This is a genomic window from Alcanivorax hongdengensis A-11-3 (assembly GCF_000300995.1).
Classification (GTDB): Bacteria; Pseudomonadota; Gammaproteobacteria; order Pseudomonadales; family Alcanivoracaceae; genus Alcanivorax; species Alcanivorax hongdengensis.
In genome coordinates, this window is record NZ_AMRJ01000002.1 from 56,657 (window position 1) to 114,327 (window position 57,671).

A 57,671-nucleotide genomic window follows, 5' to 3' on the forward strand; every position below is an offset into this window, starting at 1 on the left:
ATATCAGTGCGGGCCCGCGGCCCTGGCCATGATGCTGCAGTGGGCCGACAGGCCGGTGACCGCGGAGCAGCTGGTGCCAGAGGTGTGGCTGCCCGAGCGCAAGGGCAGCCTGGGCATCGAGTTGGAAGCCGCCGCCCGCGCCCGTGGCCTGATGGCCTACCCGGTGGATACGCCGGATGCCCTGTTTCGCGAGCTGCAACAGGGCCGGCCGGTGCTGATTCTGCAGAATCTGGCCCTGCGCAGCCTGCCCCAGTGGCACTTTGCCGTGGTCACCGGTTATCGCCAGGGCGGCGAACGGGTGGTGCTGCATAGTGGCACTCACCGCAACACCGTCAGCCACTGGAACCGGTTTATCCGCACCTGGGCCCGGGCGGACCTGTGGGGGTTCACCCTGGTGGCCCCCGGCCAGCTGCCCGCCAGCGCCACGGCGGATGGGCTGTTCCAGGCCATTACTCCGCTCCCCAACAGTGCCGATTTCTGGCCTGCCGCCGTGCGGGCCTTCCCTGACAGTGGCCAGCTGTGGTTCGGTCAGGGCAATGCCCTGTGGGCCGCGGGCCATTACGCCCGCGCCACCACCGCCTTTGAAAAGGCCACCGAAAAGGCCCCGGATCTGGCCGCCGCCTGGAACAACCTGGCCTACGCCTACAATCAGGCGGGTCAGCTGCAAGCGGCCCGGGACAGCATCTGCCAGGCTCGGCGGTTGGCACCGGATGACGCGGCCATTGCCGACAGCATGGCCGAGATTCTCGGTCAGTCCGACCCGGCGTCGGCCTGCGCCTCGTCGCCCGCCGGCTGATCCGGTGCCAGTTCCGGATGCTGCTCGATCAGTTGATCACGCTGTTCACGCAGCCGGGCCAGTTTGTGCTCGCCTTCCGCCAGCTGTTGCGGGTCAATGCCCTCTCGTTTGCCACGGGCGATCAACCCCTCCAGCACCCGGATCTTCTCGCCGGCGGCCTCCACAAAGAAGGCATAAACCTGCTGTTTCTGACGCAACTCGTACTGCTGATAGAGCTCGGGGTCAGCCAGTTCCGCCTCGGTGGGCGGCTCGCGCAGGTGGCTCTGGCGCACGATCGGCGGCGTACGCGGATCACCATGGGCCATGCCCTCGCGCAGGGCCGCCACCGCCGCCGGGGAAGGTACTGGCGTAGCCGGCGCTGATGGCTCGGCCTCAGTAGCCGGGCGCTGGCGTTCACCAATCACCGAGCCGGAAGACGCGCTGTCAGGCGCCGCTGCAGTGGCGGTTTGCGCCGGCGGTGCGACCGGTTGCGCCGCATCTTCGGAGACCGGTCCGCTGACTGGCAACCCCAGGATCACCGTCAGCCCCGCCACCAGCACCACACAGGCCAGCAATAACAGCACTCGCATCAGAGCACCTCATGATGAATGCGCACCCGGGCCTGGTCGGTGGTATCGGCCAGCAGGGTGCGGAATTGATCCAGCAGTTTTTCATGGGCCACGGCTCGACCGGCCCGATAACGGACCGCTTCACTGTCCACCGGCTGGTAGGCGGTATCACGCTGGTCCACCAGCAGGATCTCCCAATATACCGGGCCCTGACCATCCGGGCTGCGGAACGGTCGTGAGACCTGATTGGCCGGCTGCACAAAGGCCAGTGCCAGGGTCCAGTGCCCCAGGCGACTGTCACGGTCAATCCAGCCCAGCTCGCCGCCCTGCCGGCGGTCGTCGGCCACCGAGTAGCGCTGCAGGGCCTCATCAAAGCTCAGGCCCTGCTGGATGTCGGCGTAAACCCGGTCTGCCTGTTGTTGGCTGTCCAGGCGAATATGGCGGGCATGGACCCGCTGCACGTGGATGAACTCGTCCTTGTGGGCCTGATAGTAGGCCGCGATCTCCGGGGCGGTGACCTGGCTCACCATGTTACGCAGCGCGGGATTGTCGTCATGCATGTCGTGGTGCAGGCCCATCTGTTCCAGCAGCGCTTCACGGGCCATGGCATCGGCCACACAGCGGTCCACCGCCTGGCGGCTGGGCGCATCCAGCCCCGATTCATGCTCGAACCAGTACAACACATAGGCGGTGGCCAGATACTGGCGTACGGCTTCGCGGATGAAGCCCAGGTTGAGGTTCTGCATCTGCACCTTGAGTTGCACATTCTGGCGGCGATAGAGATCCCACAGGGTCAGGGTCTGCTCCGGCTGATCCGGGGCAAAACGGTAGCGGGCCAGCACATAGTCACGGGCCCGGTCCTGCTGCTCGGGGGTCAGTTCCGCGTATATCTGTTGCTGCAGGCTCAACATCGGCGCCAGGGCGTTTTCATCCAGGGCCAGCGGAGCGCTCAGGTAGCCGGTCACATCGGTCACCCCACTGCGCTCTACGGCAGCCTTGATCTGTCGCGAGAAGGCGGTACGCACCAGCTTGAAACGCTGCTGCTCGAAACGGGTCTGGCGGTCATAACCTACCCGCGGCGTCTGCTCCGACGGGCTGTCCGCTGCCGCCGTCTGCACCGACGCCAGCAGCCGGTTTTCCACCAGCCCCTTGAGCACGCTTTCCCGGGTGGCCTCGGGGTGGCGGACCTGGCTGGCCGCCACAAACACGTCCAGCGCCGCCAGCGGGATATCCTCACCATTGACCCGTGCGGCCACGTCACCGGGCAGCGGCCATTCATGCCAGACCACCACGGCCGCGGCCGCCAGCAGCAACACCATCAACAGGGGCAAGATTCTTTTCATGTGTCCTCCTGCGGGCCGGCGCCCTGTGCAGCACCGGCCCCTGTAAGCGGGTTATCAGGGATTGACCTGCAAGGCCGCGTGATCCAGCAGCAGAACCACCATGGCAATGGCATGGGGCACCACGACCCGTGCCACCTGTACCCGGTCGGCCTGGTCGGTGCTGGACAGCACGATGCCGCCATTGGCGTAGGCGATATCACCGCCCTGGGTCAACAGCGGGCGAATATCCGTGGCGGACGCCGCCAGCGGTGTGTAATCGGCCAGTGCCTGGGTGACCAGGGTGTCATCGTTAAGATTCTCGCTGTCGTAGTAATCGGCCACCCAGGACTCCCAGCCACTGTGATTCAGGGCGGAAGTGGTCCACACGTGGTGCGGCTGCAGCAGATCGGTGGTGTGCATCACATAGCCCAGTGTCTGGGCGGTGGGATTGGCCAGGAACTGCTGGTACCAGTACTCGCCCAGGTTATCGACGGGCTGGAAAGGCATTTCCTCGAAATCATCGTACATGGATTTACTGGACGTGCTGCCCTGGCGATAGTTGGCTTCGGTGATGCTGTAGGTGTTGTACTCGCTGTCATCGGCACAGCTCCAGAAACACCAACCGGTCATGCCACCGTTGCCATCGTCCATGTAGTCGCCCACCAGCCAGGTGGCGGCCAGGTTGTCGATGTCGCCCCATACGGTCAGCAGGTCATAGTTGTAACCGCCCAGGTCGTTACCGTGCACGTCCGGCCCGCGGGTGTGGTTCTGGAAGTGCCAGTAGGAGGTGTAGTTGACCAGCGAGGCGCCGGCGTTGAACACCGGTGCATAGACACAGTCGCCGGTCACGGCGCCACACAGGAAGGTATCCTGGAAGTCATCCACGTCATAGGCGCCCTGCCCCAGCACCTCGGAGAACTGGGCCATGGTATAGCCGGCGGCATTGACCCAGGCCTTGAGACGGTTGTATTCGGTGGTATCCGGGTGGTCCTGCATGTATTGCACCGCATCCATGGCGATACGCTTGTGGGTGACCTGCTGGAAGGCATAGGCCGGTGCAGAAATGATGGTGGCCGCAAGCAGGCCCAGTGCGAACAACGCTTTCATGATGATCCCCTCTTGTCGTTATGAAATGAATTGTTGTTATTGCGCAAACAATAACCAATCCGCCGATGCAGCCCTAGGACCTGGCCGGACAGAAAATGGACATTTTCTGACAGCGCCGTCGGGGCGTTTACAATGGCGGCTTCCAGAGTGACGGCGGGGAATGACAGAACGTGGACATCGTATTTGTGCTGGTGGAGCCGGCCCGGGCCGAGAACGTGGGCGCCGCCGCCCGCGCCATCAAGACCATGGGGTTTGATAGCCTGCGGCTGGTCAACGCCGGTGACCTGGACGCCGCCCACTGGGTGGCCCACCAGAGCAGTGAGCTGGTCAGCGGCGCGCAGCATTTTACTGACCTGGCCCAGGCCCTGACTGATGTGGATCTGAGCATTGCCTGCACTGCCCGCCGGCGCCTGCAAAAGGACCGCTACGTGGATGCGGACCAGTGCGCGGCCCTGCTGGCCGACAAGCACGCCGAGGTGGAGCGGGCTGCCATCGTCTTCGGTCGCGAATCCAGTGGCCTGACCGGTGACGAAGTCGCCCTGTGCGACCTGGCCAGCCGCATCCCGCTGGCCCACCCGCAACCGTCGCTGAACCTGGCCCAGGCGGTCATGGTCTACGCCTGGGAACTACGCAAGACCCTGCCCGCCAGCACCGCCAGCGGCCAGGTCAGCGGCGAGACCTATGCGCGGGCGCGTCAGGCTCTGGATGAAGGCCTGGCGATACTCAATATCGATGCTCAGGATAATCTGGCGCAATGGGTCAGCGAGTTGCTGCCGCTGGCCAATCAGCGGGAACTGGGGCTGGTGCGTCAGTTACTGCGCCGTTTGCAACAGCTTGATAAGCTCCACTCGAATCAATGAAGGAACACAAGGTTATGGATCAACGCCGCGGTTGGGTTTTCATTCTGCTGTTGCTGGCTTTGCCCCTGTCCGGTTGGGCGCAGACCTTCGGGCTGCCGGGCATCAGCGATCTGGAAAAGCAGATCAGTGACAACCAGCAAAGCAAGGACGCCACCGGCAACCAGGATGAAAAACAGCAGGAGCTGGAGCAGGCACTCAAATTCCGCCAGGAAATCGACGATAACAACAAGCAGATCAAGTCGCTCAAGCAGGATGCCGAGAAAACCCCGGTGAATCTCGCCCGCCTCAATCGCGACCTGGAAGACACCGATCAGCAACTGGATGTGGACTGGCAACAACGTTATCAGGATCTGTCCCTGCAAAAACTGGTTGAAGAACTGATCGATCAGCTGGATGCACTGGAACAAAACCAGAGCAAACTGGCGGATGTGAACAGCCAGCTGACCCACGAGCAGACGTTGCCGGAACACGCCCAGACCGATATCAGCCATGCCCTCAATCGTATGGCGGATATTCGCAGCGAATTGAACGTGAGCGGCGCGGATGACGCCATCGGCCAGGAAAAGCAGCAACGCCTGAACACGGAACTGAACGCCCTGCAGACGCGCATCGATCTGCGCAACCAGGAGCTTGCGGTGTCCGGCAAGAAGCAGGACGTGGCGCGGCTGCAGAAACGCTACCTGGAAGATCAGGAAAAGCTGATCGAGAAACGCCTCAACGCGCTGGAGCCACTGATCAACCAGCGCCGGGCCAACCAGCTGGCGGCCCAGGAAAAACAGTCCGGTCAGACCCTGCCCGCCTCGCTCAGCGACAACCCCCGCATCCAGGAAGAGCTGGCGGTCAACCAGAAGCTGCGCGAATCTCTCAGCAAGATCAACAACGATGTCAGCGAGCTGTTGCGCGATGCCATTGATACCAAGACCCAGCTGGACAAGGCCCGCAGTCTGGCAAGCACGGTGAAGGACCAGATCGACATGCTCGACGGCAGCCTGCTGCTGTCACGGGTTCTTTATGAACAACAGAAAAGTCTGCCCCAGGTACCGGTCAGCAACGAGCTGGACAAGGAAATCTCCGACACCCGACTCAAGCAGTTCGACATCAACCAGCAACGCCAGGAACTGGCCGCCCGCGACGTGCCGGACACCGGCAAGGACGGCAAGCCACTGGATAAAGAGCTGATCAAAACCCTGTCACTGCTGCGCGGTGATCGCCTGGAGCTTTACAGCCAGCTGGACCAGGAACTGGGCCGCAAACTGACCATCCTGGTGCGCACCCAGCTCAACCAGAAACAGCTGCGTGACATTGCCGAAAACCTGCACAATACCATTTCCGAACAGACTTTCTGGATGCCCAGCACCCAGCCCATCACGTTCTCCTGGATCGCCCAGCTCCCCGGCCAGATCGTCGATCAGGTGCAGAACATTCCCTGGCAGGATCTGGTGGAAGGGGCCACACGACTGCTGCGAACAAAATGGTACTGGCTACTGGTGGCACTACTGCCGGCCGCGGTGCTGTTGCTGCTGCGTGGCAAGATTCGCCGGCGCATCAAGGTCCTGAACCAGGATGTGGGTTTCTTGCGCCGCGACAGCCAGGGCCACACGCCCGGCTCCATTGCCCTGCTGGCCCTGACCGCCGCTCCAGGCCCGGCGGTACTGGCCATGCTGGGCCTGGGTCTGTGGCTGCAACCCGGCCAGCTGGCCACCGTGTTCGGCGCGGCACTGACCAAGATCGCCCTGCTCTGGATCGTAGTGGAGCTCGCTTACCGCTTGCTCAGTCCGCGGGGGATTGCCCAGCGCCACTTCCGCTGGGACGAGGCCTCCAATCTGATCCTGCGCCGGCGGTTGATGATTACCGGCGTTGCCATCGTGCCCATGGCGTGCATCATCGCCTTCGGCGAACAGTGGCCCGCGCAGCTCAGCAATGATCGCATTGGTCTGCTGGTGATGCTCGCCTGTCTGCTGGTGATCAGCATCACCCTGCCCAGCGCCGCCCGCACCTATACCCGCAGCCATGGCAACAAGGCCATACGCTATCTGGTCAACACCCTGTTCGCGGCGGCCCCTCTGGTGCTGGTGGTACTGATCGGCATCGGTTACTACTACACCGCCGTGCGGCTGACCGGGCGTACCATCGACAGTTTCTATTTGCTGATGCTGTGGATCGTGCTTGATGCCAGTGCCGTGCGCGGTCTGGCAGTGGCGGCCCAGCGGCTAGCCTACCGCCGTGCCGTGGCCCAGCGGCAGGCCGAGAGCAAGGACAACAGCGCCTCGGAAGCGGTGGAAGTGGAAGAGCCACAAATGGACCTACGTCAGGTCAACCAGCAGTCATTGCGGCTGATCCGCCTGGCGCTGGCCGCCGGCATCGGCCTGCTGCTCTATTGGGTATGGGCGGATATCCTGCACGCCTTCTCCTATACCGAGAATATCGTGCTCTGGCAGACCACTGAGGGCAGTGGCGCCACCAGTGGCTATGTGCCCATCAGTCTGGGCGATGTGATCGGCTCGCTGATCGTGGGCATCATCACCTTCCTGCTGGCCAGCAACCTGCCCGGTCTGCTGGAAGTGCTTGTGCTGTCGCGTTTCGAGCTACGCCAGGGCACCAGTTATGCCACCCGCACCCTGCTCTCCTACGTGATCGTCGCCACTGGCCTGATGATTGCGCTGGGCACCCTGGGGTTAAGCTGGGACAAACTGCAATGGCTGGTGGCCGCTCTGGGCGTCGGCCTGGGTTTTGGCCTGCAGGAAATCTTCGCCAACTTCATTTCCGGCATCATCATCCTGTTCGAACGGCCCATCCGCATCGGCGATGTAATCACCATCGGCAATCTGGATGGCACGGTCAGCCGCATTCGCATCCGCGCCACCACCATCATTGATTTCGACCGCAAGGAAATCATTGTGCCCAACAAGGTGTTCGTGACCGAACGGCTGATCAACTGGTCGCTGTCGGATACCGTGACGCGGATCGTGCTCAAGATCGGCTTTGCCTACGGCTCGGATCTGCAGAAGTGTCGCGACATCATGCTCAAGGCGGCCCGCGATCATCGCCTGGTGCTACGCGACCCGGAACCGTTGGTGTTTTTCATGGGCTTTGGCGCCAGCACCCTGGACCACGAACTGCGCGTGCATGTGAACGATATCGGCGACCGGCTGGTGGCCACCGACGAACTGAACCGTCATATCGATACACTGTGCCGGGAACAGGGCGTGGAAATTGCCTTCAGCCAGCTGGATGTGCACATCCGCCACCATAGCGGTGACGAGCTGTGTATCGAGGACAAAAAGCCGAAACCGCCCAAAGACGGTGAAGATCAGAACCACTGACCGGTGGGGCCCGGGCGGTCAGCTTTCCAGCCAGACATCCCGGGCCCATTGCCAGATGGACCCGAAGCCCTCCTCATCAACACCGGTCTCGGCACTCCACAGCAGCACCTGACCATCCTGACTGACGGCATACAGGTCCTGGCCGCTCCAGCACAGGGGGATCAGGTAACGGGGCAGCCCCTGGTCCCAGGCCTCGGCGGCCAGCTCCGGCAGGTAGGTATGGGCATGGGGGTCGGTCACCGTGGCTGGCTCCAGGCTGCCGCAGATCACATCACTGACGGTGAGCAGAAATTCCTTGTAGTCACCGGGCAACGGGATCAGCAACTCTTCCTCGATTTCCACCAGCCGGTCGTCATCCGGCAGCTCCAGAGCCACCAGCGATGGCTGGTGACGTTCACGAAGCATTGCAATTACATCTTCCATAAAACCCTCACGAGGATGAACGCCGGAACGGGAACCAGAACTGTTTCACCACCCCTTCCGGGACCCGGGTACTGGCTCGGGTTCCATAGCGGGCCGCCAGCCGGTCCGGCATGAACAGGGTACCAAAGACTTTGTCATAGAATGGCAGGAAAGCCGCGTAATTCCGGTCCACCGCCTCGTCCTCGGACGAGTGATGCCAGTGATGGAATTCCGGCGTGGCAATCAGCCAGCGCACGCCGGGAAAGCGAAAACGCACATTGGCATGAATGAAAATGGCATGGAAGGACACGAATACCAGGTAGGCATACACCGCCGACGGCGCAAAACCCAAAAAGAAGATCGGCAGGTAACCGGCAAACCGGTTGGCGACGATTTCCACCAGGTGCAGCCGTGACGACGCCAGCCAGTCCATCTGTTCGCTGGAGTGATGCACCGCATGAAATTTCCACAGCCAGGGTACTTCATGGAAGGCACGGTGAATCCAGTAACTGGCGAAATCCACCACCAGCAATATCTCGATGAACTGCAACCATAGGGGTTGCGCGGCAATGGCCTGCTGAAAGCCCACATGAACCTTGTCGTGCAGGAATACCTGGATGGGAATCACGGTGAAGAAACTGATCAACTGCAGCCCCACATGGCTGAACAGGAAATATTTCATGTCCGTGATCCAGCCCTTGCGCAGAGTCTTCTGCGCCGGGTCCTTGGGGTAGGCGCGCTCCATGGGAATGAACACCAATGCCAGCACCAGCAAGGTAAGCACGAAATAGTCGAGCCCGGCATACAGGCTGCGCCCGTCCACCGGCGACACCTCCAGCCGCCCGGAACCGATCAGGGCTGCCATGCAGGCCAGCACCATGCCTGCCAGCCCATAGCGCCGGTCCGCATGGCGAAAGACACTGACAAAGCCGCAGACAAACCCCACGCCAATACCGGCAAACAGCACGCCACGCAGGATGCCGGCGTCATAGAAACCGCGAAATTCCGGTGTCGTGAACAGGCCCGGGTAGAGAAAACAGAAACTGGCCAGTACCGCCAGCAAGCCCAGCCCAATGGACACGGTGGCGGTGATCTTGCCCTGCCCCGGTGTCAGATCCACCTCTTCGAAACGCTCGCGCAGATAGTCCGTCATGGTTGTTACCTCCCCCCTTAATCCTTGCATACCCCCGGCTGAAAGCCAGTACAGCCGCGGTAACAAGCTGCTACACTTGCCGTTCAATTCGGGGCCGGCTCAGCGCCGACCCGAGACCCCGTATTTCCTGTTAACCGGCGTCCATCCGAGGCCCCCGCGCAGTATGCCATTAATTACCCTTCGAGAGATTCAACTCAGTTACGGTGACAAACCCCTGCTGGATCACGTCAACCTGGCCATCGACAGCGGCGAACGCCTGTGTCTGATCGGCCGTAACGGCGCCGGCAAGTCCACCTTGATGAAGGTACTGGCCGGCGAGATCCAGGCCGACGACGGCCAGATCGAAAAGCCCCAGGGGCTGACCGTGGCCCGGCTGGAGCAGGAGGTCCCCGATGATCAGGAACACAGCGTGCATCATATGGTGGCCCAGGGGCTGGGTGAGCATGGCGCGTTGCTCAGCGAACATGCGCAACTGAGTCACCAGCTTGCCGATGGCAATGAGCGCATTCTCGCCCGCTTTGAGCAACTCACCGGCGAGATCGAGGCCCGTGGCGCCTGGCAGCTCTCCCAGCGGGTGGAGACGGTGCTGTCAAAACTGAACCTGGATGGCGACCAGCCCTTTGCCGGGCTGTCCGGCGGCATGAAACGTCGGGTCCTGTTGGCCCGCTCACTGGTACAGGAGCCGGATATCCTGCTGCTGGACGAGCCCACCAACCACCTGGACATGGATTCCATCCAGTGGCTGGAAGAGTTCCTCAAAAGCTTCGGCGCCACCCTGGTATTCATCTCCCATGACCGGGCCTTCATCCGTGCGCTGGCCACCCGCATCATCGAACTCGACCGCGGCAAACTGACCAGCTGGCCGGGCAGCTACGAGAAATACCTCAGTGGCAAACAGGCGGCCCTGGACGCGGAGGAAAAAGCCAACGCCGAGTTCGACAAAAAGCTCAGCCAGGAAGAAAAGTGGATTCGCCAGGGCATCAAGGCCCGGCGTACCCGCAACGAAGGGCGCGTGCGTGCCTTGAAAGCGATGCGCGAGGAATTCGCCCAGCGTCGCAACCGCACCGGCACCGCCAGTCTGACCATTCAGAGCGGCGACAACTCCGGCAAGATCGTGGTGGAAGCCGAGCACATAAGCTATGCGATCGGCGACAAGCGCATTGTGCACGACTTTTCCACCACCCTGATGCGCGGCGACCGGATCGGTATCCTGGGCCCCAACGGCTGCGGCAAATCCACCCTGATTCGGCTGTTGCTGGGCCGGCTGGCACCGGACAGTGGCAACGTCAAACTGGGCACCCAGTTGCAAGTCGCCTATTTTGACCAGCTGCGCGATACCCTGGATGAGGAAAAGAGCGTGATCGACAACGTGGCCGAAGGCTCCGATGTGATCACCCTCAATGGCCAGAACAAGCACGTGATCGGCTACCTGCAGGATTTCCTGTTCGACCCGGGCCGGGTACGCCAACCGGTGAAGTCCCTGTCCGGTGGCGAGCGTAACCGCCTGCTGCTGGCCAAGCTGTTCACCAAACCCTTCAATCTGCTGGTGCTGGACGAACCCACCAACGACCTGGACGCGGAAACCCTGGAACTGCTGGAAGAACAGCTGATGAACTACCAGGGCACCCTGCTTTTGGTCAGCCATGACCGGGAATTCATTGATAACGTGGTCACCTCCACCCTGGTATTCGAGCAGGGTACACTCAACAGCTATGTGGGCGGTTACCAGGACTGGTTGCGCCAACGTCCGGAACCCGTGGCGGAAAAAACCGTCAAAGCGGCCAAGCCGGTGACAGCGGCCGCCAAGGCCGAACCACCGGCCAAACGCAAGAAACTGTCGTACAAGGACCAGCGCGAGCTGGAGCAGCTGCCCGAACGTATCGAGCAGCTGGAAGGCGAGCTGGAAGCAGTACAGCTGAAGCTGGCCGACCCGGCCCTCTACAAGGGCGATGCCAGCGACATTACCGCACTGCAGTCACAGCAACAGGAACTGCAGACCACGCTGGACGCAGCCTACCGCCGCTGGGACGAACTGGACAACTAGCCCCGGTCAGGCCGGGGCGACAAGGAGTGACCGTGCTGAAACGTCTTTCCCTGATTACCCTGGCCCTGCTGATTGCCCTGCCCGGCTGGGCCACCGAACTGGAAGATGAAGAACGCGCCCTGGAGCGCCAGCAGGAAGAGAACGCCCCGGCCAAACCCAAGCCGCCGCACATCAAGGCGCCCAATGAAGAGGTCACCGAGACCGGCAAGGCGCCGCCGGATTCCACCACCAGCGAACCGCGCAAGGCCCTGTTCCTGCTTGGCGAGACGGTGGAACCGGGTACCTTTGCCACCCTGCACTGGACCCCGGACCAATCCTTTGCCTCCATTGCCACGCCGGTGCCGATACTGGTCGCCCACGGTAGTAAACCCGGCCCCCAGCTATGTCTGACCGCGGCGGTTCACGGTGACGAGCTGAACGGCATCGAGATGGTTCGCCGGCTCATGTACGAACTGGAACCGGAAGGGCTGGCCGGCACCGTGGTGGGCGTTCCCATCGTTAACCTGGACGGTTTTCGCAATGGCAGCCGCTATCTGAGTGACCGCCGTGACCTGAACCGTTACTTCCCCGGCAACAAGAACGGCAGCGCCGCCTCACGGGTGGCCTATTCCCTGTTCCACAACATCATCCAGCACTGCGATTACCTGGTGGACCTGCATACCGGGTCCCAGAAACGGGTCAACCTGCCACAGCTGCGCGCGGACCTGGAAAACCCGGATGTGGTGGCCTTTGCCAAACACTTTGGCGGCATCACCGTGCTGCACAGCCCCGGGGTCAGTGGCATGCTGCGCGATGCCGCCGTCAACGATGGCATCATCGCCGTGACCATGGAAGCCGGCGGCCCCAACCGCCTGGAAGAAAAAGCCGTCAGCTACGGCGTGCAGGCCATCGAAACGCTGCTGGAAAACCTGGACATGCGCAAGGCCAGCCATTTCTGGGGCGCACCGCAACCGGTCTTCTACGAATCCAAGTGGGTACGCGCTGCCCAGGGGGGCATCCTGCTCTCCGAAGTCAAACTCAATGACAAGGTGAAAAAGGGGCAGATACTGGGCACCGTCACCGACCCGATCAGCAACACCGGCAGCGCCATCATTGCGCCCTACAATGGCCGGGTACTGGGCCTGGCGGTCAACCAGGTGGTCCATGCCGGCTTTGCCACCTTCCGCATCGGTGAAGAGAAGAGCACGGAAGAGGTGGAAGCCCAGGCCGAGGAAAAAGCCAAGCAGAGCTCCGAAAAAGGCGATGATCCACAGTCACAAACGGAGCCCGACAACGAGGACAAGGAGCGCCCCTCCGAGCCTGCGCCAGAGGATCAGCGCCCGGCCTCGGCCACTCCGGAAAGCGCTGACAAAACGCCCCGTAAACAGGCCAGCGCCAGCACGCCCACATTGACGGAAAAAGAAGAACAGACCAGCGAATAACTGGTTCATCGCGTCATTGCGGGAATTCAGCCTGGAGCAACGTCTGAGGTCGGACGTCAGACGCGACAGGCTGAAACCTCAAAGTCCTGAACCCCAGAACCTTCACCGGCTCGTCCCCTGGGGCGTTTTTTTGCAAACGAATAGGGCTTGTTCGCGTGCAAGCACGCTCCCACAGGCAATACCAGGGTTTGCGGAGGCTGCTTGCAGCGAAGGGGGCGCGCAGGCAAGAAACGCCCCGAAATATCAATTACCGCGCAAGCTATCCAGGCTTGAGATTGGCGTCGGACCTCTGACGTCCGACCTTATACGTTTTCCCGCTAATCCACGAAGAACCCAATAACTGCGGCAACAAGGTTCAATGCCGTTCACTCAAGCTCCCAACCTTCCAGATAAGGTACCCTCTCCCGCTTGCGGGAGAGGGACAGGGAGAGGGTGATTCAACTGTTGAGAGCAGGCCGTCTTTTGAAATGCTAAAAATGCGGCTTATTCAGCCGTTCACAAAAGCTGCTTGAGGGCGTCGTGAACCGGAGTCTCCCCCTTGATCACGTCAAACTCCCGGTTGACGGTATCTACCTGCAGGCTTACCGCCAGCACCCGGGCCACGTCCTCACGGGAAATATCACCGAAGTCGTCCAGTCGTTTGGCCAGTTTGACCTTGTCCAGGGGCGGCTCTTCAGTGAGACGGCCGGGGCGGACGATGGTGTAATCAAGGCCGCTGTCACGCAGATGGTTGTCGGCATTCTGCTTGGCAACAAAATAGTGGCGCATCTTTTCCGGGCCACTATCCGGGTCATCGGCGCGCATGGAGCTGACCATTACAAAGCGTTTGACGCCCTCTTCCCGGGCCTGGTCCACCAGCGAGATGGCGCCGTTCTGGTCCACGTCCACGGTCTTTTCCGGGCCGGTATGCGGGCCGGAGCCGGCGGTGAAGACCACCGCGTCCTGGCCGGCCAGTGCCTGCCGGCAGTCGCCTTCCAGGTCTGCAACGACCACGTCGTGGGCACCCAGCTCGCGCAGGGACTCACCCTGGGCCGCATCACGGACCATGGCGCGCACGGTCATGCCTTCGGCAACCAGGTGGGGAATGAGACGACGACCAATCTTGCCGTTGGCCCCGGCAATCAGAACGTTCATGCTGTCCTCCTGACAGTGACTGTCATCATGGCTGTACAGACAGCATGGGTGGCCGGCGCCTTATTTCAAGGTGAGGCATCCCATTGCTGGGGGACTTTTTGCAATTGATGGATGTCGTAGCCGCGATCGGCCGTGATGTTCACCAGCGCCTGGTACTGTTCATCGCTGAGCTGCGGCTGGCGGGCCATAATCCATACATAGTCACGTTTCTGACGACCGATAATGGTGGTCTGGTAATCCTCACCAACATACAACACACGGAAATCCGCCTTGAACGGCCAGATAAAGCGCATCCCCCAGATCGCCGGGTTCTCGCGACTGACAAAGCCGGTGGGTGTCATGCGTTTGAGCTCGGCATCGAAACTGCCATCACGGAAGGTGAAGGTGGTTGCCACCTTGTAGGGCCCCACCCGCTGATAACTCTCCACCGCATTGTGGGCGCCCTTCTCCGGCGGCGTGGGAATATTGGCGATCACGTACCAGTCGCCCATGAAGCGATCCAGATTGAGATCATCGGCCACGGCAATGGGCCGCGGGTCGGTTGTCTGACAGGCCTGTAACAGCATCACACTCACTATGATTAACCAGCGCATGGGAGGTCCTCCTGAAAAGAAGGTACCGGCCCGCTGAAAAAGAAAGTGTGAAGAATCAGGCCGCCTCCACCGTCACCGGAATGCCATTGAGCTGGGCCATGGCGGTGAGCGATTCCACCCGGTCATTGCCGATCACGTCATTGACACTCTGGCCGGCGGCACTGCGTGCCACTTCCAGCTGCACCCCCTCACGATCATGGCCCCAGCCGTGGGGCACGCTGATCACACCGGGCATGATGTCCTCGCTGATCAGTGCCGGCAGCGTGATGCTGCCGGTGGCCGAACGCACGGTAACCGCCGCGCCCGGCTCGATGCCCAGCCGCGCGGCATCCTCCGGATGCAGCATCACATCACAGCGGCCCTTGCCCTTCACCAGCCGCTGGCTGTTGTGCATCCAGGAATTGTTGCTGCGGATATGCCGGCGGCCAATCATCAGTAACTGGTCCCTGGCCACTGGCTCCGGCAGGGTCAGTGCCGCCAGCGGTTCGCGGTAGAGCGGCGGCACCAGCGGAATGCGGTTGCCCGCCGTGAACAGACGCTCAGGCAACATGGGTGTCAGCGCGCCCAGGTCAATGCCGTGGGGCGCCTCCAGCAGGGTTTTCAGCTTCATGCCCTTTTGCCGGCTGCGCAGCAATCGCCAGGCAACTTTCGGCAGGGTATGCAGGCCGTCGCGCTTGAGCCGGCCAAACACCTTGCCGGCATGGCTGTAAGGCCCCAGGCGCAACCCCAGATCAACCAGGCCCCGGTCGCCCATGCGCGACAGAAAGCCGTCCAGCATCTGAGCCTGCAGGCGCTGACGACGGGTTTTGGCGTTGAGGCGGTTGAGCCTGCTCATCAGGCCCAGCATGATTTCCCAGTCATGCAGGCTGCCCTCGGGCTTGTCGAACAGCGGCTCGGAAAACTTGGCCACGTTGCGTACCGCCACCGCCTGAAAAATGGGGTCGAACTGGGCGTGTTCCAGCTGCCCGGTGGGCGGCAGGATGATATTGGCGTGGCGGGTGGTTTCGTTGATGTAGAGGTCGATGCTGACCATGAAGTCCAGACCACCCAGGGCCTTTTCCAGCCGGTTACCATCCGGACAGGACAACACCGGGTTGCCGGCATGGGTGACAAAGGCCTTCACCTGCCCGGCGCCGGGCGTGAGCATTTCATCGGCCAGGGTGGTGACCGGGAACTCGCCGGCAAACTCCGGATAGCCGTGCACCCGGCTGCGATAGCGGTTGAAGCCACCGGTATCGCCGCTGAGACCGGCGATGGCAACGATATCGAAGGCCGGTCGGGTGAACATGACACCGCCTTCCCGATCCAGGTTGCCGGTAAGAATGTTGAGTACGTAGACCAGCCAGGCACTGAGGCTGCCATGGGCGCTGGTGGTGACACCCACCCGCGAATACACCGCGGCGCGGGAAGCCTTGGCCAGATCCCCGGCCAGCTGGCGGATCGCCCCGGCGGACAGGCCCACGGTGTCGGCCACCCGCTCCGGAGTCCAGGGCGTCACCATCTCTTCCAGCAACGCCATATCATCGACCAGGTCCGCCAGGCGGCCCGGTGCTACCCGTTTTTCCTCGAACAGGACCTGGGTCAGGGCCAGTAGCAGATAGACATCGGTGCCGGGGCGAATGAAGTGATGTTCATCGGCCACTTTGGCGGTTTCCGTGCGGCGGGGGTCCACCACCACCAGCCGGCCCTTGCGCGCCTGCAACGCTTTCAGGCGGCCGCGGATATTGGGCACGGTCATGATCGAACCGTTGGAGGCCATGGGATTACCGCCCAGCACCAGAAAATAATCCGTGCGGTCGATATCCGGGATCGGAAACAGCGCCTGGTGACCGAATAGCTGCAGGGTGGCCAGCTGATGGGGTAACTGATCGGCGGAGGTGGCACTGTAACGCTGGCGGGTGCGCAGGGCCTTGATGAAGGGCGCCAGCATCAACAGGGCACCATGGTTATGGGCGGTGGGGTTGCCAAAATAAACGCCGACACTGTCCTTGCCATGCTGGCGCTGGATGGCATGCAGACGCTCGGCGGTTTCATCCAGGGCCTGCTCCCAGCTGATCGGCTGCCAGCCATCGGCGGTACGTTTGACCGGGTGACGCAGACGGTCCGGGTCGTTATGCAGATCCTGCAAAGCCACGGCCTTGGGGCAGATATGCCCTTCACTGAAGGGGTCGGCCTTGTCGCCGCGAATGGCAATGATCTGGTCGCCCTGGTGTTCGATTTCCAGGCCGCACATGGCCTCACAGAGATTACAGTTCCGGTAGTGCAGCTGTTTCATCCTTGACGTCCACTGGCTGGCAATAGCTTCTTATTTAACAGATTCGGGACCGGGACACTATGACGCACTAATCACCCAGCACCTTGAAACGGCGCACCAATCGAAAGCCCTGGTCGTCCACCAGGGTCAGGGTGTGCCAGCCGGGTGCCGCCTCGATGGCCCACTCGTGGAAATGGCGAGTCTTGCCCAGGTACGTATCGTCCAGATGCCAGAACAGGGTGGCATCACTGCGCTGGTGAACGGCGCGGAACACCGCCCGCCCCCGGCGGCCATCCAGCTGCACCGGGATATACAGTGCCGAACCGGCATGGGGATAGATCAGGTCCATGGGCGCTCGCTCGTTCATGGCCCGGGCGCCGGCCACGCAGTCCGCCCGCCAGGCAGGCAACGGCCGGTAATCCGGATGGCGCCGCTGGTAGAACCAGGCCTGGGCCGGCGGCAGCACGAACCAGTCCCGGTGCTGCATCTGGCTGACCGGCTGGCAGCGACTGTGCACCCGCTGGCCGTTGCCATCCAGATGGACCCGCACATGGTTGGGGGTAACGGTCTCGAAATGGCTGTGCCGCGGCGCCAACCGATCCACGGTGGTGCAACGCCCCCCGGCCAGGTAGCCATCATCGGCACAGACCTGCACGGTTTTCAGGTCACCCAGCGGCGCCTCGGGCCAGCCGCTGCTGCCCAGCAGGCTGAATACATCCAGCATCAGCGGGGCGGCGGTGGTGGCGCCACTCAGGTGCGGGGCCGGCTCACCATTGCCGTTGCCGGCCCAGACGCCCACCGTGTAGCGGCCATTGCTGCCAATCGCCCAGGCATCGCGCAGGCCGTAGCTGGTGCCGGTTTTCCAGGCAATCGGCTGGCTGGAGCTGAACAACCGCCATTGGCGGGAAATGCCCGGCCGGGCCACATCGCGCAGGGCATCCAGGGTCAGCCAGGCGGCGCCGGCACTGACCGGAAAGGCCTTTGTGCCCGGCCGTTGCCCCTGCAACAGACTGACGCCCCGGTCCGGCTGGCCGGCGGCCCGTGCAAACAGGCGGGCGTAAATACCGGTAAGGTCGGCCAGGGTGCCCTCGGCGCCACCGAGAATCAGGGTCAGGCCGTAATCGTCCGCGGGCCGGAACAGGGTGGTCATGCCCATGGTGCGCAGCTGGTGATGGAAGCGCCCGACCCCGTAGCGGCGCAGCATGCGCACGGCGGGAATATTGAGCGATTCACTGAGCGCCTGGTGGGCCGGCACCGCGCCGCGGTACTGGTGATCGTAGTTCTCCGGGCTGTAGCCACCATAGTTGGTGGGCAGGTCCGGCACCAGGGTATCCGGCAGAATCAGACCGTCATCGAGCATCAGGCCGTAGAGCAATGGTTTGAGCACGCTGCCGGTGGAGCGCGGGGCGCTGGCGATATCCACGGCCGCACCGTATTCCACCGGATCCCCATGGGTGTCATTGCCGACCCAGACGCGGGTGGCCAGATCGCGATGGCCGATCACCAGCACCGCCAGGTTATGCACGCCCTCGCGCCCCAGCCGCCGACCGTGGCGGTCGGCCAGCTGCCGAACCCGTTGTTGAAGGTCCGCATCGAGAGTGGTGTGCAGCACATCCCCGGCATGATCGCTGGCCAGCCGGTTGAGCAGTCGCGGGGCCAGCTGAGGCAATGGCCGGGGCGCCGCCGGCAGCGGTTCCAGCAAGGCCAGCTGCAGGTCGCGCTCGTCCAGTTCGCCCTGCTCGTGAAGCTGATGCAACAGACGGTCGCGCTTTTGCTTGAGCCAGCCACGATTGCGCCCCGGGTGAATCAGCGCCGGGGCGTTGGGCAGCACCGCCAGCAACGCGGCCTCGGCCCAGCTCAGGGCCGCCGGTTCCCGACCGAAATAACGCCAGGCCGCCGCCCGCAGCCCGACGATATTGCCACCAAAGGGCGCCCGCCCGGCATACTCGGCGAGCAGGGTCTGTTTGCTGAAATGCCACTCCAGCTGCAGGGCCAGCAGCGCCTCGTAGGTCTTTTCCGACAGGGTGCGCGGCGGGTCGTCGCGCAGCAGGCGCGCCAGCTGCATGGTGAGCGTGGAGCCACCACTGACCACACGGCCGGCCCGCAGGTTACTCCAGGCCGCCCGGGCAATGGCCAGCGGGTCCACCCCCGGATGCCAGTAGAAGCGCCGGTCCTCGAAGCTCAACAGGGCCTTGCGGTACTTGTCCGGTAACTGTCTCAGCGGTGCGAAGCGCCACTGCTGATCGCTGGCAATGCGTGCCGACAGCAGGCGCCCCTGTCGGTCCAGCACCATGGTGGCATAGGGGGTATGCGCCAGCCGCGCCGGCAGCGGCAACCACTGCAGTGCCGCCATGATCAACAGCAGCCCCAGCCCCGACGCGAGCAGTACGCGCCGGGACGGTTTACACCGCTTCATGCTTGCCTCGCTATGGGTTTCAGGGTTTCACCGTCACCCACTGACCGGCACTGCGAGCCTGCTTGCTGCCGTCATACATGGCCTCCACCGTCCAGGCCGGCAGGTAATAGTGGCCGGCAAAGGAGGCATTGAGATCCACCGACAGGCTGATGGACTTGCCCGCTGGCAGGTCAAAGTAGCTGAGCACACGGTCATCGCGCAGGTCCTGATAGGTCACCGGCGGCTGATCCTTGTCATCCTGCTGCTCGGCACTGCCACTGAGCCGGCTACTGGTAATCTGCCAGCCGGAGGGCAGAATCTGGGTCAGCGCGAGATTCTTCAGTTCCCGCCCGGAGGTATTGGTCACCACCACCCGGGCGTGGAAATCCGTGCCCTGGGTCAGGGTGGTCGGGTTAACCGCCTGTCCATTGTCATCGCTGAAACGAGCATTGAGCCGTAGCCCGTCACTGACCGGTTGCTCCTGACCCGGCGGCGGGGTGCCGGTATTGCTGAGGGTGACAAACAGCTTGCGCTCGCTATCGTTGCGTACCGCCACGCCCCGGTAATCGTCCCCCTGAAGGGCCTGCTGATAGACCGGTGAACGGGCCTGCAGGTCCTGCCAGCTCTGCTTGCCATCACGCCAGGCAAAGCGGTACCCCTCGTCGCCCTCCTTGCCGCCGGCATAGCGGGCCATGGCCATCAGGGCCCAGGCCGTGGACTGGGTGCTGTACCAGCGCTCGCTGGCCAGCGAGGCAGCCACATCGTCGGCCAGCTCCCAGGCGCCATTGTCATCCCCGGCGCCCTCCTTCACGGTCAGGCGAATGGCCTGATCACGCAGGCTGGAGCCGTAGGTGTAGCCCGGTGCCTGGTAGGGCACCACTGCCGATTCACCGGCGATCAGCTCGGCGGCCACCGGCGACAGGCCCATCTGCTGATAGGCCGCGGCCAGCAACCAGCGGCCATTGTGATAGCTGGCCCAGCGACCGTAATCCTTGTCTGCCAGGTTAAGCCGCTCACGCAGGCGGTTCATGGCCCCCACCTGCGGCTTGCCGGCCAGTGCCAGGGTGTAGAGCCGGTAGGCCTCGGCGCTCCACTCCCAGGGCCGCTGCCCCAGTGTCTGGGTGCGGCGGATCTGATAACGCTGCCAGTCCTCCAGCATCTGTGCCGGTACCGCATACCCCAGGCGGCGAGCCTCCAGCAGGAAATGCCCGGCATAGCTGGTACCCCAGTCACTGGCGCTGGCCAGGCCCGGCCAGTAACTGAAGCCGCCATCGGTGAGCTGGAAGTGACGCAGACGCGCAATACCGGCTTCCACGTTCTTTTGCAGCGTCTGCTGCTGCTCGTCACTGAGGTTGACCAGCTGGGGCAAATACAACTGTGGCAGCACCGCAGAGGTGGTCTGCTCAATGCAGCCATGGGGATAGTTGAGCAGGTAGTTGAGCCGCCGTTCCAGCCCCATGGCCGGCAGGGTACTGACCGTCAGGGTGCCGGCATTGGTGCCGGGCAAACCGTGCGGCATGAACTGGCCGGCCCAGGTTTCCCCCGCCTGCAACACATGACGCTGCTCCCGGGTAGTGGGTGGGTTGGCGGCACGGACCGGCAGGGTCACGGTTTCCGTGGCCTGCTGGTCGCCGGCACGGGCGGTGACGGTCACCTGGCCCTTGCCCACCTGCTTGTTGGCGTGCAGGCGCAGCATCGCTATCTGATCCCCGCTGCCGTCAAAGTGCAGCGTGGCACTGCCCTGCTCCACCGTGAACAGAGCATCGTCGGCCTTCACCGACAGGTTGACCGTTTTCAGGTTGTCATCGGTGACGAACACGGTCACCGGCAGGGCCACGCTCTCCCCTGGCCCCATGACCCGGGGCAGTGTACTCAGCAGGGTCAAGGGCTGGGTCACGGTGACATCCTGGCTGGCCTTGCCATAGGCACTATCGGTGCCGGCCACCACCATCACCCGCACCTGCCCCATGTAGGCCGGCAAGGTGATGCTGTGATGGGCGGTTTCGTTGTCATCCAGCTGGAAAGGACCAAGGAATTTCACCACCGGCGGGAAACGCCGGCGCTGCTTTTCGTGCCCGTCTTCCAGTGCATCGGAGCCGCCCAGCGCCAGTAGCTGATCGAGCTCCGCGCCGTAGGCTCCCACTACCATGTCGTATAGATCCCAGGTGAGCACGCCCAGGGCCTCACGCTTGTAGAAGGCATCATGGGGGTCCGGGGTACGGAAGTTGGTGAGCCCCAGCAGCCCCTCGTCCACCACCGCCAGGGTGTAGGTCATGGCATGCCCTTGCTTCTCGCTCACCGCCACACTGAAAGTCTGGCCGGGCTTGACCTGCTCGGGCGCCTTTATCTGCGGCGTCAGCCGGGTGGCCGGGTCGTCCACCAGCAACGGCACCACGCCATAGAGGCGGATGGGCCGGTCATTGTCACGCTGGTGGGGCTGCAGCAGCGCCACGTTCACATAGACATTGGGCGCCATCTCGGCGGTCACCGGGATATCCAGGGTCTGGGCCTGGCCGGTGGCCGGGAGCCAGTAGTGATCCAGCACCCGGCTGCCGGTTTCCAGGCTCACCAGCAGGCGACCACTGGCCACTGACGGCAGTTCGATATGGGCGGTATCACCAACCTGGTAGCGCGGCTTGTCCGCAGACAGGGACAGGCGGGTGGCGGCATCCTGGCTGCCGGCGGCCTGATCCCAGCTCCAGCCCAGATAGACAGTCTGCGCCGTGCAGTGTTGCCCGTCCTGCTCGCAGACCCGAATCAGATGCCGGCCCCAATCATAATCGGCGCCATCCAGCTGCCAGAGTGCATGACCATCCTGATCGGTGGTGACGTGAGCGCGGGTGACCTCTTTGGTGTTCGGGTCACTGATGAAATTGGTGAGCTTGTCGTCGGAGCGATCCCACCACCAGCGCCAGTCGATGCGGTAGACGGTGATATCCAGGGCCCGGTCCGGGTCCGGTTTACCGTCACTGTCCAGGCTGACCAGATCGATGCCGTGTTTTTCATCCCGGGACAGGGAGTCCCCCCAGCCACTTCCCCTGGGCACCTTCATGCCCACCCAGTGGTGATAGGGATAAACCGGCACACTGCGCACCTGGGTGCTGTAATCACCACTGTTTTCAAATACCCGGGTGGTCAGTACTGCACGGACCATGCCGGGCGCCTGCTCCACCGGCACCTGCAAGGGGAAGGAGGCATTGCCACTGGCATCAAGCTGGCCGTCAAAGGCCGTAAAGGGTTCGCTTTTGAGGGCCCGGGTGGGATCGTCAAAGTGGTAGGCCTGATAGCCGTCAAAGGTGGTGGCACGGCCGCTGACGCGCACTTTCACATCGGCCTTGAGACGCGATGCGGTGGCGCCATTGAGCCACTGGGAGAACAGCGTGACCGGCTCGCCCTGGTTGGCATGGAGCCACTCGGGCAGACCCAGCTCGATCTTCAGGCGATTGGGCTTGATCGCCTCCACCCGCACCGGGGTATCGAAATAGCGCTGGCCCAGCCGGGCCACCGCCCGCCAGTTACCGGTGGGGGCCTGCTCATCGGTGTGCAGGGTAAAGGCGTAGAAGTTGCCCACCGGCTTGTCCAGCGTATAGCTCTTGACCTTGTTACCACGCGGATCGAACCAGTCCAGGGTCAGCGGGTGATCATCGGGAATGCGGTGCTGCTTGTCCTGCAGGATGAATGTCAGGTGGATATCGTCACCGGGCCGCCAGACATCCCGCTCGCCATAGAAGAAGCCCTTGAGCCCGTCGCGAACCTGCTCACCACCGGTGTTGAACTGGTTGGTGGGCAGGGCCCGGTTGCGGGCCAGTTTCAGATAGCCCACATCCTTGTCCCGGCTGGCCTGCAGATAATAGGCGGTGCCATCCAGGGTCAGCGTGGCCATACCATCCTTGTCGGTGTGGCCCTCGCCGATGCGTTGCAGCTGATAATTATAGGCCGTCAGCGCCACGCCCTTGAGCGGCTGATTGCCATCCAGAGAGCTGGCCATCACGTAGAGCTGGTTGTTCTGGCCCTGCTTGGCGATCAGGCCCAGATTGGAGGCCAGGAAAGCCCGGGTGCTGCTGGCCAGGTCGTTGTACTGGTAGTAGCTGTCCGAGCAGGGATTGTCCTGCTGGTACCAGCTCAGGTAACCGGCATCGCGGTAATACTGTTGCAGATCCTCATCACCGGGACTCGACTGACCGGGCCCCTCGTAATTGTCCGGCAGGCTCGCCTGGCGCTTGAGCGAATCCGCCGGGCACTGGTAATCGATGGTGCTGCCGTCGATCTTCAGGCTCAGGTGGATCAGGCCATTGGGATGTTTGGTCATCAGCTCGGTCAGGTCCAGCTGGTAGCGCTGCCAGCCCTGCCCGCCCGGCGGCAGCGTCAGGGTTTTCTGCCACAGATAGCGACCGGTGCGAGTATCCATGTCCGCCTCGTCCAGCTCGCTGTTTTGCAGATAGCGCCCCACATTGTCATCGAACACCTGGAAGGCCTGTACCTTGACCGCGTGGACGCCACTGGCCTCGAACGGCACGCTGAGCACCTTGCCGTCGGGCAGGATGGTGCCCTTGCCGACGAAGCGCACGCCGGGCCGGTTAGTCATCAGCGTCACGGTCTTTTCGAAAGGTTCGCTCAGGCGGGCCCCGCTGGCGGCGCGCAGGCCCGCATGCAGGACCAGCGCCACCTCGTCCTCGTCATCACTGGCCGGAAACACGTTCAGGGTGCTGCCATCGACCTGCAGTTTCGGCGCCTTGCCATTGAGCGTGACCAGCCCGCGCAGGTTCTGGTTGCCCTTGAGCGGAGCGGAAAAGTTCACCTCCAGATGGCCCTGGGGATAGCTCACCGCACGCACATTGGTGACCGTGAACGCGGCCAGAGCCGGCACCGGGAAGCGCTGCTCGCCCTGCTGTGCCACCCCCAGCGCATCGCCCTGCCAGTGCAGCACGAACTGGCTGGCCTGGTCACCACGCTGGATGCCGGTCACGGTAAAGCGATGGCTGAGGCCGGTGCTGTCATGCTGCCAGGCCAGCGTCAGGGCCCTTCCCTGCTGCTCGGCACGCACCACCTGCTCCACGGCCTCGGTGGACGCCTGATCACGGGTTTCCAGTTTGCCGGTGAGCACCAGCTGGTCGCCCTGCTGGGCGGCGGGCAACACCGATTCCACCGTCAGGGACAGTTGCTGTTGCATCACTGTCAGGGACAGCGAGGCCGGCGGCAGGCTGTCGTCCACGCCATCCAGCCCTTTCGCATAGAGCAGCAGATTGAGTGCCTGGCCGCGCTCGAAGGGAGCCTGGTGACGGATTTCCAGCCGATCAGTGGCGGTGAAAACCGCCTCCATGGGGTATTCCGGTTGCAGGCGGGCAATGCCGGATAGTGGCTTGTTGAGCTGCCGTTCGCTCACCACCGGGTGGTTGAACCGCACCACCAGCGGCGCCCGGGCACTGGCCAGACCGTCCGGCACGGCGGCCAGGTGGGCCTGCCAGCGCGGGTCCAGGGGGGCCGATTCCGCCTGTTCGGCACGATTGGCCGCGGGTTGGGAGGTATCCTGTGGCGGTGCCTGGTCGTCGCCACAGGCTGCCAGCATCAAAAAGAGAATCGCGCTGAAAAAGAGGGGAAGTCCCCGGTTCTTATATGATTTCTGGCCCATGCCACCCATCCCTGAACGCTGATGAAAACGAACGCCAACCCTAGCACAGCGACATGTCTTTACCGGACACAGTCCCCATTGCAAGCGAAATTATCTGCACAAGCGTGCAACAATTGACCAATCAGGCCAACACGCTGGGCGATAAGGCGAATGGGTTGAGAACACTTGTCCACCATAATAGCAGGCGTCGGCAGAGTCCCATCTGTCGGCTCCGGAGTCTGACTCCGTGATAGCTCTCCCGAGCCAAACTATTCACGGCGCCTTTTGGCGCCGTTTTTTTTGCCTGTCAGTGCAGCATGAAGGTGGAATATTCCAGCGCCTCCATCTTGCGCGCCACCAGCCACAGCCCCACCACCACGCACACCGCCAGGGCCAACAGGAAACCGAAGCCGAAGAATTGCGGCCCCAGTTGCAGGCTGATGGCCGTAAACAGCACATTGAGCACCAGGAACAGGCCGGTCAGCAGCACCAGCATGCGGCGCTGATCCAGGTAGCAGAACACATTGATAATGGCCAGGAAGACCACCTGTAACGCGGTGGCCACCAGTTGTACCTTGAGCAGCGGCAGGTAGAGATCGGAAATCCCCAACGACGAGAAGATACCGGCGCCCACCACCATGATCAGCAGGGCGGACAGGGTCTGGATCTTGAGGATCTGAAAAATACCCTGGCGAATGACCTCCACCATCTGGTTGCGCATTTCCTCGATGTAGGCCAGCGAGCCGCCCTCACGCACTGCGTCATAGAAGTTGGTGTAGTACTCCACGAAGTCGGTTTCCATGCGCACCAGAAACACGGCCATGCCGGGAATCAGCGACAGGTAGGCCAGAAACACCGGGATGTCGTAGATCAGCGACGCCCGCAATGGCCCGATCACGCCACTGCCGGTGCCCGAGTCCATCCAGAACATGATCTTGTCGGCCCAGACCCCGGCATTGTAGAGCAGGCCCACCAGCATCAGACTGGGGTACAAATAGCCCCGGCGGAACATGTCGAAAGCCACCAGGCTCTGGGCCGGATAACCGCGCACGATCAGCACCAGCTGACCGGTCAGCAGAGTCACCTGGCCGATCAGAAAACCCAGCAGCAGCCCCTCAAGGTCGAGAAAGCGCAGCAGCAGGGCCGCGCCCACGGTAATGCCGTAACCCAGGGCATAGAGCAGCACGATGGCCCGGTACTGCTTCATGCCCGACAGAAAGATGGTGGCGATCCAGATATTGCTGAGCACCACAAAGCAGGCCACCAGCAAGACCCGGAACAGGATGCTCTGCTCCGGGAACAGGAACAGCGCCACCGGCAATCCGAGGCAGCCGGATACCAGCGTCACCAGCAAGGTGATGCCACCAAAGTTCGGCAGGATCATGTCTTCGCGATGCTCGAAGGAGCGGTCGGCACAGAAGCGGGTAAACGCCAGCTGCAGGACACCGGTGAGAATCAGGCTGGCGGCAATCAGGTAAGTGACCGTCACCTGGAACTGGGTCACCGCCATGTCCGGGATCACCCGGCCCAGACTGAAAAGCCCCACCAGCAGAATGCCGATGATCGACAGCACCCAGGGGCCGGAACTGATGATGCCGGCGTAGCCATAGGCCCGCAGCATACCCAGCAGGGTATCCTTGCGTAGCAGCTTGCGCAGCTCGAAACCGATGCCCGCCATCAGCGTGCCTCCTGCATCAATGTCCGGTACAGACGCCGATAGGCATCAAACATCATTTCCTGGGTGTAGTAGCTTTCCACACGGCGGATACCGGCCTGCTGGGCCCGCTGCCACCAGTCACCGTCGGACAGCAGGCGCACCACTTCGTGGCCCAGGGCTTCCGGGTCGGCAATGCCGACCACGGCCCCGGCGGCGCCCAGCGCCTCATCCTCTTCGCCCAGGCCCTCGATCAGTTGCCGGCAGGAACCCACGTCCGTGGACACCGCCGGCACGCCGGCGGCAAAGCCCTCCAGCAGCACCAGCGGCAACGCCTCACTGATGGAACTGAGCACGATCACGCCGACCTTGGGCAGCAGTTCATCAATTTTCTGAAAGCCCAGGAACTTCACGTTCTTTTCCAGCCCCAGGCTGGCAATCAGGCCATGGCATTCTTTCGCATATTCCGGGTCTTCGTCTTCCGGGCCGGCAATCCAGCCCTGGGCCTCGGGCATGGCGTTGGCCACGGTGCGCATGGCGCGCAGAAAGGTCTTGATGTCCTTGATCGGCACCACCCGGCCGATCAGGCAGGCCACCGGCGGGATGGCATCACCCCGGGCGGCCCTCACCTGCTGCATTCTTGGCAGGTTGATACCGTTGGGAATGTTCATGGTGCGATCCGGCGGCGCGCCATCATCCATCTGCCGCTCCCGGTTGCGCTCGTAGAGCGCCACGATCCTGTCGGACGCCTGGTAACACTCGCGGCCCAGTTCGGTGAAGAAGTTCACCCACTTCTCGCGGAAGTAGGCCATCTCCGCGTTGTTCTTTTCCACCAGACTGCGGTTGTCACGAATCCATTCACTCTGGAACAGATCGATCTTGCGCTCCTTGGTATAGATACCATGTTCGGAAAGCAGCAACGGCTTGCCGGTGCGGCGCTTGAGCATGGCACCCAAAAAGCCGGCATAGCCGGTGGAAATGGTGTGGTAGACCCGTGCCGGAATCAGGTTCTCGGCAATGTCATTAAGCGTCCAGATCGGCGCATGCATGATGCGCACCGTCCAGAAGTAATCCACGAAGGACGGATCACGGCTGTGGGCCCGGTAGTTGTCGGTGATGAAATCCCAACTGGCCCGGCTGTGCAGAAAACTCTGTTCGGACAGTCTGCCCTTGTCGCCCAGCTCGCCCACCATGTCGCTGAACAGCTGGTTACGTTCGGCACTGACTTCACCGCGCTTGATGGCACCGTGAAACCTGGAGACGGTTTCGTACATTTTGCGGTCGCCACGCATGGGCCGCTTCTCCACATTGTGGTCAAAATCATGGAGATAGTGGACTTCCAGGTGCACCACGTTATCCGGCAGTTCGTACTTCATGGCACCGTAGTCCTGCGGCCGGCTGCCGACAAAGCAGCAGGCGAAGGTGTATTCCGGGAAGCCGCGGATAATCTGGTTTACCCAGCTGGACACCCCGCCACTGACGTAGGGAAAAGTACCTTCCAGCAGCAGGCAGATATCGGCTTTATGCGCTCGCGGCAGGCTCATGATCTCTCCAGTACTGCACCGCACGATTCAGCGTGGTGAATTGGCTTTCTTCGTTGATTTCCTGCATCAGCCGCCGGACCAGCGGCAACTGCCGGCGCTCCAGGGCGATTTCCGCCAGCCACGGGTTGACCTGGGCCGACGACAGGCCCAGTCGGCGGGCAAAGGTCAGCGACTGATGCGCCTGGCCATAATCCTCCTGGGCCAGCTGGATGCGCCCGCGCAACAACCACATGCCGGCATCATCCGGGGATTCCATCAGGGCCATGTCACCATAAAAGGCCGCACGCTCCAGGGTCAGATCGCGAATGTCACCACGCACCAGATCCTGGTAATTAAGCTCCCAGTAGAGCTCGGCCAGACGCCGGCTGAGCCGATAACGACGGCTTTCCCTGGCGCGTTCGAGCATCTGCAGAAGGCGGTCGATCTGGCGGGTGATTTCCTTTTCCTTCTGGTCGAGGATGCCGTAGGCCAGCAGCCGCAGATCCTCGAATTCGTCCCCCAGCGTGGCCCGCAGCAGGCGCCCGGTAATACGCGGTGGCATGTCCTTGAGCACCAGCATGCCCTGTACACGCAGGGCATTGGGCACATTCTTGCCGGATAGCAGGCTCTTGAGATCCACCTGGCGAAAGCTCGAACCGGTGGTCACCGATACCGGCGCGAAATAGGGCTTGTCCACCAACCCGAAGGGCTGATCACGGAACACCGCCGGCAACAGAATACCCACCAGCAGCCCCCCCAGAATGGTCAGCAGGCCGATGGCCGGGATAAAAAAGGCAAAGCCGAAAATCAGCAGCCAGGACCATAGCGGCGGGCGGCGAAACCGCAACGGCATGAGACGCCAGGCCCCCAGCGCCAGCAGCACCGAGGCCAGCCCGTGGGACGACAGGTAAAGCGTGAAGGCGATCAGCGATTTGTGCTCGGAAAGCAGCACCAGCATGGCGGTGGCCTCCACCGCCAGCGCATAGATCAGCAGCTTCAGCTCAGACATCCACGGCCCCCAGAATCTCGGCCACCTGCTCCTCCGGCACCCGGTTGTCCAGATAACGATAGAAGAAATTGACGCCGGCCTGGCGCAGACTCATGTAGGCGTAATCGTCTTCCAGCCATTTCTCGATACGTAGCACGAAGCCTTCCAGGCTGGACTCCCCGGTCATCGGCATCATGATCATCAGGGTGCGGTCATTGAGCCACCAGCCCAGGTCCAGACTGCGCAGCCCACGCCCCAATGCATCCAGAATCTGCGAGGCCTGCTCGCTATCATCAGCGACAAACAGGGTCAGGGTGGTTTCCACATTGGCACTCTGGTGCAGGCCGATCAGGGCACTGAGTTCACTGCCGAAGCGGAACGGCATATCCGGCCAGCGCCGCTTGAGCTGTTCCACTTCCACGCCGTAATGCACCACATCCGCATAGAAGCTGAGCAGCACCGCCAGCAATTGCAGGTTTTCCTGGTTGATGGACAGGAACGGCAGGCGCTCGATCACCAGCATGCCGATCATGTCATCACTGCTGTTGGTCACCGGCGCGCAAACCAGATAGTTGCCGTTATAACTGTCCTCCTGCTCACGCAACTGCACGTGGGCCAGGCGCTGGTTCTCCATGGCAAAGGCCAGCAGGCTGTTGTCCCTTTGCAAGGGGCGGTTTTCCCCCAGGGTGGCCACCGGCGTGTCGGCCAGTTTGTCGCCCTCGAGCGCATAAAGGGCACAGCGCTGCAGCTGGCAGTATTCCGCCAGCAGATTGAGCAGATCATCCGCCGCCGGCAGTGCCTGCATGCGCGCCTCCTGCAGCGACAGCTTGCGCAGCCGCTCCAGCGCATCCCGCACGGTATAGGGTTTGACCAGCAGGTTTTCTTCCAGCCGGTCATGGGAGAGACGCAACAGCACATGGCGCTGGGTCAGGCTTTGCATGCGGTCCAGCGCATAACTGGCAGCACTCTCGGCCCGCTTGAGCCGCACCCGCCAGAGATCGGCGAATTCACCGCACACCAGGCTAAGGATAAAGCCCCCCAGCATGATGGTTTCCGGAAACGGCCGGCCGACATAGTAGCCGGACAGTTTCAGCACAAACCAGCTACCCACCATGCACAGGATGGCAAAGACCCCGGCCAGGCTGCCATAACGCAACGCCAGCAGCACCGGCACCAACAGTCCCCAGAGAAAATCGGCATCCAGCAGCAAAGGATCGTCCGGGCGGAACCCTATCCCCAGCAGCAGAGTGAGTGTCACCAGCACCAGGGTTTCAAAGATCGCCACGCCAAAACGCAACTCCGGCGCCACGGCACCGAAAAAACGCTGGCTGATCAGTCGGTGCAACATTAGTCGACAACCGGTGCCAGAATCTTGTCGATCACCCGCTGCCCGGTTTCACTGAGCGACTGCCGGGCCCAGCCGGCGCGGGCACCGGTGCCACTGTAAACGATCTTGCCCGAGGGCATCTCGCGCACCTCGATCATGACGCCCACCGCCGGCTCGCCGTCGACCCCGGTCTTGTAGCGCCACTCATGGACCACACCGCTGACCAGATAACGGCCAGACTGTTTGCTGGCCCACTGCTGCATCTTTTCTCGGCTCTGGGCAGAACTGCCCTCGAACAGCACGCCGTCATCGCCATTGTCGGTGTAGCTGACCACCTGTTTGACGCCATGCTGGTAGAGCACCGCCTCGGTGATGGCCGCCGCCCGCAGCCCGGCCTGGGGCGTGGCCGTGCGGTTCACCAGCGGCAACAGCACCCAGGTGGCGTTGGCATCAAGCTGCACGCCCTCGGTACGGCGGATATGGGTGCTGCATCCGGCGATCAGCACGGCGATCAATAAAGAGACGATGATTCTCATGAACCTTCTCCCTGTTCAGGGTGTTGAAAAAAGCTCGTCGCGTCGTCTTCAAGCTACCTTTACGTCAAAGACCCGTACAGGCAGGCACGAAAATCAAACACCGACAGAGTTTGATTTTGCCGGCATCCCGCAGAACCGCCAGCACGGGCTGTTTTCCAACAGCCCACTAATAATAAAAAACATATTGCAGCCCGAACCGGTAGCTGTCTTCATCACTGCCACCGGTATTGAGCTGACGCTCCATAAACAATTGCCAGGCATCGCGGCCCAACAGCGGGCCTTCCACGGCACCGCGCGCCACCAGGCCATTACCGACCAGACTGTTGTGGCTGTAGCCGGCTTCCAGCCAGCCCTGCAAGCGATGGGGGCGGATATGCACATCCGGATGACCGAGCAGCAATACCAGCTCCTGCTGGCGATAACTTTCCGGCAGCGCGTTCTGAGCAGCGTTAGCGCCCCGGGGCAGCACCTTGAACACCGCAGAGCGGGTAATCTCCGGGCTGAAATCCGCATTGGTGCCAGTCACCCGCAACCCCGGAGAAAAACGCGACAGCCAGGGACGCCAGGTACTCTGCACATTGATGATGCGCCCGTCGCCAAGCGACTGGTCATTGAGATCCTGATAGCTGTAGGCACTGCCTTCCACGCTGCTCTGCCAGGTCGGTGACGGCGACCAGCTCAGTGACAACTGCGGGCCACTGCGCGAGGCGCCCAGTATCAGCAGGGAATTTTCATCCGCCGGCATGTTCCAGTTGTAATCCAGCCCCGCGGACCAGCGCGCCAGGGGCGATGCGGTCAGGGAAAGCCGGGCCATGGTTTGTTGCTTATTCATGATGTCGCGCTGACCCACATACAACTGCTGGCTAGAACGCTCCCGGTCGTGGGCAAAAATCAGTCCGGCCCGGCGCTCCAGATCGTTGACCAGCAGCTGCTGGTAATCGTCGGCCTGGAAGCGATTTCGCACCAGATCCAGCGACAGATGACTGTGATCGCTCACTGCCCAGCGCTGTTCAAGGCGGGAATGCATGGTATCCAGCGGCCCCTGGCGGTACTTGTCCGTGACCAGCCGGGTGGCGGTTTCCGCCGGCAGCAACAGGCTTTCCTGCTGATTGTTGGCGCCGGCCAGCTCTGGCGCATCCGTCTGCTGTTGTGCCAGCAGCTGCGCCGCCCGCCGCGGCTCATCCAGCATCACCCAGGATTCGATTCTCTCGCCCTCGGTGAGATCCGCGCCCTTGTCTGTTACCAGCTGGCCAATGCGGTCGATATCATTGGCCATCATGGCATTGGCCAGGGCGGTGCCGGCGGCCCATGAACGCCCTGCCCGTTTCTGTTTCAGATACCAGGCCCGTGCCAGTTCCGGCGCATCTTGCCCCTGGGCCCACTGTCCAACCAGGGCGGCCTTGTCCGCCTCGGACAGGTCGCTGTCCGCCAGCGTCTCGCGGACCTGTTGCAGCGATGCATCACCACTATCAAAGCGCAGTGACAGGGCCAGCTTCATATCCTGGTAGAACGCGGCCTGGTCGGCGGAAACCGCAATAGGCAGTTGCTGCCAGAGCCGGTAAAGAATCGGCCAGGCCTGCTGATCGCGGCCGGCCGCCAACAGCGCCTGGCCATAGGCCCACTGGCGACGCCATTGATCCGGGCTTTCCTGGTACAGACGTCGTTCGTAGCGCAGGGCCGTTTCCGGTTGATCCAGCGCCATGTGAGCGGCGGCCAGCACCTCCCAGTAACGCCGATCCATGCGACTGGCGGGTTCCCAACGTTGCAGCGTGGCCTGCAACCGCCGGCGGTCGTTGCTGTCGATCAGCAGCCAGAGCCAGGCGATGCGGGTCTCGCGATCCGCCGGGGCCAGATGCAGGGCTTTTTCCAGCGCCCGCCGGGCCCGAACGGTGTCGCCGCGACGTTGCAACATGCCGGCATAGAGGCGCAGGAATTCCGGCTGTTTCTCCAGCCGGGCACGCTGCTCCGGGCTGAGCCCGGCGACAAAGTCCTCCATGGCCTGCCACTGTTTGCCATCCTGCATGCTGTAGAGCGCACTAACGGCAAAATCCGGGTTACCACTGCGCTGCCAGGCCCGCTCCATTAACGTGGCCAGGTTGTCCGGTTTGAAATAGCGGGTGATCACCAGGTACTGATAGAGGTCATTGAGCTGGTCATCATCATGATCCACCAGCTGCTGATAGCTACTCGCCGCCACCGGCCAGTCACCCAGCTCCGACGCCATCACCGCACGCAGGCGCACCAGATCGGCCCGGTAATCCAGTGTCTCCATATCCGCACGCAATTCGCGGTAGGCCTGCTCGCGCTGGCCCTGAATCCAGAGCAGCTGCGCCGACTGCAAGGCCATGTCCGGCTGGGCTCCGTAGCGATCCATGTAGGCACGCAGGTAATGGTGCGCCTGCAGGTCCTTGCGCTGGTGCAGGCTGAGGCGCTGCAAGGCAAGCAGCACCGCCCTGCCCGGATAACGCTGGTACCAGTCATGCAGGAAGTCGACACCCTGATCCGGCTTGCCGAGCAACTCATACTGCTCGGCGATGGTATCAATCAGTTTTTCATCACGGGGGCTGCCACGCAGCAGCCGTTGATAAACCGTCAGCGCCAGGGTGTCGTTATAGGTCAGCGGCGCCAGGGCCAGCACTTCTTTCCAGGCCTGCGGGTCATCAGTGAGTTCGGCCACCCGGCGCCAGCCTTCCAGCGCCGCCTCGGTATCCCCCTGCCACAGGCATACCTGGGCGTAACGGCGCCACCAGTCGGCATCGTCATGGCGCCAGTAAAGGGCGCTCTCGGCCACCTGGCGTGCGCGCTGCAAATTACCGGCGCCCACAAAGACCGCATAGCTGCGCTCGTAATAGGGCGCCACATAGGGGCGCGGCGGCTCGCTCTGGGCATGGGCCACCGACACGCCGAAAAGCAGAGCGACCAGGGAACGACGTATCATGACGGCGGCCCCCCGGCGGGAAACCGCGTCATGTGCATCAGCAGCAAGGCGTAGTGCTGGGCCCGTTGCAGATCTCCACCGGCCTGGGCCAGCTTTAACAGACGGAACAACACCTCGTCATCATGGTAGAAAATGCGTTCGCGGGTGGCGGCAAGCACCAATGCATGGTGGTGCAGCCCGCCGGCTTCCAGGGTGTCCATGGCATCCAGGAAATATTGTTTGCGCAGGGCATAAATGGCGCGGGCATCCATGGCCTTGATGTATTCATCGCCGGCTTGGCGGTAACGGCCATTGGCCAGCAACAGACGGGCACTGCGGGCATACCACTGTTCCGGGTGCTCATCGCTTTCGGCAATGCCGTCGAACATCGTCACCGCCAGATTCAGTTCACCGAGCAACAGGGCCATTTCGCCGTACTGCGCCCGCTGCGCCTTGTCGAGCTGGGCCGTATCCACCTGGCGCAGTGCGGTCACCGCAGCATAATTGAGCATGGTGCCGTCACGCTGCTCCGGCTGCAGCGCCATCAGGCGCTGAAAATCCCGGCGCAGTTCCAGCCAGACAATGGCATTGTCGTAGACGCCACCGGCATGGCGGCTGATGTAGCGGATCTGGTTTTGCGCGGCACTGAACCGGCCATAGTTGATCAGCTCGTTGGCCAGCAGCAAACGCAGCTGGTAATCGTCGGGCTTGGCTTTCAGCCAGGCCTGCATATAGCTGAGCGACACCGCATCCAGCCGGGCATTGCGCAGTGACGATGACAGATCCCGGGGAAAGACCAGCCAGCACACCACCACGATCATCAGCAGCAGTGTCAGCAGCTCCGCCCCGCGGATGACCCGCTGGCGCTCACTGCGAACATTGTAGCCGTAGCTCGTTGAGCCCACGTGCACTGCTCCTGTAATGGAAAATATCACCCTGACGACGGGCCGGGGTCAGGATCTTGCCGTCATGGCTGAGCCGGCAGCCGGTGGCATTGGCCAGGGCAAAACGCAATGGCGCCCTGGCATGCAGGGAGAAGACCAGGTTTTTACCCTGCCGCTGGAAGGCCGTCAGGCGACCATTGGCCTGCTGCAAATAGGCCTCATGGGTGGTGCCGGCCTGCCAGCGGGCCTGGCCGCCGGTCATGTGCAGATAGCGCCCGGGGCCATCGGTGCGGTAACCGGCCAGCCCCTGGCTGGTATCCAGATTCGGCAGCGGCATGCCGGCGGGCAAGCGCAGGGTGCGCAGCTGACCATTGCCGTGCACCTGCCACTGATCGCCTTCACGGCTGATCACCATGTCATTGAAGTCGAGCACCTTGCGTACATACTCCGAGGCAAACACCGGAAACAATGGCTGGCCGGTGGCCCAGTCGAGTACCCGCCGCAGCGATTCCAGCGAGGCATTCTTGCTGGCGATGTAGGTATGGAAGTAGACGTCCACCGGCTTGAAACGAATCGGCGTTTCGGTCATTTCAAAGGTCTGGATGACCCGCTCGAATCCGTAAAAGGGGCCGTGCCATTCGTGGGTATAAACGTTCTCGTTCTGGTTGGGCGCATAGACCTGATACTCATCACCCTTGGGCACACCGATGCCCTTGACCAGAGTCCAGGTCGGCGTGCTGCGGGTAATGGTGGTATCGCTGCCATTCATGTTCAGCAGGCCGGCCTCGCGAGCCGCCTTCAAGGCTTCCGGAGTGGGGATGGTGTCACCGCTCCAAAGCACCATGGTGGTCTTTTCGCCCCCCTGCAGCAGGCGCCGGTTGATGTAGTTGGCGGAGCCGGCCACTTCCCGGACCGGGTCCATGCTGTAGTCAGGTATCGGTAGACGAAGCAACCCTTCCGAGCCGCTGAGCTCGCGGGGATGGGCCTGGGATTCATACCAGTAGAAGGGGTGCGAGTAGGTGTGGGTGGCCGCCTCCACGTTGGGCAGGGCATACATGTCCCGGGCGATGGCTTCCAGCTCGTCGGAGCGTTTGGGGTAAAGGCCGTCCGGGGCGATTTCCCCTTCGATAATGGAGACCGTGAAAGGCACGTCATATTTCTTGAAGATTTCATTCACCATCACCCGGGCATCGGCGATGCCGCGATAGCCCTGCACTTCTGCCAGGCTGGGGAAGCCGTCACCATCCATGTGCGAAAAGAACAACCGTCGACCGTTTTCGGTGGTCACATCCGGGATCGGCATGGCCGGCAACTGCAACGCCTGGTGAATAAAATCCAGCGGCTGAATCATCCAGCGGTCGTAGTCACCGCCACTGATACCGGGCAGCGCCGAGCGAATCACAAAGGGGGTAAAGGCGTAGCCGCCCCAGGGCGTCATCGCCACCGGCGTATAGCGGTTGCCATCGGCGCTAACCTGCAGCCAGGGGGTGGCATCATCGGTGTCCAGGGGTACGGCCAGATTGATCAGCTTGGGTAGCGGCGATTCGAAGCCCACCTCCTTGCTGGCCCGGGTGACCACCGGCAGTGAACGGGGCATGGGCAGATCGTGAAACCCGAAGGCCTTGCCGTAGGGCCCCTGCGGGTCCACTGCGGGGTAACCCAGCATGGCAATGGGCACACCGGCCTCTTTCTGGCGCACCAGCCATTGCTCGAAAGCGTCGCTGGTTTGCTCCGCCTCCTCCATCCAGACCACGATACCGGCGTAACGGCCGGTCAGCGTGCCCTCGGGCATGGCGGCATCCACCGAGCGGATATCCGGAATCAGCCCCTGAAACTGCACCGGCATCAGACCATAGCGCACCAGATCCGTCAGCTCCCAGAGTTTTTCCGTGGAGCCGCCGTAGATCATCAGCACCTTGCGCGGCATCACCTCACGCACGCCCAGTCCCAGGCTGTCGAGCTCCGGGTTGGTCACCCAGGGAATCACCCCGTCAGCGGCAATCTTGGCAGCGATATCCCGGGCCTGCTGGCGCTGCGCCGGCGGCGCATAATCGATGGCAATGGTGTCGATACCATAGCCATCACGCACCTGCTGGAACTGACCGAGCAGCCACTGGCGATCTTCCGCAGGGACCGACTGATAACGTTCCTTGTCCGGCAGCCAGCGCTGGTACAGTGACTCGGCGGCCACCGCATCCACCTGATCGGCCACGTCGGGCAGTAACTCAAAGCCCCGATTGAGAATCAGCCGGGCCTTGGGATAGCGCTGGCCGATGGCCTTGATCAGCGCCACCAGCCCCTGGCGCTGCTTCTGGCGCCCGGCGTCATCGCTCACCGCCAGCTGATAGCTGTCCAGGGTATCCAGGAAAAAACCGCGGTAGCCCTTCTGCCAGAGCGGTGCAATCACATGGTCGAGGAAATAGCGGCGCAATGCCGGGTTGGACTGATCCAGAATCCGCGATTGCCAGGCCGGGTTACTGCCCAGCAGCCACTCGGGCTTGATACCGGGGAAATAGGGGCGGCTGTCGAGCACCTCGCCGGTACTGACATAGGCATAATAGCGATGACCATCCGCCGGCGGCCGATCCGCCTGGTCAGGTTCCACCACCGGATAGTCGTAGACCGACAGACTGTGCCAGGGGATATCCGGGCCGTAATAAAAGGCGGCAGCTTTTGCGCGAATGTCAGCAATAACGGCAGCAGGCAGTATCAGTAATGCCCATAAAAGAACCGTTGCCCCGAATTTCATAAATGATGGTGCCTTTGTTCGTGTATGCCTGTCTGAATGCTGAGCAGGGCTTACCTGATAGACAGGATATGAAATTGCACGACAAAGAACTGTGAAATCTTGTGAGCCAGGGGGCCCTTTGTGTTGGTATTGATTATTGATACAGGCTGGTCTGCTGCAGCAGACGACTGTTCTTGCCAAACTGGTTGCGCAGGAAGGCCATCTGATCGCCCCGTATGCGGTGACTGTTGATCAGGGCCAGGTACTCGGCCATGTTGGGAACATAGGGCAACGCCAGCAGCTCCATGTCGATTTCAGCCAGCAGCCGGCTGCCCTTGCGCTGGTTGCAGCGTTTGCAGGCGCACACCACATTGGACCAGTGATCGCGCCCGCCCCGGGAGGTGGGCACGATATGATCACGGGTCAGCACGTTTTCATTGAATGACTTGCCGCAATACAGGCACAGATGCTGGTCACGGCGAAACAGGGCGCGATTGGTCAGCGGCGGCGCCCTGCGGCGCTCCACGTGGGCCAGGCCGTCACAGGCGATAATGGAATGCAGGGACAGCGAAGAGCGACAACCACTGAGGCGATTGATGCCGCCCTGCAGACGGTAGATCACATCGCCCAGGGTCCAGGTCACCAGCCCACGGGCGTAAAGCACAGCGGCCATCTGCCAGTCCAGCCATTCGATCGGCGTGCCGGTCTTGTCCAGTCGCAGAATGCGTTCACTCATAGATATCCTCGGCTTGGCAAGCAAACTGTCGAAACATCAACAGCTCCATGAAACCCGGTATTAGTGAAATTTCTGCGACAGGAACACAAAGAGGACAGTAGTGCGGCAGCGTCGATGAACCGGTACATTCTTTGTGTTTGCCCTTGTGATTAACCAACCACGGCAGGCTAATCACAAAAGCAAGACGTGTTCAAATAATAAACAGCTCGCCACCCTTATCGCAACAGGCAAGGCCATGCTTCATATTCACTCTCTGCAACATGCCCTGATTCAAGCCCGGGACCTGCACCTGGATGCGGGTCAGGGCATTCATCTGCAGGGCCCATCCGGTGCCGGCAAATCCCTGCTGCTGCGCTGTCTCGCCGATCTGCTGCCCTGGCAGGGTGAGATGGAATTGCATGGCCGTTCGGTCTGGGCGCAAACGCCCGTGCAGTGGCGTCGCCAGGTGGTGTATTGCAGCACCGAAAACCACTGGTGGCTGCCGCGCTGCGCCGATCATTTTCTGCACGATCCCCGCACCGACATGGACAGCGTCGGCCTTGACCCGGCACTGCTGGAACGTGCCCCGGCACAACTGTCCAGTGGCCAACGACAACGCCTGGCGCTGTTACGTGCGCTGGACCGTCAGCCAACGGTACTCTGTGCCGACGAACCCTGCGCCAACCTGGACGACCACAGCCGCGCCCGGGTGGAAGCACGGCTCGAGGCGTTCGTGCAACGGGGAGGCATGCTGATCCTCACCCACCATCAGAAACCGTCACTGCCCCTGACGCCCTGGCGGATTGAAAACGGGCGGGTTCACCATGCATGACATTACCCTGCCCGTGCTGATGCTCGCCGGCCTGCTGATTGCGGCCGTCAGCGCCCTGCTCTATCGCCAGCACCGCCGTTCCGCCCGGCAACTGCTGTGGGCCACCCTGCGCATGGCTGTGCAGCTCACACTGGTGGGCCTGGTGTTGCAGGCCCTGTTTGCCCATACCGCTTTATGGAGTGTCTGCCTGGTGGGCCTGCTGATGATGTTGCTGGCCGGCCACGAGATCCGTGCCCGGCAACGTTATCGTGGCGGCTGGCGTGGGGAATGGCTCACCGGGCTGTTGTCCCTGTCGCTGGGTTCCATGCTGCTGACCCTGCTGACGCTCACCGTGCTGGTGCAACCGGAGCCCTGGTATCAGCCCCGCTATGCCATTCCCTTTCTCGGCATGCTGCTGGGCAACAGCATGACCGGCATCGCCATGACCCTGAACCGCATCCGCGAAGGCGCCTTCCAGCAGGCCGCGATAGTGGAGACCCGGCTGGCGCTGGGCGAAGATGCCCGCAGCGCCAGCGCCGGGCTGCGCGCCGACGGCCTGCGTCAGTCACTGATCGGCGTCATAAACATGCTGGCTGCCGCCGGCGTGGTCAGCCTGCCCGGCATGATGACCGGTCAGCTACTGGCCGGCGCCGACCCGCTGACCGCGGTGCGTTACCAGATACTGATTCTGCTGCTGATTGCCACCGCCACGGTGATCGGCTCGCTGGTGGCCGCGGAGCTGGCCTGCCGGCAGCTGTTCGATAACCGCCAGCGGCTGGCGCTGGGGACCTTTACGGATCACGGCTAGCCGACTGCGCCGCCATAAAAGGCAGCCGATAGCAGGCATGGGCGGTGGCGCCGGTGTTGTCCGTGTCGGTCATGATGGCCAGCGCCTGCACCTGGTCCACATCGATATGGTGATAACGCTGGAAATCCTCACGCACATTGCGGGCAAAGGCATGCCAGCCCGGGGCCTCACCGGGGCCCTGCACCACCACCATATGGGCCTGACTGGCAAAGGGGTTGGGCCAGTGGGCACCGACCGGTTGCTGACGGGACCAGACATAGTTGATGGCCCGGCTCTGCCAGGGGAAAAACCCCTTGTGGACCACATACACGCGGGCGACAAAATCATCGCCGCCCTTGCGCTGCTCGTTTGCCGCCGGCCAGTCCGGCAGCACGTCCGCCCGCCATTGCCAGTGCAGCCAGGGTGTCTCGCGCAGGGAAAAGTCCGCCTCACGCACCAGCCCGGAGGCGCTGGCCCGGGCATCCGCACACCAGTGATCGCCCTCGGGCTGATAACGGGTGTGCCCCTGGAAACTGACCTCACGCCAGCCATCCGCTAGCGGTGCGGCCCAAGTGGCCGGGCTAACGAGCAAGGACAGCGCCAGTAATCGCGGTATACACTGGACCAACCGGTCACAAAGAATGGTCGTATTCACGTCCTGAATTCCTAGAATATACACCCTGTTTCATTTACCAGAAGGCAGCGCCCATGCAGTTTGATTACATTATTGTCGGCGCCGGTTCCGCCGGCTGTGTATTGGCCAATCGACTCTCCGAAAACCCCAACACCCGCGTTTGCCTGATCGAAGCCGGGCCGGCGGATAACAGCCTCTTTGTCCGGCTGCCGTTGGGCATCATCCTGCTGATGCGCTCCAACGCCCGCAACTGGCGCTACTACACGGTACCGCAGAAAGCCCTCAATAACCGCCAGGTCTATATCCCCCGCGGCAAGACCCTGGGTGGCTCCTCGGCGGTGAACGCCATGTGCTATACCCGCGGCCACAAGTGGGATTACGACCACTGGGCAGAGCTGGGCAATGAAGGCTGGAGCTACCAGGACGTACTGCCCATTTTCAAACGCTCCGAGCACTACGAGCCCGGCGAGAACGAATTCCACGGCACCCACGGCAAGCTCAATGTCTCCGAGCTGCGATTCAGCCACCCGGTAAGTCGCGCCTTCGTGGAAGCCGGCGTGGAAGCCGGCCACCCGGCCACGGACGATTTCAACAATGATGTCCAGGAAGGTGTGGGCCTCTACAAGGTCACCCAGAAAGCCGGCGAGCGCTGCAGTGTGGCCCATGCCTACCTGCACCCGATCATGGACCGCCCCAACCTGACCGTGATGACCGAAACCCTGGTCAACCGCGTGCTGTTCGACGGCAAGCGTGCCATCGGCGTGGAAGTGGAACAAAAGGGTCAGATTCGCACCCTGGAAGCCGCCAACGAAGTGATCCTGTCCGGTGGCGCCATCAACTCGCCGCAATTGCTCAAGCTTTCCGGCGTGGGCCCGGCGGCGGAGCTGGCGCAACACAACATCCCGCTGGTACACGAGCTGCCCGGCGTCGGCGAAAACCTGCAGGATCACCCCGACGCCCTGGTGGTCCACAACAGCCTGCAGAAAGACACCCTGAGCCTGGGCCCGGGCGCCCTGCTCGGCAGCCTCAAACAGGTGTGGGACTTCTTCTATCGCCGTACCGGCCAGATGACCTCCAACGCGGCAGAAGCCGGCGGCTTCATCAAGTCCCGTCCGGAAGAAAGCATTCCCGACCTGCAGTTGCACCTGACCGCCACCAAGCTGGACAACCACGGCCTCAACCTGGGCTTCAGCATGGGCTACGGCTACTCCGGCCACGTTTGTGTGCTGCGTCCCAAGAGCCGCGGCAGCATCACCCTGCGCGATGCCAACCCGCGCTCGCCGGCGCTGATCGACCCGCAGCTGCTGGCCCATGAGGATGACATGGAAGGCATGGTCCGTGGCGTCAAGGAAGTGCGCCGTATCATGGCCCAGCAGGCGCTCAACGACTGGCGCGGCGAGGAAGTCTTCCCGGGCAAGCAGGTGCAGAGCGACGAGGAAATTCGCGAGTTCCTGCGCCAGAAATGCGACAACATCTACCACCCGGTGGGCAGCTGCAAAATGGGTAACGACGAGATGGCCGTGGTCGACAGCCAGCTGCGCGTGCACGGCATGGAAGGCCTGCGTGTGGTGGATGCCTCCATCATGCCAACCCTGATTGGCGGCAACACCAACGCACCAACGGTAATGATTGCCGAGAAAGCCGCTGACGCGATTTTAGGCGTTGGCTGATTGACCGGCGGGGCGCATCAAGCGCCCCGCTTTCCCCTCCCTGCCCCTTTCCTTTCACCTGCCTGTCATCTTTTTTTTACAAACTGCTCCCAACGGTGAATTACGTTTTTCGTTTTCAGGGGGGCACATGAACGACGTTGCATCATCACCACGGGCGGAACTGGTTGAACTGCTGTGGCAGCTCAAACAGAGTTTTGATCAGCAGGGCGACAGCAGCCTGCGTTTCATCCACTTCAATACCCTGCTCAATGACCCGGAATACCGGGCGGAAATCATTGCCCGCGCGGCCAAAAGCCCGAATCGCAAAATCCGGGAGCTGGGGGAAAAACTGCAACTGGCAAACCGCGACGGCGGGCTACTGAGAAAAGCGGCCCGCGAGCCCGGCCTGCCGGGTAGCAACCCGGCACTGATGAACCCGGACATCGCGGAAACCATCGGCACCCGCTCCAGCCAGCACCTAGGCGAGCAGCGCCGCCGCTATCGCTGGCTTTGGCTGGTGGCCGCGCTGGTCATCGCGGTGGGTGGCTACTTTTCCTACCACCCGGCCCGCCAGATGCTGGTCGGTGAGCAGGTAGTCTCCGGTTCCCTGTTCGGCAAACAGCACTGGGGCGCCAACACCACCTGGATTCTCAACGGTATTGTCTACCTGGAAGCCGGCGCCGAGCTGACCATCGACCCGGGCACCCGCATCGAAGGCCGGCCCGGCTCGGCGCTGGTGGTCACCCGGGATGCCACCCTGTTCTCCCGTGGCCAGGCCCAGGCGCCCATTGTGTTCACCAGTAACCAGCCCGCCGGCACCCGTACCGCCGGTGACTGGGGTGGCGTGGTGCTGCTGGGCAACGCGCCGGTCAACGTCAACAACGGCCAGATCGAAGGGGTACCCGCAGGCGACAACCGTGGCGCCTTTGGTGGTAACGACCCGGACTCGTCCTGCGGCGTGATGGAATTCACCCGTATCGAGTTCGCCGGTTTCGAGGTCTATGCGGACAACGAACTCAACGGGCTGACCCTGGGCGGCTGTGGCAGTGGCACCATCATTCGTAACGTGCAGGTGCACCGGGCCCTGGATGACGGCATCGAAATTTTCGGCGGCGATGTGGACCTGCGTAATATTGTCATCACCGGCGCCGGCGATGACTCGCTGGACTGGGACATGGGCTGGCGCGGCCGGGTACAGTTTCTGGTCGCCGAGCAGTATGCCAATGTGGGGGATAACGGTTTCGAGGGGGACAACCTGAAGGGCAGCCCTGATGCCCTGCCCCTGTCGGAACCGACCATGTACAACGTCACCCTGCTGAGCCCGCGCAGCCATGAAAAATACCACCGTGCCATGACATTGCGTCGCGGTACCGGCGGCCATTTCCATAACCTGCTGATCGAGGGTTTCTCCGGCGAAACCATCGACATCAAGGACACCGCCACGGTGGCCCGCATTGACGAGGGCAAACTGAGTTTCGGCAGCATGATGGTGCACAAGGTGGGCAGTCGCGGCCTGACCTTCTTCGATAACGAATCCATGGATCAGGATGACGACGGTGGTTTCGACGAGCGACTTTATTTCCAGAGCAGCGCCGTGAAGGCCCAGTTCGGCACCGACCCGCAATTCACCCGTGATGCCACCAGCATGGCCCATCCGGACTTTGCGCCTTCGGCCAACTCACCGGCGCGCAACGGCGCCGCCGCCATTCCCCAGGGCGAGTTCTGGGATGAGGCCGCCAACTACCTGGGCGCCATTCGCCCGGGCAGCGTCACCAGCTGGGTGGATGGCTGGACGGATTTCCCCCTTAACTGAGACAAAAAAAACGGTGGCTCGAAGGCCACCGTTTTTTTATACACACAACCGCAGGCTTACCGCACAACCACGAAGAAAACCCCACCGTGGCGATTGATACGCAGCAGTAGCGGGGCCTTCTTGTCGGTGACCGCCGCCCGCAGGTCTTTCATGGTTTCCACATCCTTGCGGTTGGCGTTGATCACCACGTCGCCCTTGCGCAGGCCGGCATGCCAGGCCGCGGAGCCATTCTCCACGTTATCCACCAGCACACCACTGTCGGCATAGTTGAGCTCGCCCTTGCGCAGGTCACGCAGCTTGGCCCCCTTGAGGTAATCGGAGAGCGCTTCGCCGCCGGAGGTTTCCTGGTTGGACTCGGTGATGACCGCCGACACGTCCTTCTGTTTGCCGTCACGGACCACACTGAGTGTGACCTTCTCACCCACCGGCGACATGCCCACCTTGTTACGCAGGTCGGAGGCACGGTTCACCGAGCGACCATCCACGGCCACCACCACATCGCCGGTTTTCAGGCCGGCCTTGTCCGCCGGGCTCTTGGGCTCCACCTGGGTCACCACCACACCGCGCTTGCGCTTGACGCCAAAGGCATCGGCCAGCTCCGGGGTCAGGTCCTGAATGGTGACGCCGAGCATGCCACGGCGTACTTCACCGTGGGCAATCAACTGCTTCATCACATTGCGGGCCATTTCCGTGGGGATGGCAAAGCCGATGCCCACATTGCCGCCGGCCGGCGCCAGGATGGCAGTGTTGATGCCCACCAGCTCGCCGCGCAGGTTGACCAGCGCGCCGCCGGAATTACCCGGGTTGATGGACGCATCGGTCTGGATGAAGTTCTCGTAGCCCTCGATACCCAGGCCGGTGCGGCCCAGGGCGGAGACGATACCACTGGTTACCGTCTGGCCCAGGCCGAACGGATTACCCAGGGCCACCACATAATCGCCCACCCGCAGCTTGGTGGAGTCGGCAATGGCGATCTGGGTCAGGTTGTCGGCCTTTTCCAGCTTCAGCACCGCCAGGTCCACCTCTTCATCCAGCCCCACCAGGGTGGCGGACAATTCCCGCCCGTCAGTCAGAGTGACCTTGATATCATCGGCATTCTTGGCCACGTGGGCATTGGTCAGCACATAGCCGTTCTTGGCATCGACGATCACCCCGGAACCGGCCGCCCGGGCACGGCGCTCGGGCATCTGCTGCTGGTCGGGCATGTTGAAGAAGCGCCGGAAGAAGGGATCTTCCATGAGCGGGTTACGGGCCTGGCGGACCCGGGTTTCGATGGCAATGTTGACCACCGCCGGCGTCACCTTCTCCAGCATGGGAGCCAGCGACGGCATGGGCTGTCCCGAGGCCGTGGTGTCGGGCAACGCGGCCTGGGCCGGTGACAGGCTCGACAGCATGACGACCAGAAGCCCGAACAGGAAAAACGGGCGCGTAATAGAGTTAGACAAGGGTAAATCCTCCTGTGTCCGGATAGCGAGTTACACATGGAAGGATGGCAAACAGGCAAGACACGGTGCGACCGAACTGCATTATCACCCCGACACCGGCCAATCGGCCCATGGCCACCTCATTGTTTGGGACCGACAAAGGTGCCCTACGGTTCCGCAAGAAACAGACGCACGCCATTGTATTCGCTGGATTCTCCCAGGTCCGGCCAGGTGGTGGCATGCCATTGGCCCAGTAACCGGTAGCCGGGCGGGTCCAGGTCAGCGATGCGCGAATCCGCCAGCAACACCTGCTCGGCGGCGCGGAAACGTGCCAGCAATGACAGGTTATCCCGGTCATAGAGAATATCCGCGGCGGTGACCCGGTCCGCCACCGCCAGCGCCGCGTCCAGGTCCTGGCTCAGTTCGATCTGGACCTGGTTTTCGGCGGCATTGAGCGCCGTGGCCATCAGGGCATCCTCGTCCAGGTCGCAGGCAATCACCCGGGCCGCGCCGGCCCTGGCGGCGGCAATGGCCACCACCCCGGAGCCCGGCCCCACATCCACCACGCAGCGCCCTTCCACCCACTGGGGATTGGCCAGCAGATGGCGTGCCAGCACCTGCCCGGACGCCCAGCAGAACGACCAGTAGGGCGGCTCCTCCATGATGGCATTGATCACCACCGGGTCCAGAGCCCGGTCCTCGAACAGCTCGCTGATCAGCCACAGGCGGATCTGCGGGACCAGCGGCAGAGCCTGACTGGACAGGGACACATCCGGTAATAGACGGTGGAGACGTTCATGCAAGGCCGGCAGGCCTACTTTTTCTGTAGTGTTTGGCATACCCTATGGACAGCCTCAGGTCAGTCACAAATCGTCGCAGAGAATAACAAAATGATCGGCAAACAGGGATTATCCCTGCTGCTGGCGCTGCTTTTGAGCTTCGCCGCCAGTAGCCAGGCCAGGGAAATCTGGACCCAGGGGGTTCCCGAACCCTACTTCAAGCACTTTCTGGACTTCTACAAGGCCGACCCCAGTGCCATGGGCCGCTGGGCCACCGGGTTGAAGAACATCTCGTCCGACCAGCTTGATCGGACCCTCAAGGCACTGGACACCACCCAGTTCACCTACCTCTACCCCATGGAGATGAAGGGCTACGACCTGCCCGCCGAGAACGGCATCCCCACCGACCAGCTGTCATTAATGGCGGTGCGCGCCGGCAAGCTGGTGCCGATTCCCTTCCAGTTCGACGAGTTCGACAAGACCGGCCTGATCTGGATCGACGGTTTCAACGACCATGACCCGGAAGGCAAACCGGGTATCTTTGATGATTTCGACGAGCTGGTCTTCATGTTCCGTGACGGCGGCCAGGAACGTTATGACCCGAGTCGCCACACCCTCAAGCAGGGCCTCATCGTCGAGGAAATCCGGCTGGATTCGCCGCGTAACCAGCCCCGCTACATCTATCTGGTGCGCAACAACCCGGCGCGCTCCCGGGCGGATTATGTGCAGGCCAACCTGGAGGAAGGCTGGGTGCAGAGCACCCTGATGCACATGGACTACAACCCCAAGGATTTCACCGAAATCGACAAGATGTATCCGCGCCTGGGCCCGCACAAGGACCAGAGCGTGTTCGACAACCTCTACGTGAATATCAGCACCGGTATCCTCAACCAGAACCTGCGCGTGGATCTGGACACGCGCAAGAACATCAAGGCCACCCCGGTTGCCGTGCATGATGGGCCGGTGCGCGCCTCAATGCTGGTCAAGGCGCGCATCTGGTACGCTTTCATGCCGACCTTCTTCAGTCAGAAATTCCAGGTGGATTTCTACGAGCAATCGGTGACCATCCCGTCGCGCTTTGCCATCGGCAGCATGCGGGTACTGAAATTCTTCCTCATGTTCCTGCGCGACCCGCGCATTCACTTTGCCCTGGATCTGCACAACATGGACGGGGCCCGGGTGACCTTCCAGACGGTCTACGGCCAGAAACGCTATGGCGTAGTGGACGGCAAGATGAGCCCGTTCGAACAGACCATGACACGCACCCGCCTGCCCGGCGACTGGGTCTACATGGATTCCAATCAGGGCTGGGAAATGTTCTTCAGCAACCACATGCCCGTGGTGCCCGGCGGCCTGTTCGATTCGTTCCTGAGCGGGCTGCGCATGAACATGTTCTATCAGGATGACCCCAAGGCCACCACCGACTACGAGCGTTTTGCCGGCGCGTCACCGCGGCTGGGCTTTGAAAGCGAAGGGCTGCCGCGCACTGCCATTTCACTGATGGGCGCCATCCCCAGGCTGGATTATGCCGACATGGACAGCCTCGGCGAGGCCATTGTCGCCCTGGCCGCCGCCGACAAAGACGGCAAGTTCAGAAAATACGACGCCATCGTCAACGAGCATCTCACCGAAATGATGAAGGCCGGGCAGATCACCACCGTGGACCAGCTGGCCGATGCCTTCATCGCCGACCTGGACCGCATGAACTTCACCGGCATTCCCCGCGCCACCTTCAATCAACTGATCCATCAGGCGATTGTCGATACCACCCCGGCGGTCAACCAGGTACACCACGGCAAGGTACTGGCACGCATGGTGGAGCTGGCCAAACAGCAAGGTATTGATATTACCCGGCTACGCTACGCCACCATGGATAACACCCTGTGGTTCCCGGCCTGGGTGGGCCCGGGCGGGCCCGAGGATTTTCAGTGGCAGGTGACTCACCCGCCGGTGGCCCGGGTCATGGCGCGTCCGGCTCCGCCTGCTGCTCGCGCAGCCACTCGCTAAAGCCCGGCGGAATCTGCCCTTCCTCATCCAGTGCCGGGAAGGGCACCCCCCTCTGCTCGCAGAAACGGGCAATCTTCGGGTGGCCCCAACGGAACAACAGCTCATTATAGCGGGCCGGTGCCAGCCGGGGCTGGTCGTAGAAACCGGCAGCGCGGCGCTGCTCACAGGCCTCGGCCAGAATGATGGCGGCGGCGACACTGACATTGAACGACTCCACCATACCCATCATGGGAATGATCACGTTCTGATCCACAGCGGCCGCCGACGCCTCGCCGACGCCAAACTTTTCCGTGCCCAGCAACAGCGCCGTAGGCCGGGTGTAATCCACCTCCCGGTAAGGGATGGCATCGTCAGACAGGTGAGCGGCCAGCACCTGCACCCCTTCGGCCTGCAGATCACGAATAGCGCTGACACCGTCATCGTATTGATGCGCCTGCACCCAGCGCTGGGAGCCCATGGCCGTGCCGGCCGCCGCCCTGGCCCGGTTACCGGGCAGCACGGAATAAACATCCAGAATGCCCACCGCATCGCAGGTTCGTACAATGGCGGCAATATTGTGGGGCTTGTGCACCCCGTCCATGATCACCGTCAGGTCGGGCTGACGACGGTCCAGGGTTTCACGGATGCGGCGGTAACGTTCCGGGGTCATGGGTACTTTCCTCGTAGCTGGCCGCGGATTATATCGGCCCGGCCGGCCCTGACAAAATTCACGCCCGCCGACGCCGACGCCGATTACCGTCACCCTGCCACTGCCACCGGCAGACCGAATCCGCTAGGCTTGGCGATCGATAGATGCAGACAAGCAGAGAGATCACCATGAACGAGCCCACCCCCCGCCGCCTGCCACTGGACGGAATCCGTGTTATCGAGCTCGGCCAGCTACTGGCCGGCCCGTTTACCGGCACCCTGCTGGCCTATTTCGGCGCCGATGTGGTGAAGGTGGAACCACCGGGCGGCGATCCCATCCGTGGCTGGCGCAAGCTGGATGACACCGGCACCTCCTTCTGGTGGCGCAGCCTGGGACGCAACAAGAAGTCGGTGACCCTGGATCTGAAAACCGACCAGGGCAAGGCACTGGTGCGCCGCATGATGGCCGACGCCGATGTGGTGATCGAAAACTTCCGCCCGGGCACCATGGAAAACTGGGGGCTGGGCCCGGACAGCTTCCGCAACGACAACCCCGGCCTGATTTACACCCGGATCTCCGGCTATGGCCAGACCGGCCCCTATGCCAGCAAGCCCGGCTACGCCTCGGTCTGCGAGGGCATCGGCGGTCTGCGCTACGTTAACGGCTTCCCCGGCGAGCGCCCGGTGCGCCCCAACCTGTCACTGGGCGATACCATCGCCGGCCTGCACGCAGCACTGGGCATCCTGCTGGCCCTGTTCGAACGCCAGCACAGTGAACAGGGCCAGGTGGTGGACGTGTCCCTGTTCGAGTCGGTCTTCAACCTGCTGGAAGGGGTAATCCCGGAATTCGACGGCGCCGGCGTGATCCGCGAACCGGCCGGCTCCACTGTGACCGGCATCGTGCCCACCAACACCTACCGCTGTGCCGATGGCAAATACGTGGTGATCGGCGGCAACGGCGATTCCATCTTCAAACGCCTGATGACCACCGCCGGCCGCCCGGACATGGCCGACAACCCGGCCATGGCCAGCAATGCCGGGCGGGTGGAACACGAGCAGGAAATCGACGCGGCCCTGGACCAGTGGTGCCGCAGCCTGCCCAGCGACCAGGTACTGGCACAACTGGAAGACGCGCGCGTCCCTTCCGGGCCGATCTACTCGGTGGCCGACATGTTCCAGGACCCGCACTTCCAGGCCCGCGGCCTGTTCCAGCAAGTGCAAATCAACGGCAAACCCCTGAAGGTGCCGGCCATCACACCACGGCTGGCCAGCACCCCCGGCGAAACCCGCTGGCCCGGCGGCGAGGCCGGCAGTCACAACGAGGCGGTACTGCGGGAAGAACTGGGGTTGAGTGAGGAGGAGTTTGCCGCGCTAAAGCAACAGGGCGTGATTGGTTAACGCATCAGAACTGAGAGCACAAACACAACAGTGATGCAACAGCGTCTGCAGATAAAGATACACAGGGTGTCCGTCAAACGTGTCTTCGCATGACAATCCTTCTTGCCGACAGGAACGACATATCAGCGTCGGGCACTCAACTGCCCATACAGATTATCGATAACCCGGCTGGCAATGCGTTTGGCTTTATCGGTATAGGGCCCGGCAAAACGGCCCTCCAGGTTGGCCATGAAGTGCGCCAGCCAGCGCTCGTGATGTTCGCCGGTGAGCGACTGTTGGTCATCCAGGGCCCGGTGTTTGGCCATCATGTGGCGCTGGTAGCCCTTTTCCCCCAGCAGCATCTTGTGCCAGTACTGGCAGATGATGGGCAGGTGCGCCTGTAGATCCACCTGCGCCACCTCCAGAAACAGGGGCGCCATCAGCGGGTCGTCCAGCAGGCGCCGATAGAAGCCATGGACCATGGCATCGATATTGTCGTGGCAATCCAGGTCCGGCAGGGCCTGGTCATCGTCCCGAAGCGCGGCCGGATGGAAAATTTCTACTGCGGTCATTACCAGTCGATGCGACGCAGCAGGATATCCTTGTACATGACGAAGTCGCCGGCCAGGCTGTACCAGGGATGCTTGAAGGTCGCCGGGCGGTTTTTCTCGAAGAAGAAATGCCCTACCCAGGCAAAGCCATAACCCACTACCGGCAGCAACCACAGGGCCCACAGGGTGCCGGTGAATACCACCCAGGCCAGCAGGGCGATAACGCAGGAGGTGCCGACGAAATGCAGGCGGCGACAGACCGGGTGGCCGTGCTCCTGCAGGTAATAGGGGTAGAATTCGGCAAAGCTCTGGAAATCGGATTGTTTGATGGTTTCCATGGCTGGCTCCTTACTGCTGCACAGTTGTTGTTATCTCGGGGGAACGTCCAGTTTGCCTGCGGCCGGGTTGGACGGCTTGTAGGCAACGGCTGCCTGACTCCATTCTACCGGGAAGCGGCAGCGAATAATTGTGATAGCGCGCCACGCTGATGGCATACATGACCATTGCCCACTGACAGGGTTCATGGACAATGACGCCTTTTCACAATCAACCGGATGGTTATATGGCTTTACGACCCCGCATGCGTCGCATCATCACCCGCCAGGGCACGCGGATTCCCCGCAGTCTGGATTCCCTCACCCGGGTCGGGGACGAAGTCAGCGCGGAACGGGGGGGCCTGGGCTCGGAACAGGTGGATGCCATCTGGCGCGCCACCCGCAGCCTCTACCGGGGCGGCATGAGCCCGGCCATCAGCCTGTGCCTGCGCCGTCACGGTGAAATCGTGCTCAACCGCAGCCTGGGCTACGCGGACCCGCAGGCCGGCCGCATCATGACGCCGGATACGCCGGTCTGCCTGTTCTCGGCCTCCAAGGTGGTGACCGCCATGCTGGTCCACCATCTGGTGGAACAGGGGCAGCTGGATCTGGATGACCCGGTCACCCGCTACCTGCCCGCCTATGGCCAGCAGGGCAAGGAGCGCACCACCATCCGCCATCTGCTCACCCACCAGGCCGGTATTCCCCGCCCGCCGGAAAAGGTGGAGCCGGAGATTCTCTATCGCCCGCAGGACATACTCGACCTGCTGTGCAGCGCCAAGCCCAGCGGCTTCAACAGCCAGGCCTACCATGCCATCACCGCCGGTTTTGTACTGGGCGCCGTGGTGGAGGCGATCACCGGGGAAGACCTCAATGCCACCCTGGACCGGGTGATTCGCCAGCCCATGGGCATGACCTATTTCACCTTTGGTGCCACCGGGCCGGAACGGGCCCGGGACGTGTCCACCGGGTTGCCCATGAAGCTGGTGGACCTGTTCCTCACCTATGCGGTGGGCGGCAGTATTGATGAGGTGGTAGAGGTGACCAACGACGACCGCTTCCAGGACATCATCGTGCCCGCCGGCAACCTGTATGCCACCGCCGAGGAAGCCAGCCGCTTCTTCCAGATGCTGCTCAACGACGGCGCCTATAACGGCCAGCAGATATTCCAGCCGGAGACCGTGCGCCGGGCGCTGGAGCCGGCCTATCACCGTCCGCGCATTGACCGCACCCTGCTGTTGCCACTGAATTTTTCCAGCGGTTTCATGCTCGGCAATCGTGGCATGGGCATGTTCGGCCCCGGCGCTCCGAAGGCCTTCGGGCACCTGGGTTTTATCAGCATCTACTGCTGGGCCGACCCGCAGCGGGATTTGAGCGGTGCCCTGCTGACCACCGGCAAGGGCGTTGTCGGCCCCCATTTGCCGGCGCTGTTCAATTTGCAGTACACCATCAACCGTCACACCCGTCTGCGGGGATAGGATCGCCGCGCAGGCACTGCACACATTCCAGCGACAGGCCCAGGCGGGCATTGCGACCGTCAGGGGTGGTCACCCAGGGGCGGTTGATAAAAGGGGGCTGGTGGCGCACATGCTGGCGATGCCCGCAGGATAGCAGCATGATCCAGTGGCCCCGATCGTCCTGCCGGAACCCGCTCACTGTCACCGTATGATCATCATTGCTTGCCATGGCCCGAATACCAAAATGCCCGCGGATGCGGGCATTTTGACATAAAGCGTATCAGCTGGCTTTTTGCAGCGCGCGTTCCGCTGCCAGGCCCCGATACAGGCTCAGGCACATCAGCAGCAGTACCACGGTAAAGGGTAACCCGGTGGTCACCGCACCGGCCTGCAACGCCTTGAGGGCCTGCTCACCGCCGCCATACAAAAGCGCACCGGCAATCAGACCTTCCATGACTGCCCAGAACACCCGCTGGGGGACCGGGGCATCCAGCTTGCCGCCGGCGGTAATGGAATCAATCACCAGCGAGCCGGAATCCGACGAGGTCACGAAGAACACCAGCACCAGCACGATGGCCAGGAAAGACACGATACCGGTAAGCGGCAAGTGCTCCAGCATCTGGAACAGGGCCAGGGACTCGTCACCGATACCGTTGGCCAGCTCCCCGACGCCGTTGACAACCTGATCCAGCCCGCTGCCACCAAAGGCGGTCATCCACAGGATGGTGATCAGGGTCGGCACCAGCAGCACGGCGGTGATGAATTCACGCACCGTGCGCCCCTTGGAAATGCGGGCGATAAACATGCCGACAAAGGGTGACCAGGAAATCCACCAGGCCCAGTAGAACACGGTCCAGCCATGGAACCAGGTATCGTCGCTACGGCCAATCCAGTTACTGAGCGGAATGATGTTACTCAGATAATCCACAGTGGTGGTGCCCAGGCCACTGAGAATCAACAGGGTTGGCCCGGCAAAAATCACGAATACCAGCAGCGCCAGGGCCACCAGCATGTTGATGTTACTGAGCAGTTTCACCCCGCCATCCATGCCACGAATCACCGACAGGGTGGCCACTGCCGTGACGCCGACGATAATGGCGATCTGCACATTGATCGCATTGGGCGTATCAAACAGGAAATGCAGCCCACCGGCGGCCTGCTTGGCGCCCAGCCCCAGCGAGGTGGCCAGCCCGAAGATGGTGGCCAGTACCGCCAGGGTATCAATGATATGGCCGGCCCAGCCCCAGCAACGGTCACCCAGCAGCGGGTAGAAGGCCGAGCGAATGGTCAGCGGCATGCCCTTGTTGTAGGCGAAAAACGCCAGTGACAACGCCACCACCGCATAGATCGACCAGGGATGAATGCCCCAGTGATACATGGTCGCGCCCATGGCAAGGTCACGGGCGGCATCCGTATTGGGCGCCACATTCAGCGGCGTGCCATACCAGTCGGTGTAGTAAGCCACCGGCTCGGCCACGCTCCAGAACATCAGGCCAATGCCCATGCCGGCGGCAAACAGCATGGCGAACCAGGACCAGGTGGAAAACTCCGGCTTGGCATCCTGACCGCCCAGGCGGATCTTGCCCACCGGCAGGATCGCCAACGCAATGCAGAACAGCACGAAGACATTGCCGCCCACCATGAACAGCCAGTCGAAATGATCAATGGCCCAGTCCTTGGACCCGTTAAGCAGGTTATTGGCCACTTCCGGGAAGGCCAGTGTGCCAATCACGAAAGTCAGAATCAGCATGGCGCTGATGAAGAAAACAGGATTGTGCAGATCCATACCCAGGACCTGCACATTATCCTGGCCGACGTCATAGTCGGTCTGATAATCAATACTCATTGGGACTCCGTTATCCGTCTTGCTTTGGGTGCGCGTTACACGTCGCGACTTGCAGCCAGTCGGTCCGGACGATGCCGGGCTTGCCTGCCCGAAAGAATCTCCCTGTGTGAGACATCACCTGAACCGGAACCGGTGGCCCCGCAGGGCCACCGCCGGGATCAGAAGTAGAAATCAAAGGAGACGTAGGTGGCGCGGAAGTCCCCTTCCGAGACATCACCGTTACGGTCGATATCGGCGTTCTGCCAGAGATATTCCAGATAGATCCAGCCCGGGCCGTATTTGTAACTCACCCCGGGGCTGTAGAAGTTGCCCTGGGCATCGTTACCCTGGGTCTTGGACTTGGCGGTGCCGCCATCTACATAGAAGTACCAGTGATCCCAGGTGTAGCCCAGCTCGGCAATGTGGCGTTGTGTTTCCACCTCGTTATCCGCCGGTTGCGTAGCCACTGCGGGCCAGCTGGCCAGGTCCATGCCGGAGAAGTCACGCTTGGTATCGATAAAACGATACTTGGCAGCAAAGTCGCCCATCTCGAACAGATAGTGAATATCCAGTGCTTCATGACGGCCATTGTCATTGGGGCTGGCAGAGGCCAGATCCTGCAGGCGGCCTTTCTGGTAAGACACGCCGAAAGTGTTGCCCGGCAGGAAGGTCCAGTCACCGTTGACCACACCGGTCTTGATCTTGCGATAGGTCAGCGAGCTCCCCCAGTGCTTGTTGTCATCCAGGGTATCGGTGCTCTTGGCGCCGAAGTCATCCTGGTGGTAGTAAGCCACATCGTAATGGAAGTTGCTGATGTCGGAACTGAGCTTGATACCCACATCCATCTGGTCACCATAACCGCCTTCCAGGCCGTCACCGGGCCAGAAGTTGGCGGTTTTCCAACCGAAGGGAACCTGGGATTTACCCACCTTGATGATGGCGTCGTCATTGAGGTCATAACCGATCCATGCCTGATGCATGGCAAAGGTATCACCGCTGTTGTTGTTGGCCGGATCGGAAAACGCCCCTTTGCCCCAGCGGGCTTCGGCACTGAAATGCCAGGGGCCGTAACTGTTGCCATCATTGGCATAAACGACAAAGGCCGGGTCGGCGAACTCACCGCCGGTTTCCTTGTCTACGGCATTGTCTTCGGCGTATTGGTAAACCCACCAGACACCGCCGGTTAGCTTTGGCGCCGCAGTGGCGTTGAGGGGAATGGAGGCGGCAAGCAAACAACTTACATAGCCTGCGCACTTGGTAATGGCACGCTTTTTCATTTGAGTCTCCCTTCTCTTCAAGTCTTAAACAGACTAAATACTGATCAGGTGATGTCAAATACAGCCCCTTTGTCCACGTTCAAGAAACGCGGCAATCAATCTCGCATGAACGATATTCGAGGCTTATTGACAGAGAGATTGCCGGGCAGGCCGGCGATGGCAACGAACGCAGGGGTTCGTTAAAAAAAGCAGGGAAAGGTAGGCGGCTTTAACTGTCGCGACACGAAATCATCGGCCTTGTCTGCAAAGGGGGCGCGTACCTTAACACAATTACCCGCCCCTTTCAGGGTTGCGTGTCAGTATGCCGCCTTGATGATGTCGATGGCCGGCATCAACACATCTCGCCATTGTTGCTCCAGTTGTTTGCCGCACTTCGGCCATATCGGTATTGGCGAACAGGGTACGCACCGCATCGGAACGACGGATGAAACATTGATAGAAATCTTCAAAAAAACGTTCTGAGGCGCAGCATCTTCCATAGCTCTGAAAGACGGCATCAGTGGCAAGACAGGTATTCATGGTTTTCCCCGGACAATAAAAAAGCGGGCCGGTAATCCGGCCCGCCTACTCTATCCGGGGTCGGGGTAACTAACCCCGATCCAGATCAATTACATGTTGGAAAGAATGGCATCGCGCACCGCATCCAGCTGTGCATCAATGGTCACCATGCGGGTGTCCTGGCACTGAGCGATGGCGGTGTCCGGGTCTTTCAGGCCGTTACCGGTGAGAGTACAGACGATAGTGGAGCCTTCCGGAATCTTGCCGGCCTTGATATCGCGCATGGCGCCACCGATGGAAGCGGCGGAAGCCGGCTCGCAGAACACGCCTTCCTTCTCGGCCAGCAGTTTCTGTGCGGCCAGGATTTCCTGATCGCTCAGTTCATCAAACCAGCCACCGGACTCCTGCTCCACTTTCAGCGCCTTGTCCCAGGACTGCGGGTTACCGATACGGATGGCGGTCGCCACCGTTTCCGGATCGGCTACCGGGCCGCCACGCATGAAGGGCGCGGCGCCCTCAGCCTGGTAACCCACCATCTTCGGCGCCGCGTTGACCACGCCGGATTTATGGTATTCGCTGTAACCCATCCAGTGGGCGGTAATGTTGCCCGCGTTGCCCACCGGCAAGCAGTGATAGTCCGGGGCACGGCCCAGCTCTTCGACGATTTCGAAGGCGGCGGTCTTCTGGCCCTGCAGGCGGAACGGGTTCACTGAGTTGACGATGGTCACCGGTGCATGCTCGGCCACCTGCTTGACCAGCTCCATGCCCTGGTCAAAGTTGCCACGGATCTGCATGATCACGGCACCGTACATCATCGCCTGGGCCATCTTGCCCATGGCGATCTTACCCTCGGGGATGATCACGAAGGCGGTGATCCCGGCACGGGCCGCGTAGGCGGCAGCCGCGGCAGAGGTGTTACCGGTGGAGGCACAGATGATGGCATTGCTGCCCTCTTCCACCGCCTTGGTCACGGCCATGGTCATGCCGCGGTCCTTGAAGGACCCGGTGGGGTTGAGCCCTTCGTATTTGACGTAGATATCCACGTCCTTGCCGAGCAGCTTGGGAATGTTCTTCAGGCGAATCAGCGGGGTGTTGCCCTCGCCCAGGCTGATAAGCGGCGTGTCATCATTCACCGGCAGGTGGTCGCGGTAGCGGTTGATCAGGCCGGTGTAACGGTCACGAAAAGGCATAATCTCTATCTCTTTCAAAAGCGTCAGACATCTGACATCGGACGTCAGACTCGGTCATTCAGGCGTCCAGGTTTTCCACGCGGATGCGCATTATATCGCTATCCACGGTCTCAAGGGCAGCAATCTTGGCCAGGGCCGCGTTCATGTCACCCTCACGCACCTCATGGGTCATCATCACGATCGGTACCAGCCCCTGGTCCACTTCGCGCTGCACCAGGGCATCAATGCTGACGTTGTTGTCGCTGAGGATACGGGTGATATCCGCCAGTACGCCGGTCTTGTCCTGCACATGCAGGCGCAGGTAGAAGCAGCAGGTCACGTCGTCGATGGTCAGGATCGGCTCATCGGACATGTGATCGGTGTGGAAGCCCAGGTAGGGCACGCGCTCGTCGTGGTCCACGGTCAGGGCACGGCCCAGC

Annotated in this window: 43 protein-coding genes (2 of these 43 running past the window's edge); 12 read left to right on the forward strand and 31 right to left on the reverse strand. The window is 62.1% G+C overall.

The window, feature by feature from the left end; genetic code table 11:
* Window positions 1-796, forward strand: partial view of a PA2778 family cysteine peptidase gene (locus tag A11A3_RS01905; protein WP_237738810.1) — the 3' portion only. It extends 161 nt beyond the left edge of the window; 796 of the gene's 957 nt are visible here — the last part of the coding sequence; its start codon lies off the left edge, out of view; it ends in the stop codon at window positions 794-796.
* Here the strand turns inward: A11A3_RS01905 and A11A3_RS01910 are convergent.
* The 3 genes from A11A3_RS01910 to A11A3_RS01920 are packed head-to-tail and all read right to left on the reverse strand — an operon-like array spanning window position 751 to window position 3,773.
* The gene (locus A11A3_RS01910) at window positions 751-1,365 is read right to left on the reverse strand and encodes a hypothetical protein (RefSeq protein ID WP_008927572.1); all 615 of its coding nucleotides are present in this window, start codon (window positions 1,363-1,365) and stop codon (window positions 751-753) included. The genes A11A3_RS01905 and A11A3_RS01910 overlap by 46 nt on opposite strands.
* The gene (locus A11A3_RS01915; protein WP_008927573.1) at window positions 1,365-2,687 is read right to left on the reverse strand and encodes a peptidylprolyl isomerase; all 1,323 of its coding nucleotides are present in this window, start codon (window positions 2,685-2,687) and stop codon (window positions 1,365-1,367) included. Before A11A3_RS01915 ends, A11A3_RS01910 begins: the two co-directional genes overlap by 1 nt.
* Before the next feature lie 54 nt (window positions 2,688-2,741).
* Window positions 2,742-3,773, reverse strand: a complete 1,032-nt coding sequence (locus A11A3_RS01920) for a phospholipase C/P1 nuclease family protein (protein WP_008927574.1) — start codon at window positions 3,771-3,773, stop codon at window positions 2,742-2,744.
* A gap of 170 nt (window positions 3,774-3,943) precedes the next feature.
* Between A11A3_RS01920 and A11A3_RS01925 the strand changes: the two genes are divergently transcribed.
* The gene (locus A11A3_RS01925; RefSeq protein ID WP_008927575.1) at window positions 3,944-4,633 is read left to right on the forward strand and encodes a tRNA/rRNA methyltransferase; all 690 of its coding nucleotides are present in this window, start codon (window positions 3,944-3,946) and stop codon (window positions 4,631-4,633) included.
* 14 nt (window positions 4,634-4,647) lie between these two features.
* Window positions 4,648-7,956: a mechanosensitive channel MscK gene (gene mscK, locus A11A3_RS01930; protein ID WP_008927576.1), complete on the forward strand. Its 3,309-nt coding sequence runs from the start codon at window positions 4,648-4,650 to the stop codon at window positions 7,954-7,956.
* A gap of 18 nt (window positions 7,957-7,974) precedes the next feature.
* On the opposite strand, the gene A11A3_RS01935 is transcribed toward mscK, so the two are convergent.
* A complete protein-coding gene (locus A11A3_RS01935; protein ID WP_040296601.1) occupies window positions 7,975-8,379 on the reverse strand; it encodes an SMI1/KNR4 family protein in 405 nt (134 codons plus the stop codon).
* A 7-nt stretch (window positions 8,380-8,386) separates the two neighbouring features.
* Window positions 8,387-9,511, reverse strand: coding sequence for a sterol desaturase family protein (locus A11A3_RS01940; protein WP_008927578.1), 1,125 nt, complete (start codon window positions 9,509-9,511; stop codon window positions 8,387-8,389).
* 163 nt (window positions 9,512-9,674) lie between these two features.
* Here A11A3_RS01940 and A11A3_RS01945 point away from each other — a divergent pair, with 163 nt between their 5' ends.
* Together A11A3_RS01945 and A11A3_RS01950 are read left to right on the forward strand one after the other, a co-directional pair.
* Window positions 9,675-11,555 (forward strand): ATP-binding cassette domain-containing protein, encoded by a 1,881-nt coding sequence (locus tag A11A3_RS01945; RefSeq protein ID WP_008927579.1) that lies wholly within the window; start codon window positions 9,675-9,677, stop codon window positions 11,553-11,555.
* A gap of 32 nt (window positions 11,556-11,587) precedes the next feature.
* Window positions 11,588-12,976 (forward strand): succinylglutamate desuccinylase/aspartoacylase family protein, encoded by a 1,389-nt coding sequence (locus A11A3_RS01950; RefSeq protein ID WP_008927580.1) that lies wholly within the window; start codon window positions 11,588-11,590, stop codon window positions 12,974-12,976.
* A gap of 495 nt (window positions 12,977-13,471) precedes the next feature.
* On the opposite strand, the gene A11A3_RS01955 is transcribed toward A11A3_RS01950, so the two are convergent.
* From A11A3_RS01955 to A11A3_RS02020, 14 genes are all read right to left on the reverse strand, one after another.
* Window positions 13,472-14,110 carry an SDR family oxidoreductase gene (locus A11A3_RS01955; protein ID WP_008927581.1) on the reverse strand — a complete coding sequence of 213 codons (639 nt, stop codon included), beginning with the start codon at window positions 14,108-14,110 and terminating at the stop codon, window positions 13,472-13,474.
* 65 nt (window positions 14,111-14,175) lie between these two features.
* Window positions 14,176-14,703: a lipocalin family protein gene (locus A11A3_RS01960; protein WP_008927582.1), complete on the reverse strand. Its 528-nt coding sequence runs from the start codon at window positions 14,701-14,703 to the stop codon at window positions 14,176-14,178.
* Between the two features lie 55 nt (window positions 14,704-14,758).
* Window positions 14,759-16,978: a molybdopterin-dependent oxidoreductase gene (locus tag A11A3_RS01965; RefSeq protein ID WP_008927583.1), complete on the reverse strand. Its 2,220-nt coding sequence runs from the start codon at window positions 16,976-16,978 to the stop codon at window positions 14,759-14,761.
* Between the two features lie 67 nt (window positions 16,979-17,045).
* Window positions 17,046-19,373, reverse strand: coding sequence for a penicillin-binding protein 1C (gene pbpC / locus A11A3_RS01970; RefSeq protein ID WP_008927584.1), 2,328 nt, complete (start codon window positions 19,371-19,373; stop codon window positions 17,046-17,048).
* 19 nt (window positions 19,374-19,392) lie between these two features.
* A complete protein-coding gene (locus A11A3_RS01975; protein WP_237738811.1) occupies window positions 19,393-24,918 on the reverse strand; it encodes an alpha-2-macroglobulin family protein in 5,526 nt (1,841 codons plus the stop codon).
* Window positions 24,919-25,267: 349 nt separating this feature from the next.
* Window positions 25,268-26,638: an exopolysaccharide Pel transporter PelG gene (pelG, locus tag A11A3_RS01980; RefSeq protein ID WP_008927586.1), complete on the reverse strand. Its 1,371-nt coding sequence runs from the start codon at window positions 26,636-26,638 to the stop codon at window positions 25,268-25,270.
* Window positions 26,638-28,158 (reverse strand): GT4 family glycosyltransferase PelF, encoded by a 1,521-nt coding sequence (pelF, locus tag A11A3_RS01985; protein WP_008927587.1) that lies wholly within the window; start codon window positions 28,156-28,158, stop codon window positions 26,638-26,640. The genes pelG and pelF overlap by 1 nt, the downstream gene beginning before the upstream one ends.
* Window positions 28,136-29,146: a hypothetical protein gene (locus A11A3_RS01990; RefSeq protein WP_008927588.1), complete on the reverse strand. Its 1,011-nt coding sequence runs from the start codon at window positions 29,144-29,146 to the stop codon at window positions 28,136-28,138. Before A11A3_RS01990 ends, pelF begins: the two co-directional genes overlap by 23 nt.
* Window positions 29,139-30,473, reverse strand: coding sequence for a PelD GGDEF domain-containing protein (locus A11A3_RS01995; protein WP_008927589.1), 1,335 nt, complete (start codon window positions 30,471-30,473; stop codon window positions 29,139-29,141). The genes A11A3_RS01990 and A11A3_RS01995 overlap by 8 nt, the downstream gene beginning before the upstream one ends.
* Window positions 30,473-30,988 (reverse strand): hypothetical protein, encoded by a 516-nt coding sequence (locus tag A11A3_RS02000; protein ID WP_008927590.1) that lies wholly within the window; start codon window positions 30,986-30,988, stop codon window positions 30,473-30,475. Before A11A3_RS02000 ends, A11A3_RS01995 begins: the two co-directional genes overlap by 1 nt.
* Before the next feature lie 166 nt (window positions 30,989-31,154).
* The gene (locus A11A3_RS02005) at window positions 31,155-33,926 is read right to left on the reverse strand and encodes a tetratricopeptide repeat protein (protein WP_040296602.1); all 2,772 of its coding nucleotides are present in this window, start codon (window positions 33,924-33,926) and stop codon (window positions 31,155-31,157) included.
* A complete protein-coding gene (locus A11A3_RS02010; protein WP_040296603.1) occupies window positions 33,923-34,810 on the reverse strand; it encodes a hypothetical protein in 888 nt (295 codons plus the stop codon). Before A11A3_RS02010 ends, A11A3_RS02005 begins: the two co-directional genes overlap by 4 nt.
* Entirely contained in the window at window positions 34,773-37,538 is a 2,766-nt protein-coding gene (locus A11A3_RS02015) for a bifunctional glycoside hydrolase/polysaccharide deacetylase family protein (protein WP_008927591.1), read from the reverse strand. Before A11A3_RS02015 ends, A11A3_RS02010 begins: the two co-directional genes overlap by 38 nt.
* A 133-nt stretch (window positions 37,539-37,671) precedes the next feature.
* Window positions 37,672-38,253 (reverse strand): HNH endonuclease, encoded by a 582-nt coding sequence (locus A11A3_RS02020; RefSeq protein WP_008927592.1) that lies wholly within the window; start codon window positions 38,251-38,253, stop codon window positions 37,672-37,674.
* A 235-nt stretch (window positions 38,254-38,488) separates the two neighbouring features.
* Between A11A3_RS02020 and A11A3_RS02025 the strand changes: the two genes are divergently transcribed.
* Complete coding sequence (locus tag A11A3_RS02025) at window positions 38,489-39,064, forward strand: ATP-binding cassette domain-containing protein (RefSeq protein WP_008927593.1); 576 nt, start codon at window positions 38,489-38,491, stop codon at window positions 39,062-39,064.
* A complete protein-coding gene (locus A11A3_RS02030; RefSeq protein ID WP_008927594.1) occupies window positions 39,057-39,851 on the forward strand; it encodes an ABC transporter permease in 795 nt (264 codons plus the stop codon). The genes A11A3_RS02025 and A11A3_RS02030 overlap by 8 nt, the downstream gene beginning before the upstream one ends.
* On the opposite strand, the gene A11A3_RS02035 is transcribed toward A11A3_RS02030, so the two are convergent.
* Complete coding sequence (locus A11A3_RS02035; RefSeq protein ID WP_157375234.1) at window positions 39,835-40,485, reverse strand: DUF3047 domain-containing protein; 651 nt, start codon at window positions 40,483-40,485, stop codon at window positions 39,835-39,837. The genes A11A3_RS02030 and A11A3_RS02035 overlap by 17 nt on opposite strands.
* 53 nt (window positions 40,486-40,538) lie before the next feature.
* On the opposite strand from A11A3_RS02035, the gene A11A3_RS02040 reads away from it, so the two are divergent.
* Window positions 40,539-42,134, forward strand: coding sequence for a GMC family oxidoreductase (locus A11A3_RS02040; protein WP_008927596.1), 1,596 nt, complete (start codon window positions 40,539-40,541; stop codon window positions 42,132-42,134).
* Window positions 42,135-42,261: 127 nt separating this feature from the next.
* A complete protein-coding gene (locus A11A3_RS02045) occupies window positions 42,262-43,926 on the forward strand; it encodes a beta-helix domain-containing protein (RefSeq protein ID WP_008927597.1) in 1,665 nt (554 codons plus the stop codon).
* Between the two features lie 56 nt (window positions 43,927-43,982).
* On the opposite strand, the gene A11A3_RS02050 is transcribed toward A11A3_RS02045, so the two are convergent.
* Together A11A3_RS02050 and A11A3_RS02055 are read right to left on the reverse strand one after the other, a co-directional pair.
* A complete protein-coding gene (locus A11A3_RS02050; protein ID WP_008927598.1) occupies window positions 43,983-45,371 on the reverse strand; it encodes a DegQ family serine endoprotease in 1,389 nt (462 codons plus the stop codon).
* A gap of 146 nt (window positions 45,372-45,517) precedes the next feature.
* On the reverse strand, window positions 45,518-46,153 hold the full coding sequence (locus tag A11A3_RS02055; RefSeq protein WP_008927599.1) for a class I SAM-dependent methyltransferase: 636 nt from the start codon (window positions 46,151-46,153) through the stop codon (window positions 45,518-45,520).
* 87 nt (window positions 46,154-46,240) lie between these two features.
* Between A11A3_RS02055 and A11A3_RS02060 the strand changes: the two genes are divergently transcribed.
* Window positions 46,241-48,136, forward strand: coding sequence for a hypothetical protein (locus A11A3_RS02060; protein WP_008927600.1), 1,896 nt, complete (start codon window positions 46,241-46,243; stop codon window positions 48,134-48,136).
* On the opposite strand, the gene trmH is transcribed toward A11A3_RS02060, so the two are convergent.
* Window positions 48,090-48,785, reverse strand: coding sequence for a tRNA (guanosine(18)-2'-O)-methyltransferase TrmH (trmH, locus tag A11A3_RS02065; RefSeq protein ID WP_008927601.1), 696 nt, complete (start codon window positions 48,783-48,785; stop codon window positions 48,090-48,092). The genes A11A3_RS02060 and trmH overlap by 47 nt on opposite strands.
* 167 nt (window positions 48,786-48,952) lie before the next feature.
* On the opposite strand from trmH, the gene A11A3_RS02070 reads away from it, so the two are divergent.
* Window positions 48,953-50,161, forward strand: coding sequence for a CaiB/BaiF CoA transferase family protein (locus A11A3_RS02070; RefSeq protein ID WP_008927602.1), 1,209 nt, complete (start codon window positions 48,953-48,955; stop codon window positions 50,159-50,161).
* Between the two features lie 122 nt (window positions 50,162-50,283).
* On the opposite strand, the gene A11A3_RS02075 is transcribed toward A11A3_RS02070, so the two are convergent.
* Entirely contained in the window at window positions 50,284-50,712 is a 429-nt protein-coding gene (locus A11A3_RS02075) for a group III truncated hemoglobin (protein ID WP_008927603.1), read from the reverse strand.
* The gene (locus A11A3_RS02080) at window positions 50,712-51,029 is read right to left on the reverse strand and encodes an Mpo1-like protein (protein ID WP_008927604.1); all 318 of its coding nucleotides are present in this window, start codon (window positions 51,027-51,029) and stop codon (window positions 50,712-50,714) included. Before A11A3_RS02080 ends, A11A3_RS02075 begins: the two co-directional genes overlap by 1 nt.
* A gap of 224 nt (window positions 51,030-51,253) precedes the next feature.
* Between A11A3_RS02080 and A11A3_RS02085 the strand changes: the two genes are divergently transcribed.
* Window positions 51,254-52,483, forward strand: coding sequence for a serine hydrolase domain-containing protein (locus tag A11A3_RS02085; RefSeq protein WP_051011729.1), 1,230 nt, complete (start codon window positions 51,254-51,256; stop codon window positions 52,481-52,483).
* Here A11A3_RS02085 and A11A3_RS17380 read toward each other — a convergent pair.
* The 6 genes from A11A3_RS17380 to A11A3_RS02105 form a co-directional block, all read right to left on the reverse strand.
* Window positions 52,455-52,691, reverse strand: coding sequence for a DUF3565 domain-containing protein (locus A11A3_RS17380; protein ID WP_157375237.1), 237 nt, complete (start codon window positions 52,689-52,691; stop codon window positions 52,455-52,457). The genes A11A3_RS02085 and A11A3_RS17380 overlap by 29 nt on opposite strands.
* A gap of 51 nt (window positions 52,692-52,742) precedes the next feature.
* On the reverse strand, window positions 52,743-54,308 hold the full coding sequence (locus A11A3_RS02090; RefSeq protein WP_008927607.1) for a BCCT family transporter: 1,566 nt from the start codon (window positions 54,306-54,308) through the stop codon (window positions 52,743-52,745).
* A 158-nt stretch (window positions 54,309-54,466) separates the two neighbouring features.
* Complete coding sequence (locus A11A3_RS02095) at window positions 54,467-55,564, reverse strand: hypothetical protein (protein WP_008927608.1); 1,098 nt, start codon at window positions 55,562-55,564, stop codon at window positions 54,467-54,469.
* Window positions 55,565-55,834: 270 nt separating this feature from the next.
* Window positions 55,835-56,083: a hypothetical protein gene (locus A11A3_RS17385; protein ID WP_202802660.1), complete on the reverse strand. Its 249-nt coding sequence runs from the start codon at window positions 56,081-56,083 to the stop codon at window positions 55,835-55,837.
* An 89-nt stretch (window positions 56,084-56,172) separates the two neighbouring features.
* Complete coding sequence (thrC, locus tag A11A3_RS02100) at window positions 56,173-57,252, reverse strand: threonine synthase (protein WP_008927609.1); 1,080 nt, start codon at window positions 57,250-57,252, stop codon at window positions 56,173-56,175.
* Between the two features lie 58 nt (window positions 57,253-57,310).
* Window positions 57,311-57,671, reverse strand: the final stretch of a protein-coding gene (locus A11A3_RS02105) for a homoserine dehydrogenase (protein ID WP_008927610.1). Its footprint extends 941 nt past the window's final position; the window shows 361 of its 1,302 coding nt (coding positions 942-1,302); its start codon lies off the right edge, out of view — the gene reads right to left on this strand; it ends in the stop codon at window positions 57,311-57,313.

Coding starts and splice junctions, on each gene's coding strand:
- A11A3_RS02020 (WP_008927592.1), bottom strand. CDS start 38,253: ATGAGTGAACGCATTCTGCGACTGGACAAGACCGGCACGCCGATCGAA.
- A11A3_RS01910 (WP_008927572.1), bottom strand. CDS start 1,365: ATGCGAGTGCTGTTATTGCTGGCCTGTGTGGTGCTGGTGGCGGGGCTG.
- A11A3_RS01940 (WP_008927578.1), bottom strand. CDS start 9,511: ATGACGGACTATCTGCGCGAGCGTTTCGAAGAGGTGGATCTGACACCG.
- A11A3_RS01955 (WP_008927581.1), bottom strand. CDS start 14,110: ATGAACGTTCTGATTGCCGGGGCCAACGGCAAGATTGGTCGTCGTCTC.
- A11A3_RS17380 (WP_157375237.1), bottom strand. CDS start 52,691: ATGGCAAGCAATGATGATCATACGGTGACAGTGAGCGGGTTCCGGCAG.
- A11A3_RS01990 (WP_008927588.1), bottom strand. CDS start 29,146: ATGTCTGAGCTGAAGCTGCTGATCTATGCGCTGGCGGTGGAGGCCACC.
- trmH (WP_008927601.1), bottom strand. CDS start 48,785: ATGACCCCGGAACGTTACCGCCGCATCCGTGAAACCCTGGACCGTCGT.
- A11A3_RS01975 (WP_237738811.1), bottom strand. CDS start 24,918: ATGCTGGCAGCCTGTGGCGACGACCAGGCACCGCCACAGGATACCTCC.
- A11A3_RS02025 (WP_008927593.1), top strand. CDS start 38,489: ATGCTTCATATTCACTCTCTGCAACATGCCCTGATTCAAGCCCGGGAC.
- A11A3_RS02075 (WP_008927603.1), bottom strand. CDS start 50,712: ATGACCGCAGTAGAAATTTTCCATCCGGCCGCGCTTCGGGACGATGAC.
- A11A3_RS01945 (WP_008927579.1), top strand. CDS start 9,675: ATGCCATTAATTACCCTTCGAGAGATTCAACTCAGTTACGGTGACAAA.
- A11A3_RS01920 (WP_008927574.1), bottom strand. CDS start 3,773: ATGAAAGCGTTGTTCGCACTGGGCCTGCTTGCGGCCACCATCATTTCT.
- A11A3_RS01915 (WP_008927573.1), bottom strand. CDS start 2,687: ATGAAAAGAATCTTGCCCCTGTTGATGGTGTTGCTGCTGGCGGCCGCG.
- pelG (WP_008927586.1), bottom strand. CDS start 26,638: ATGGCGGGCATCGGTTTCGAGCTGCGCAAGCTGCTACGCAAGGATACC.
- A11A3_RS02060 (WP_008927600.1), top strand. CDS start 46,241: ATGATCGGCAAACAGGGATTATCCCTGCTGCTGGCGCTGCTTTTGAGC.
- A11A3_RS01960 (WP_008927582.1), bottom strand. CDS start 14,703: ATGCGCTGGTTAATCATAGTGAGTGTGATGCTGTTACAGGCCTGTCAG.
- A11A3_RS02085 (WP_051011729.1), top strand. CDS start 51,254: ATGGCTTTACGACCCCGCATGCGTCGCATCATCACCCGCCAGGGCACG.
- A11A3_RS02000 (WP_008927590.1), bottom strand. CDS start 30,988: ATGAGAATCATCGTCTCTTTATTGATCGCCGTGCTGATCGCCGGATGC.
- A11A3_RS02005 (WP_040296602.1), bottom strand. CDS start 33,926: ATGATACGTCGTTCCCTGGTCGCTCTGCTTTTCGGCGTGTCGGTGGCC.
- A11A3_RS02015 (WP_008927591.1), bottom strand. CDS start 37,538: ATGAAATTCGGGGCAACGGTTCTTTTATGGGCATTACTGATACTGCCT.
- A11A3_RS01995 (WP_008927589.1), bottom strand. CDS start 30,473: ATGTTGCACCGACTGATCAGCCAGCGTTTTTTCGGTGCCGTGGCGCCG.
- thrC (WP_008927609.1), bottom strand. CDS start 57,252: ATGCCTTTTCGTGACCGTTACACCGGCCTGATCAACCGCTACCGCGAC.
- A11A3_RS02040 (WP_008927596.1), top strand. CDS start 40,539: ATGCAGTTTGATTACATTATTGTCGGCGCCGGTTCCGCCGGCTGTGTA.
- A11A3_RS02030 (WP_008927594.1), top strand. CDS start 39,057: ATGCATGACATTACCCTGCCCGTGCTGATGCTCGCCGGCCTGCTGATT.
- A11A3_RS02080 (WP_008927604.1), bottom strand. CDS start 51,029: ATGGAAACCATCAAACAATCCGATTTCCAGAGCTTTGCCGAATTCTAC.
- A11A3_RS02045 (WP_008927597.1), top strand. CDS start 42,262: ATGAACGACGTTGCATCATCACCACGGGCGGAACTGGTTGAACTGCTG.
- A11A3_RS01965 (WP_008927583.1), bottom strand. CDS start 16,978: ATGAAACAGCTGCACTACCGGAACTGTAATCTCTGTGAGGCCATGTGC.
- A11A3_RS02095 (WP_008927608.1), bottom strand. CDS start 55,564: ATGAAAAAGCGTGCCATTACCAAGTGCGCAGGCTATGTAAGTTGTTTG.
- pbpC (WP_008927584.1), bottom strand. CDS start 19,373: ATGAAGCGGTGTAAACCGTCCCGGCGCGTACTGCTCGCGTCGGGGCTG.
- A11A3_RS17385 (WP_202802660.1), bottom strand. CDS start 56,083: ATGAATACCTGTCTTGCCACTGATGCCGTCTTTCAGAGCTATGGAAGA.
- A11A3_RS02070 (WP_008927602.1), top strand. CDS start 48,953: ATGAACGAGCCCACCCCCCGCCGCCTGCCACTGGACGGAATCCGTGTT.
- mscK (WP_008927576.1), top strand. CDS start 4,648: ATGGATCAACGCCGCGGTTGGGTTTTCATTCTGCTGTTGCTGGCTTTG.
- pelF (WP_008927587.1), bottom strand. CDS start 28,158: ATGAGCCTGCCGCGAGCGCATAAAGCCGATATCTGCCTGCTGCTGGAA.
- A11A3_RS02090 (WP_008927607.1), bottom strand. CDS start 54,308: ATGAGTATTGATTATCAGACCGACTATGACGTCGGCCAGGATAATGTG.
- A11A3_RS01935 (WP_040296601.1), bottom strand. CDS start 8,379: ATGGAAGATGTAATTGCAATGCTTCGTGAACGTCACCAGCCATCGCTG.